The organism is Maritimimonas sp. 2304DJ26-3 (genome assembly GCF_056591635.1).
Window position 1 is genome coordinate 980,415 of the sequence record NZ_JBWQOK010000001.1, and the last position, 53,110, is coordinate 1,033,524.

The window sequence follows — 53,110 nt, forward strand, 5'->3', positions numbered from 1 at the left end:
AATAAAAATAGGATTAATATTAAGTGTCGTTTTAATAGTTTTTGATAAACTAAATAGAAATTTACCTTTTGTTAATGAGGAAAAACTGGAAACCTCAGTTTTATATAAACCTGTAAAAAACCTAGCGCCAATGATTTTTCCAAGTATCTTGGAAAAAGAATGGGAAGCGGTTAAAAAGGGTTAATTAAATAATATAAGAATGTCGACAGCCAAAAAACAGTATAAAAGAATAACCACCAATACGTTGGTTGAAATGAAGCGCAATGGTGAAAAAATTGCCATGCTAACAGCTTATGATTATAGTATGGCTAAAATTGTAGATCATGCAGGTATAGATGTAATCTTGGTCGGTGATTCAGCTTCAAATGTAATGGCAGGTCATGAGACTACATTGCCAATTACTTTAGATCAAATGATTTACCATGCTACTTCAGTAGTACGTGCTGTTGAACGTTGTTTGGTAGTGGTTGATATTCCTTTTGGGAGCTATCAATCAGACCCTAAAGAAGCATTACGCTCAGCTATCAGAATTATGAAAGAATCTGGAGGACATGCAGTCAAGCTGGAAGGTGGTAAAGAGGTTAAAGAATCGATTAAACGTATTTTAAATGCAGGTATACCTGTGATGGGTCATTTAGGACTAACACCTCAATCCATTTATAAATTCGGGACATATACAGTACGGGCAAAGGAAGAAGAAGAAGCAGAAAAACTGAAAGAAGACGCAAAGCTTCTTGAAAAACTGGGTTGTTTTGCGATAGTTTTAGAAAAAGTGCCTGCTACTTTGGCAAAAGAAGTGGCAGAAAGTATTACAATTCCTGTGATTGGCATTGGAGCAGGTGGCGGTGTAGATGGACAGGTATTAGTAATTCATGATATGTTGGGTATGACGCACGAATTTAACCCTCGTTTTTTGCGTCGTTATCTAGATCTCTATACAGAAATGAATGGAGCCTTTAAAAATTATATAAGTGATGTGAAATCAAGAGATTTCCCTAGTGATAAGGAACAGTATTAAAGATTAACTTATAATAAAAAAACCCTCGTATTTTCGAGGGTTTTTTTATTATACATTGATGTTTTATTTTAAAACCTAAATGTCACACCAGCTTTAAGAATTGTTCCTAAAAAGCCAAATTGATTTACTTTCCACGGATATCTAAAACGACTACCTAAATCGGTAACAACATCGCCACCGGTTATAATTTCATCAGGGTAAACATCTAAAACATTATTGGCTGTGATATTTGCACTAAATTTTTCCGAGAAATTATAATTAAGAATTATATCGGTAATAACTTTACCCCCGAACGTTTGATCATTCGCAGGGGTTGATGCGTGTCTCCAAGTTACTTCACCAAAATAGGTATTATTTAGTTTGTATAATAACAAAGATTATAAAAAAAGTTATAAATTAATTTTTATGCACCGTTTTAAATAGAAAAGAGTTTGTAATAGTTGTTCTTTTAACCAATTTTTAACAACAGAACCAATGGTTTAGCACTAAGTTTGCTTTCCTGTAAAAAATAATTTAGTATTGCATAAATTTTTTTAAAAGTATGGAAGAAACAGCTACAAGCGTTGATATTAGAGCGATTAATGAAAAAATAGAAAAAGAAAGTGCTTTTGTAGATTTACTTAACCTTGAAATGAATAAGGTAATAGTAGGTCAAAAACATATGGTAGAAAGATTGTTAATAGGTCTTCTTGGTAATGGTCATATACTATTAGAAGGAGTTCCAGGTTTGGCAAAAACACTAGCGATTAATACCTTATCGAAAGCTGTAAAAGGTTCTTTTAGTAGAATTCAATTTACACCTGATCTATTACCTGCAGATGTTATTGGTACTATGATCTATAATATGAAAGAGAATGATTTTTCAATTAAGAAGGGACCAATTTTTGCAAATTTTGTATTAGCCGATGAGATCAATAGAGCACCAGCCAAAGTACAATCAGCATTGCTAGAAGCAATGCAAGAACACCAAGTAACTATTGGTGATACATCTTTTAAATTAGGTCAACCTTTTTTAGTGATGGCTACTCAGAATCCTATTGAACAAGAAGGTACATATCCGTTACCAGAAGCACAAGTAGATCGATTTATGTTAAAAACAGTGATCGACTACCCAAAGCAAGCTGAAGAGCAATTGATTATGCGTAATAATCTTAAAGGTAGTTTCGAAAAGGTAAATGCTGTAGTTGATCTTAAGCAGATTTTAAGCGCTAGAAATGCTGTGCAAGAAGTATATATGGATGAGAAAATAGAAAAATATATTCTAGATATTATTTTCGCTACGCGTTTTCCAGAAGAGTTCAGACTACCAGAATTAAAGCCATTAATTAGTTTTGGAGCTTCGCCTCGTGGTAGTATAAATCTTGCAATGGCATCAAAGTGTTATGCATTTATAAAGCGCAGAGGTTATGTAATTCCAGAAGACGTAAGGGCTGTAGTACATGATGTGTTACGTCATAGAGTTGGTATTACCTATGAAGCCGAAGCCGAAAATGTGACTTCTGTTGATATCATAAACAAGATAGTTAACCAAGTAGAAGTGCCTTAAATCTTTACTGTCATTCCTATGAAAGCAGTAGGAACCCCTTTAACTACTCAAATATTAGATTTCGTGTAATCGAAATGACAATTAAAGAAAATGGATACCAAAGAAATACTTAAGAAAGTTCGTAAAATAGAGATTAAGACACGGCGTTTGTCTGATCATATATTTTCTGGAGAATATCATAGTTCTTTTAAAGGACGCGGTATGACATTTTCTGAAGTACGCCAATATCAATTTGGAGATGATATTAGAACTATTGATTGGAATGTAACGGCACGTTATAATGAACCATATGTAAAAGTTTTTGAGGAAGAGCGGGAATTGACGATGGTGCTAATGGTAGATGTAAGTAGTTCAGAATTATTTGGTACAACTCAGCAGTTTAAACGAGAAACCATTACTGAGATTAGTGCGACCTTAGCTTTTTCTGCAATTCAGAATAATGATAAAGTTGGTTTATTGCTGTTTTCAGATGAAATAGAATTGTTTATCCCTCCTAAAAAAGGAAAAACACATGTACTTAGAATTATAAGAGAACTTATAGAATTTCAGCCGAAAAGCAAAAAAACCAATATTACTCAAGCATTACGTTATCTGTCGAACGTAATGAAAAAGAAAGCTATTGTTTTTGTGCTTTCTGACTTTATGGATCAAGATTATGATAATGCTTTAAAAATTGTTGGAAGAAAACATGATGTGACAGGGATTCGAGTTTATGATAAATACGAAGAAGAAATTCCTAAATTAGGGATGGTACCAATGTTAGATGCAGAAACGGGTAAAACGATTTTGGTAAATACCAACTCTAAGGAAGTTCGTACTAATTATCGAGCACATTATTTAAAAACAGTTGATTACTTTCAGAACACATTTAAACGAAGTGGATCTGGAACAATCAGCACACGAATAGATGAAAGTTATGTTAAAAAATTACTAGGTTATTTTAAACAGAAAGGAGCTTAGTTTTTGTCGTTTGAGTTTAAAATGAAAAAATATATACTACATATTATCCTTTTATTTGGTTTAGCTGGTTTCTCGCAGCAATTGCCCGAAGTAAAAGTTGAAATTGATACTGCTAAAATTAGAATAGGCGAGCATATCAATTATCAAATTATAGTAGAGAATACCGATAAAGGTGTTGTATTTCCTGAACTCCAATTAGATAGTTTAGGTAGAGTAGAAATTGTTGAGTCACTTCCTGTGGATACTTTAAAAGAAAAATTAATTAAAAAGTATGTATTAACTAGTTTTGATAGCGGACGATATAAAATCCCTGAACAAAGTATACGAATCTGGACACAAGAATACCTAACAGATTCATTAATTATAGATGTTGCTACTGTAGCTGTAGATACAACCAAGCAGGCTATGTTTCCTATAAAGGCAATTCAAAATGAACCTTATACTTTTGAAGACTTTAAAAAATATTTATGGTGGTTATTAACCGCTTTACTACTTACCGCTATTGTCTTATATTTTGTTTTTAGAAAGAAAGAAACTATTGAAGAAATTGAAGCTAGAATACCACCATATCAATTGGCATTACAACGGTTGAATGAGTTAGATGGCAAACAGTTATGGCAGAAAAATAAAATCAAGCAATACTATGTAGAACTTACAGATATTGTAAGAACATATATAGAACGTGAATTAAAAATACCAGCTTTAGAATCTACAACAGATGAATTAATGGAGACTATTGGAGATTTTAATACTTCGAGTGAATTGAACATTCCAAAAGAGACAGTTAATAAATTGAATAGTTTATTAAAGGATGCTGATTTGGTAAAATTTGCAAAGTTCAAACCGTTAGCAAATGATATTGAGTTACATAGAAATAGTGCAGGAGAAATTATAGATGAATTACATCCTAAATTAAAAGTAGAAGAAGATGAAGTTGTGGAATAATTTAGAGTTTACAAATCCTGAATTTTTATGGCTATTGCTATTGATTCCTGTATTGGCTATTTGGCATTTTTTTAGTCGTAAAAAAGATGCTGCCAGATTAACTATGGCAAGCACTAAAGGATTTGAGCAGCGATCTATTTTAGCAAAACTTAAACCTATACTTTATGTTTTACGTTTATTAGCTTTAGCTGGATTGACCTTAGCCTTAGCAAGACCAAGAAATGTTGAGGTAAGTAAACGCACAAAAACAACACGAGGTATTGATATTGTTATGGCAATAGATGTTTCCGCCAGTATGTTGGCTAAAGACTTAAAGCCAAATCGCTTAGAAGCACTTAAAAATGTTGCAAATAATTTTATCAATAAACGACCGAATGATAGAATAGGTATTGTGGTTTATGCAGGTGAAAGTTTTACTCAAACGCCAATTACTAGTGATAAAAGAATTGTAAAGAATACCATTCGTAAAATTAAATGGGGCGATCTTGAAGGAGGTACAGCTATTGGTATGGGATTAGGGTCTGCGGTAAATCGTTTAAAAGAGAGTAAAGCTAAGAGTAAAGTGATTATTTTACTAACTGATGGAGTAAATAATGCAGGATTTGTAGATCCAAAAACGGCAACAGAATTAGCTAAGGAACTAGGAATTAAAGTATATACTATTGGACTCGGTACTAACGGAACAGCTTTATTTCCTTATGCACGAGATGCATCTGGAGGACTTCTTTTCAGAAATGCTCCCGTTGAAATAGATGAGAAGCTATTAGAATATATTGCAGCCGAAACCGAAGGTGAATATTTTAGAGCTACAGATAATAAGAAATTGGCTTCAATTTATGATGAGATCAATAAATTAGAGAAAACAGAAATAGAAGAGTTTAAATATTATAATTACCAAGAGCGATACAGACCATTAGTATTATTGGCCGGTTTTTTAGTATTGTTAGAAATGGCATTACGTTTTACACTATTTAGAAGTTTTATATAATGTATCAATTAGAAGAACAAAAATATTTTATCTATTTCATAGCAATCGCTGTGTTATTGGTTGCATTTTTACTAGTTGCTTTGTGGAAACGTAACAAGCAAAAGAAATTTGCTGATATCGCTTTATTAGAAAAACTGAGCCCAGAAGCTTCTCCTTTTAAATCGGTTTTAAAAATTTTAACAATAGCTGTTGCATTATCATTTTTGGTGATTGCTTTAGTAAACCCAAAAATGGGTACAAAATTAAAAACCGTAAAACGCCAAGGAGTAGATATTGTTTTTGCTTTAGATGTTTCTAGGAGTATGCTCGCAGAAGATATCGCGCCTAATAGGTTAGAAAAATCTAAACAATTAATTTCTAAAATAATAGATAAATTAGGAAGCGACCGTGTAGGTATCATTATTTATGCAGGTAATGCTTATCCTTTATTGCCTATTACAACTGACCATGCTGCAGCTAAAATGTTTTTGCAAAACGCAAATCCAGACATGGTATCGTCACAAGGTACTGCCATTAATGAAGCACTAAAATTAGCAAAAAGTTATTTTGATGATGATGAGCAGACAAATCGCTATTTATTTGTGATTTCTGATGGTGAAGATCACGAAGAAAATGTTAAGTATATTGCCGATGAAGCAACTGATGAAGGAATTAAGATATATTCAATAGGTGTTGGTACATCAGAAGGTAAACCTATTCCTATAAAACGTGATGGTACACTAATTGGATATAAAAAGGATAGAGAAGGTGAGGTGGTTATTACCAAATTGAATGATAAAACCTTAAAGACTATTGCATCTGATGGCAAAGGAGAATATCTTTACGGAAATAATACAGCTAAAACTGTAGAGTATATTGACGAGCTACTATTAGCAGCTGACAAAAAAGAGTTTGAAACAAAGCAATTTTCAGACTTTAAAGACCAATTTCAATGGTTTATTGGCTTAGGGATTTTGTTCTTAATATTTGATACTTTAATGTTTAATAAAAAGACAAAATGGATACAGCGATTGAATTTGTTTAACGAGAAAAAAGCTAAATAATGAAACAACTACTTTTCTTTATTATATTGATTTCTACAGTATCTTTTGCACAAAAGAAAGATCAAAAACCTGCAATACAGCAAGCTGAGAAAAAGGTGTTTCGAGACGGTAACGATTTTTATAATCAGAATAACTTTGTAGATGCAGAGGTTCAGTATAAAAAAGCATTGGAGCTGAATCCTAATTACGAAAAAGCCAATTATAATTTAGGAAATGCTATTTATCAGCAAAATAGGTTTAAAGAAGCCGTACCAATGTATGACTTGGTCACAAAAACTACCGAAGATAAATTAACTAAGGCTGAAAATTATCATAACATTGGTAATGCTATGATGAAAGAAAAAGATTATGATAAAGCTATTGAAGCTTATAAAAATGCCTTAAGAAATAACTCTAAAGATGATGAAACACGCTACAATTTAGCGTTAGCTCAGAAGCTACGTAAAAAAGAGGCTGATAACAAAAAGGACGATAAGAATAATAAGGATAAGAACGACAAGAATAAAGACGATAAAAACAAGGACAAAAAAGATAACCAAGATCAGAATAAAGATAAGAATGATCAAGGAGATAAAGATAAAGACAAGAAAGGCGATAATAATAAAGATCAGAATAAGAACGAAGGAGATAAAGACAAAAAGGAACAAGAACAACAACAAAAGCCACAACAGAATAAACTATCTAAGCAGCAGATCAAACAGCTTTTAGAAGCAATGAATAACGAAGAGAACAAAACTCAAAAAAAGGTAAATGCAAAAAAAGCTAAGGGTAGGAAAATTAAACAAGAAAAAGACTGGTAATGAATTTAAATCAGATTACTATACCGTCATTAGATGTACATAAATCAGCTGAATTTTATAAAAAAATAGGTTTAAAGTTAATTGTTGAGGCATTACCACGGTATGTTCGATTCGAATGCCCAGATGGTGACTCTACGTTTTCAGTGCACTTAGTTGATAAGCTACCACAAGGAGATGGATTGTCAATTTATTTTGAAGATGAAAATTTAGACGAAACGATTGAGGGTTTAGTTGCCAAAGGATTAAAATTTGATGAGTTACCTAATGATAAATCTTGGGGCTGGAGAGAAGCTAGATTAAGAGATTTAGATAATAATCAACTAATTATTTTTAACGGAGGAACATATAGAAAAGACCCACCTTGGCGTGTTGAAAAAGAATAGAAAATGAAGAATGTATATGCAGTAATAATACTATTATTTTTTACTCCACTTATTTTTGCTCAAGATGTAGAGTTTAACGCAAAAGTTAGCAAAAATAGATTGGGTGTGAACGAGCGATTGCGCGTTACATTTTCTATTAATAAACAAGGTGTAGACGATTTTAAACCGCCAAGTTTCAAAAATTTTAAAGTAGTTGCTGGTCCAATGACTTCAACTAATTTTTCATATGTAAATGGCAAGCAGTCTTTTGAGCAATCTTATAGCTATACTTTAGAACCAAAACGACGAGGAACATTTACAATTCAATCTGCTACTGCTAAATATGATGGCAAGACTTTAGGTACAAATCCTGTAAAAGTTACTGTCACTAAGGCTGTTGAAATTCCTAAAGACCCCAATGATCCTAGATATGTGGCATCACAGAATATTCATGTGGTAGCAGAGGTTTCTAATTCAAATCCGTATGTAGGAGAAAGCATTTCATTAGTTTATAAATTATATGTTGATGTAAATAGCCTCACCGTGCGAAATTTTCGAGAATTAAAATCCCCTACTTTTAATGGCTTTTGGAATCAAAATATAGAGGTAAATGGCTTGGGGGCTAAAGATGGAACTTATCAGGGTAAACAGGTTCGTTATGTTATTCTTAAAAAAACGGTGCTAATTCCGCAAAAATCAGGTAAGCTAACAATTGATCCTATGGAAATGGAAATATCAGCTGGTGTACCTATTGGTAGAAGAGATCTTTTTGGTAATATGATTACCAGAAATACGAATTATACTGTTTCAACGGGTAAACGAACTATTAATGTGAAATTCTTACCATTAGATGGAAGGCCAGTAGATTTTTCTGGAGCTGTTGGTGATTTCGATTTTATGGTAACAGCAAGCAAAGACTTGCTAAGAGCCAATGAATCAGCTCAGATAAAAGTTCAAGTATCTGGTAAAGGAAATCTTAAGTTAGTCGATTTACCAAGCATAGAAACACCAAATGGATTAGAACGTTACGAACCTGAACACAAAGAAAATATTAGAACTAATCTTGGTGGACTGAGTGGCAAAGTATACGATCAGTATACAGTTGTACCCCAGTTTAGAGGTAAATATAAAATTCCTCCTGTTTCTTTCTCCTATTTTAGTGTAAAAGACAAGACATATAAAACCATTACATCAGAAGCTATAGTGTTAGATGTACCACAAGGGAAAACTCCAACTGCAGATGAAAATACTTCATCTGTTAAAAGAGACGTGGTAAGTTCTAGTAATGATATACGATACATAAGTAACAATGCCACTTTTGAGTCTACCAAGAAGAAAAAGGGTTTTTTAAACTCTAACTTATTTTATGCACTGCTGATTTTGCCTTTGTTTTCAATACCTTTAGGAATTTTTATTGGCAAGAAAAAACGTGAACGCGATAGTGATATAATGGGTAACAAACGTAGAAAAGCGGATCGTTTAGCTCGAAAATATTTATCTGAAGCTAAAAAACAATTGGGTAACAAAGAAGCTTTTTATATTGCATTAGAAAAGGCCTTACATAATTATTTAAAGGCAAAATTACAGGTGGAAACATCAGATATTAGTCAAGAAAAGATTGCAAATATTTTATTAAATAAATCTGTTGATCAATCGACTATTGACGAATTTTTAAAAGTATTAGATGATTGTGATTATGCACGTTATACACCAACGACTAATGTTATGATGCAAGAAGAATACGAAAAAGCAAAGAACGTTATAGCAAAAATTGATAAACAATTGTAAAATAAATGTCACTTTGAGCGCAGTCGAAAGATCTTATTATAATATGCAGAATTTAACGATATTAATATTCTTTTTCTTCTCAAGTACGCTGTTTGCAACCCAAACAGTAGAGGATGAATTTGCTAAAGCAAATAAACTTTACCAGCAAGAAAAGTATAGTGAGGCTTTAACAATTTATAAGCAAATAGAAGCTCAAGAATTACAATCTGACGATTTGTTTTATAATATGGCCAACGCCTTTTATAAAATGAATCAAGTAGCACCAGCTATTTATTATTATGAAAAAGCTTTAAAGGTAAATCCGAATAATTCAGATGCTCATAATAATTTAGGTTTTGCAAAGCAAATGGCTATTGATAATATTGAAGCTTTACCTAAAACTATTGGCCAACGTTTTTCTGAAAGTATTATTCAAAGATTGAGTTACAATGCTTGGGCTTGGATAGCTGTTATTTTATCCTTTCTATTTGCTGTATTATTTTTACTATATCATTTTTCTTATAGCTCAGGCTATAAAAGATTTTATTTTGTTTCTAGTATAATTAGTGCCGCTTTAGTATTACTATTTATTGCTTTTGCATATAGTAATTTTGATTATGTGCAACGAGATAAATCTGCTATTGTTTTTTCTCAACAAACCGAAGTAAGAAGCGCTCCTGCAAATTCTAGTGAAATTAGTTTTGAACTACATGAAGGAACAAAGGTTCAATTACTTGAAAGCTTGGATGATTGGTATAAAATCAGAATAGCAGATGGAAAAGTAGGGTGGATGCATTCTGACGATTTAAAAGAGTTATAGGATCTTATTTAAAACAGACAGGTAAAATTTCGTTAGGCATTAGTCGATAAGTGTCAATTTCTTTTTCAGTTATTTTTTTAGAATAATTAACTTCATCAACCTTAAAACCTACTTTTCGCAAACGATCGAAGTAATCACTACCATATACACGTACATGATCGTATTGGCCGAAGTGTTTTGTACGTTCTTCCGGAGATGTAATACTAAAATCTTCGTATGTGGTTTCTCTAGAATAGTCTTGCGGAATTTGAAAAATACCAAACCCTCCTTTTTTTAAAACACGATACAATTCTTGCATAGCTTTTTTATCATCTTCTATATGCTCTAGAACATGATTGCAAAAAATAATATCAAACTCATTATCCTTAAAAGGGAGATTACAGATGTCTGCTTTTACATCAACAATAGGAGAGTAGAGATCAGCTGTAATTAGATCAATATGTTTTAATTTTTTAAAACGACCTAAAAAGCATTGTTCAGGCGCCATGTGCAAAACTTTTTTAGGCTGAGAACTATTAAAAAAATCGGTTTCATCTTTTAAATATAACCACAACAGTCGATGTCGTTCTAACGAAAGAGTACTTGGTGATAAAACATTTGGTCTCTGTGTACCATATCCGTAAGGTAAAAATTTACGAAAACTTTTTCCATCAATAGGATCAGTGTATCTAGTTCCTTTTAAGTAAAAAGCTAATAATGGACGAACCCAATAACTAATCTTAATTAAAAAAGGTCTCGGTATGGTGTTAAGTATGTATTTAAATAGTTTCAAAGAATACTACTTATAATCTTCGCGAGCAGGGCAGAATGTATCAGCTACTTTACAATCGGTTAATGCCTTTGCACTATGTTTAGAATTAGAAGGTATAATGGCAATCATTCCTGGTTTTAAAATAGTGGTTTTACCTTCAATAGTCATTTCTAATTCACCTTCCATTACTTGGCTTGTTTGTTCATGTATATGCGAGTGTTCAGGTAAAATTGCTCCTTCATCTAGAGAAACATATCCAAGTGTGAAATTTTCAGCATGTATAAAACGGGCTCTTATTCCTTTAATAATTTCTTTAGAGGGTATTGTAGTAAGGTCTTTAAACATATTATAAGGCTAATTCAGTTTGACGGAATTCTTTTTCTTCATCACTTTTAATGCCTAAAGCTTCATATATATAGGCAAATGTAGAAAGTAATTCAGGTTTTCCATCTACAATGGCGACGTCATGTTCAAAATGTGCAGATGATTTCCCGTCTAAGGTCAAGATCGTCCACCCATCCTTAAGTTGCTTGATTTTATGCGTACCTTGATTAATCATAGGTTCAATAGCTACAACCATTCCTTCTTTAAATTTTTTACCACGACCACGTCTACCATAGTTTGGCATTTCTGGATCTTCATGCATTTTTCTACCCAATCCATGCCCAACCAATTCTCGCACAACACCATAACCATGAGCTTCGCAGTAGTTTTGAATTGCAAAACCTACATCGCCAACCCGATTACCTATTTTAAATTCTCGAATACCAACATACAAGCTTTCTTTTGTAATTTTCAAGAGTTTTTTAGTTGCTTGATCTACCTCTCCAACTTCAAATGTGTAAGCATGATCTCCATAGAAACCATTTTTAATAGCACCACAATCTATAGAGATAATATCACCATTTTCGAGTGGTGTATCTGTAGGAAACCCATGAACCACTTCCGCATTTGGACTCATACACAAAGTGTTTGGAAAGTCATATAACCCTAAAAATCCTGGTACAGCCCCATGATCTCTAATAAATTCTTCGGCTAATTTATCTAATTGCAAAGTTGTAACACCAGGCTTCACCTCTTTTGCAAGCATACCTAATGTTTTGGAAACTATTAATGCACTTTTGCGCATTAACTCTATTTCTTCTCTAGTCTTTGTTTTAATCATAATTACTAGTTAAAAACGCCAGAAACTTTTTTTCTTTTTTGGAACTCTTGCTGTAGGATCATTTTTAATCTTTCGATAAATTTCTCCCCAACTTAGCATGCCGCCTATATTTCTGTCATCTATAAAAATATCTGCATTTATTTTTCGACTAACTTTTCCATCAAAATTTTCTTCTGGATAGTTCTTGTTAACAGCATAAAATTCGATACCATTTTTCTTACAAAAATCTACAGCTTCTCTCAGTTTAGATCCATTTCTGTACGTCCATAAAATAAGTCGATGCCCGTCCTTTTTTAATTCTTTTAATGTTTCGAATGCAAATATTTTCGGACTACCAATTTCTGGGTACGCATCTTCAACAATGGTTCCATCAAAATCTACCGCAATTATTAGATGATCTTTCGGCAACATATTCCCTTCTTTTTAATTTTTGCAAATTTAGTGTTTTTATGCATCAATTGTTATCGTACGAATGTTTATACTGCTTGCCGCTTACAATCTTTAGAATATCTTTTTCTAATGAACTTCTTGGCTTTTCAACATAGCGAGCAATTTCCTTATCATTTTTATAAAAAATAATAGTAGGAGTTCTTTGAATATTAAAACCTTCTTGCAAATTATTAGGTGTTTTTTTCGCTCTATTTAATGCAACTAATTCTAATTTTTTTTCATCAAAAGCAATAGCTTCCAAGATTTTGTAAAGTTGTGGGATCTCTCTATGACTATCATGACACCATACTGACATAAACACTTTTATGGTGAAATCGTTTTTATATTTTTTAAACTTTTTGATAATTTTTTGATCTAATTCATATGCATCATAACTTTCTTTAAACCACTTTACATGTGGTTCAACTTTAAAGTCTTTTTTAGTTTTAATACCAATATGATCTGCTCTATTTTGTGTAATCGTTTCTTTTTCTTGAGCTGAAACAGATATTGTGATTAAGAAAATAAATAATGTGATTAATTTATTCATAATAAAGAATTTTCATTCATAATTTCAGGTTTTTCAATACCCACTAATTCCAGTATAGTTGGTGCTACATTTGCTAATATGCCATCTTTTATAGACTTAAGTTCTTTATCTACCAATATTATTGGAACCGGGTTTGTTGTATGTGCCGTATTTGGAGAACCATCTTCGTTGATCATTAAATCACTATTACCATGATCAGCAATGATAATGCCTGTATAATTGTTTTCTAACGCTTTACTAATTATTTTTTCAACACAAACGTCAACCGTTTCGGCTGCTTTTATAGCGGCGTCAAAAACACCAGTATGGCCAACCATATCTGTATTGGCAAAATTTAGGCAGATAAAATCAACTTCTTTTTTTTCTAATTCTGGTAAAATAGCTTCAGTAATTTCATGAGCACTCATTTCGGGTTGTAGATCATAAGTTGCCACTTTAGGTGAAGGACACAACAATCGTTTTTCACCTTCAAATTCAGCTTCTCTACCTCCAGAAAAGAAAAAAGTTACATGGGGATATTTTTCTGTTTCAGCAATTCGAATTTGCTTTTTACCATTACTTGAAAGTACTTCGCCTAAAGTATAAGTAAGGTCTTCTTTAGGATAAATAACTTTTATGTTTTTAAAATTATCGTCATAATTGGTCATTGTAACATAATGCAGGTTAAGCTTATGCATATTTTGCTCATGAAAATGTTCCTGAGATAAAGCTTGTGTTAATTGACGGCCACGATCCGTTCTAAAGTTAAAAAAGATCACTACATCATTATCTTTAATAGTAGTAACAGGGGTGTTGTCAGAATCAGTTACAAGAATTGGTTTAATAAATTCATCGGTAATATCATTATCATAACTTTCTTGAATTGCTTTAACAGGATTGTTGGTATCTTTTCCAATTCCATTTACAAGTAAATCATAGGCCAATTTTACACGTTCCCAACGTTTGTCTCTATCCATCGCATAATAACGTCCAATAATGGAAGCTAGTTTGCCATCGTACTTTGGTAGGAAATTTTGTAGATCTTCTATAAACCCTTTTCCTGATTTAGGATCTACATCTCTTCCGTCAGTAAAAGCATGTACAAAACTTTGCACATTGGCTTTATCCGCAGCTTTCACCAATCCTTTTAAGTGATTGATGTGAGAATGAACACCGCCGCCTGAAACTAGCCCTAAAAAATGAACTCTTTTCTTATGTTTTTTTGCATATGAGAAAGCATCTTGTAATACTTTTTCGTTAGCTAAACTTTCATTTTCAACTGCAATATTTATTTTGGCAAGCTCTTGATAAATAATTCGTCCAGCACCTAAATTGATATGACCAACTTCACTATTCCCCATTTGTCCATCAGGCAAGCCTACATATCGACCATCTGTTCTTAATGACGCGTTAGGGTATTTTTTATAAAGAGAATCAATAAAAGGAGTCTGCGCTTGATCAATGGCTGAAACTTTAGGATTTTTAGCGATACCCCATCCGTCAAGTATTATTAGAATAACTTTTTTTTGCATTGAGTAATAATTTCTATTAGAATAAATGTAAAAATACTAAAGTTAAAAGTTGTGCTTGTAAATGCAAAACAATATTTGCGATAACGATTTCATGTTTTAACATAATTAACAGTTTTAACACTTTGTTTTGATGTCGTTAAAGTTGGGTTAAACATTGTTAAACCACGTAACACAGATCTAATAATGGTCGTCTTTTACTATATAAACTTAAACACCTAATTATTATGAGAAAACTAATTTTAACATCGGCATTAGCACTTGGTATAGCGGTTAACGCAGCTCCACTATCTAATTCCAACGATTTTGTATCAGTTGATGAAGTAATTACTACTTATACTACTGAATTGAGCACTTTTGTAAAATTGATTACAAAAGGAGATCTAGATGCTGTAAAAAGCATGGTTGTAGCAGGGACAGATATTAATAGAAAATCTAAAGGAATGACACCTTTAATGTATGCTGCGAGATACAATAGAACAGAAATTGTAAAATTATTAATCGCTAATGGAGCAGATTTAAAAGTAAGATCTGATAAAGGTTATACAGCTTTAAAGTATGCTAAGATCTCTAAAGCACACGATACTTATAAATTAATTTCTGAGGCGCTAGACGCTAAAAAGAAGAAAAGAAAGAGAAAAAAATAAGTAATATTTAGTGTTGTTTTGAACGAAGTGAAGACGTTAAGTGCTTTACTTCGTTCAGCATAGCACTTATTTTTTGAATTTTTCGTTATAATCTATTATACTTTGTTCAACAATCTCTAGTGCAGTTTGTTTTGTTTGAAAGTTCTCTACAACGACTGTTTTATTTTCAAGTTTTTTATAATCTTCAAAGAAATTCTTGAGTTCTCTAAAGAAGTGGCGTGGTAATTCTTTAATAGAATCGATATGATTAACACTCATGTCATTGGCAGCAACGGCAATAATTTTATCATCATTTTCACCACCATCTAACATACGCATTACACCTATAACTTTAGCATCTACTAAGCACATAGGTACGATTGTTTCTTGCGAAAGAACTACAATATCTAACGGATCATCATCATCACAATAAGTTTGCGGAATAAAACCATAGTTAGCAGGATAGTACATAGAAGAGTAAAGTACCCGGTCTAACTTAAGCATACCACTTTCTTTATCCAACTCATATTTTGCACGTGTATTTTTTGGGATTTCTATAATGGCAGTAACAACTTCTGGTGTGCCTTCACCAACTGATACTTCGTGCCAAGGATTTATCATAATACATTTGAATTTAAAAAGGGCGCAAATGTAACATTAATTTAGTTACGATACTTTTGAATAGCTTCTTTTATCTTTTCAATTCGATTTTCTGGATCAGGATGTGTACTTTGAAATTCTGGTGTTCTATTGGGGCCAGCTGCTGCTTTTAGAATTTGCATAACACCAATCATTTCTTCAGGTTGGTAACCAGCATCGATCATGAATTTTACACCTAAATCGTCACTTTCTAATTCATCGCCACGGCCATATTTCATATTTACAACGTTGGCGATCATTGCGGCCATTTGTCCGGTTTCACCACCACCACCTACCATAACTCCAGATAGAATGCCTTGAGTTAATCCTTGTTTTGCCATACGAGCCGCAGAATGACGACCTAATACATGGGCAATTTCGTGCCCAAGAACACCAGCTAATTGGTCTTCGTTTTCGAGTTTAGAGAATAGGGCATAGGTTATAAATATTTGACCTCCTGGTAAAGCAAACGCATTAATAGCTTGTGGATCACGCAATAAATGAAAATCATAGCGATAAGGAGTTTGTCTTGCAACACTATTATTCACTAATTTTTGCCCTACTTTATCAATTAAATCTTGCGCTGCTTGGTCCGGATATAATCCACCATGTTGTTGCGCCATTTGAGGAGCACTTTTCAACCCTAGAGCAATTTCTTGTTCTTCAGTAATGTTAATGCTTTGTTTAGCACCGGTGTATGGATTTGTAGTTCTATTAGAATAATATTTAAAAAGGGAAAATAGAACAATACCTGCCCCTATGAGTAATCTAATCTTAAAACCGCCACTTCTTCTCATGATATCAATTTTTTAATTAATGAATGTTAAAGATAAGAATATTTTGATTTCTGAAATTAAACACCAATTCTACATAATAATATCATTCTTCCATTCATAAGGTTTTGGAATATCTGTGTCATCGATTAATTGACGAATATCGATTTCAATACCTCTACTCATATCGGTTATTGGAATATCATTTGGACCACCTTCAAAAGGATTTTCTGTATTTTCTCCAATAGCTTCCATAGTATGAAATACCCATCCAATTAATGCGCTAAAAGGAATAGAAAACCACACAAAGTGTCTTCCGATAAATAATTCTATTTTCTGAGAAATTTCGAAATAAGCAGGATTTTTAGTTAAATATTCTACTATTTCTAAACCAATAGCCTGAAATTCACTCATAATGGCATAAGGAACTAAGAGAACAAAAACCCACATAAAAATGTAATTAAGCGTAGCGAATTGCCTCGGATATGGGAAGTTTTTAATACGTTCACTTTTGCCTTGCAATGTATAAAATTCAGTAAGCATGCTATTCATTTCCATATGACGAAAATCTTCAATATATCCTTGTTGTTTTAACTCACGCAATCGACGAGATTGAATACCTAAAATTTGAGAAGCCTGATTGCCTTTGGCGAACAATTCATTATACTCTTTTTCAGAAATATAATCTTTGATGGCGTTTTCAATTGGAATTTCATCTTCACAAACTAGAAATTGTGATTCTCTAAATTCTTTGTTTGACTTACTATTTTTTAAATGTGATTCCCAAGGTTTATCCTTTCTTAATTGATAACGTAAAGCTGTTAACCAAGCTACGTGACGGTGAACTAATTCCTTATGTATATTGTGTAATTCAGTATCGGGTATTTTTTTCTCAGCATGATCATTAGTAATAAAGTCTTTTACCATAATTGTCCAAGAACGAGAGGCGTTAACAATACCTCCCCATATTTTTCTAGCTTCCCATAAACGATCGTACGACGCGTTATTTTTAAAAGAAACAATAAAAGCAACAGCTGTACCAAGTACACCAAGAGGTAACCAAGGAATATGGAGCCATTTCCAACGAAAAATTTCGAATAAAAAAACTGGAATTGTAGCTAATAAAAGGAATAACCAAATGTATCTTCGTGTCCATCTTATGACTCCTCTTATGGGAAATATTCGTTTTGTATACATATGTTGATTTTAAATCGAAATATACAAAAAACTAAAATCAAAAAAATTAATAATTCAGTAACTCATCTAATTTAGCTCTTACCTTTTCAGTTGATGGAATCATTGTTTCTTCAAGTGTTGAATTTAATGGAATAGCGGGCATATTTTCACTGCCAATGGTCATAACAGGTGCATCTAAATATTTAAAGCACTCTTCCTGAATCTTTCCTGCCAAAGCTAAAGCGAAACTATTATTAGAAGGTTCTTCAGTAACAACTAAACATTTTCTTGTTTTCTTAACAGATTTCATAATGGCATCTTCATCAAGAGGGTATAAAGTTCTAAGATCAATTATTTCAATCGTATCCCTCATACCTCTTGTTGCATTGTACGCCCAGTGTACACCCATGCCATATGTCACAATCGTTGCAGTTTCTATTTCTTCTTGAGGCCAAATTTCTTGTAGTAACCAAGCTTTCCCTAAAGGCAATATATAATCTTTACTAGGCTCCAAAGATGTTGCTCCATTTGTGCCTTTAACTTTGCTCCAGTATAACCCTTTATGTTCTAAAATTACTACTGGATTCGGATCGTAATAAGCAGCTTTCATCAGACCTTTGAGGTCAGCACCATTGCTAGGATATATTATTTTAATACCTCTAATATTGGTTACTACGCTTTCTACAGATGACGAATGATACGGACCACCGCTTCCATAAGCGCCAATAGGTACTCGTAAGATCATAGAAACTGGCCATTTTCCATTCGAGAGATAACAGCTTCTACTTACTTCAGTAAATAATTGATTTAATCCAGGCCAGATATAGTCAGCAAATTGTACTTCTACAATTGGCTTTAAACCTACTGCGCTCATACCAACAGTTGATCCCACTATAAATGCTTCTTGAATCGGTGTATTGAATACACGATCATCACCAAATTTTTGAGCTAAAGTTGCAGCTTCTCTAAATACGCCACCTAATCTACCTCCAACATCTTGACCATAGAGCAAGCATTCTTTATGCTTTGCCATTAATTCTTCAATGGCGAATAATGCACAGTCAACCATTACTACTTTTTCTCCTCCTTCTGGTGAGCGCTCACCAATTTCTTCGGTGATAGGTGTAGGAGCAAAATCATGAGTAAACAAATCTTCTGGTTTGGGGTCTACAGCATTTAATGCTTTTTCGTAGTCTTTTTTTACTGTAGCTTTCGCGGAAGCTTCTATTTTTTCGAGCTCTTTTAACGAAAATCCATTTTCAAGAAGAAAGGATTTTAATTTTGGATATGGGTCACGAGAACGAGCTTCATCAAGATCATCACGATACCACTCCATACGAACACCAGAAGTATGGTGATTCAATAGAGGAACTTTAGCGTGAACCAAAAAAGGGCGACGCTCTTTTCTTATGGTCTCAATGACAGATTGTAAGGTGTTATAACTCTCTTCAAAATTGGTTCCATCAATAGAAATGGCTTCTAAGCCATGGAAACCTGCAGCATATTCTGCAGCATTTTGAGCACGGGTTTCTTCTTCATTCGCTGAAATATCCCAACCATTGTCCTGTACCAAATATAAAATTGGCATTTGCTTTAGAGCAGCCATTTGAAAGGCTTCAGCAATCTCACCTTCTGTAACTGAAGCATCACCTAAAGAACAAACAGTAATTGGTAAATCGTCTGACAATGAAGCCTCTCCTAAAACAGAATTTTTTAAGTCCTGTTTTTCAATGTATTGCATACCCATAGCAACACCAGTTGCTGGAATAGTTTGCATGCCAGTAGCAGACGACTGATGTGGTATTTTGGGTTTGTCAGCATCCTTAAGACTAGGATGTGAATAATAAGTACGCCCTCCAGAAAACGGATCATCTCGTTTAGCTAATACTTGCAACATTAGATCATAAGGCTGCATTCCAATAGATAATAAAATTGAATCGTCACGATAATATGGAAAAACATAATCTTGTGGTAGTAATTGCATTCCTAAGGCTATCTGAATCACTTCGTGCCCTCTAGAAGTTGCATGCACATATTTCGAGACGACTTTAAAATTTTCTTCATAAAGCTCAGTCATAGCCTTTGCTGTACAAAGGTGTGAAAAAGCCTGTTTTAATATCGTTTTATTAATTGTTTTAACTTCCAAATCTTTAAATTTTTCTATCAACATCAAACTGCTCTAAATAATCTGCTACGCGACGCACAAAACTTCCACCTAGAAAGCCATCCACCACACGATGATCAAACGATAGTGATAAGTACATCATGCTTCTAATAGCAATTTCATCTCCATTTTCTGTTTCAATAACCTCGGGTCGTTTCTTGATAATTCCTAATGCTAGAATGGCTACTTCTGGTTGATTAATAATGGGTGTTCCCATCACACTTCCGAAAGTCCCAACGTTAGAAATAGTGAAGGTACTTCCTTTGATCTCATCGCCGCTTAATTTATTATCTCTCGCTTTTGAAGCTAAATGATTCACCTCAGAGGCTAATTGTTTTAAATCTTTTGTATCAGCATTTTTAACTACTGGAACTATCAGGTTTTCACTGGGTAAAGCAGTCGCCATCCCAATGTTAATATCCTCTTTTACAATAATATTAGAACCATCAACCGACACATTGATCATCGGGAAATCTTTTACGGCCTTAGCAACAGCTTCTACAAATAGAGGTGTAAATGTTAGCTTTTGTTTGTGCTTTTCCTGAAATGCTTTTTTATTCGTATTTCGCCAATTCACCATATCGGTTAGATCGGCTTCTACATAAGCCGTAACATGCGGGGAGGTATGTTTTGAGTAGACCATATGATCAGCTATCATTTGGCGCATGCGATCCATTTCTACAATTTTACCAGTGCCTTTATCTAAATTTAATTGTGGAATTCGATAGGCGGTAGGATCTTGAACAACTGGTTGTGCAAATTTGTAAGGCCTTCCGTCTTCTATGTATTGAAAAACATCACTTTTACGCAAACGTCCTTCATTTCCTGTAGCTGGAATTCTAGCTAATTCTTCAAAACTAATATGATGCTCTTTTGCAATGGAAATAATTAAGGGCGAAAAGAACGTATTCGTATTATTAACTGAAAAATTGGTTGAAGTTGTAACAGCAGCCTGAGCAGTTTTTATTTTCTTGATCGCTTTTTTCTTTTGTGGCGTTTCTACTCCACTTGATGAAACATCGGTTTGTTTTTTTTCGGAAACTTCTCCGGAACCTTCTAAGATTGCGATCACTTCACCTACAGGAACCACATCTTTGGCTTGAAATAATGTCTTAACTAAAGTCCCAGCACTTGGCGCTGGCACTTCATTGTCAACCTTATCTGTAGCCACTTCTAATAGCACATCACCTTCATCAAAGGATTCACCTTCATTCACCAACCAATTAATGATAGTTCCTTCAGTAATACTTTCGCCCATTTTGGGCATTTTTAATTCTAGCTCCATAAATTATTGTTTCATAAAATCACGTAATGTTGCATACGTATTTTCTTGAATCATTCTATCCTTTGGAATGGCTGTTAAAGGTTCAACTTCTCTTAAAGTTTCATGACACTCTTTTGGTAATTGTTGATATAATTGAGTACCTTTTGTTTTCCAGTCAATCATTTCATCAGTCACTTCTTTAATCACTTTGGCAGGATTGCCAACAACCAAACTTCGTTTCGGGATTTTAGTTTCTGCTTTTACAAATGCCATGGCCCCAACGATACATTCATCACCAATCTCAGCATCATCCATGATCACAGTGTTCATACCAATCAAACAGTTTCTGCCTAAATTAGCGCCATGAATAATGGCTCCGTGACCAACATGAGCACTTTCTTTTAGCACTATAGATTTACCAGGAAACATATGCACCGTGCAATTCTCTTGAACATTCACACCATCTTCTAAAATGATTTGTCCCCAATCTCCACGAATAGCAGCTCCTGGGCCTATATAACAATCTTTTCCAATAATCACATTGCCGGTTACTGCAGCTAATGGATGTACAAAGCTACTTTCGTGAACTACCGGTATGTATCCTTGGAATTCGTAGATCATTATTTAAAACGTTTTAATGTTTCTTTCGTAAAATCACTTAACACCAATCGGCCACTAATGGCTGCGCGCTCTGCCAGTAATGTATCCCAATCTTCTGTTTCTTTCCAGAACATTTGCTTCATTTCTTTCATGGCTTCGGTATTGTAATTACAAAGATTTTCTGCAAAAGCTTTTACAGCTTCATCTAATTCTTTTGTTGACTCATAAACCTGGGTAAATAAACCTTTTTGCTTTGCCCATTCTGCTGGGTAAAAACTGTTCGCGTCTATGGCAATTTGAGACATACCACTAAGACCTAATTTTCTTTGAACTGCTGGCCCCACTACAAATGGGCCAATACCCACATTCAGCTCACTTAGTTTAATAGCAGCAAATTTCGTAGCCATACAATAATCAGTAGCAGAGGCTAATCCTACGCCTCCTCCAACGGTTTTTCCTTGTACACGACCAATAATAAACTTAGGACATTTACGCATGGCATTAATAACATTGGCAAACCCAGAAAAGAATACTTTACCAGTAGCTTCATCATTAATATTTATTAATTCCTTAAAACTGGCTCCTGCACAAAAGGTTCTTTCTCCACCACTCTTTAGAACAATAACCTTTATTTCATCATTGCTTCCTGCATTGGTAATCGTTTGCGCTAATTTTGCCAAGATATCTCCTGGCAAAGAGTTATGAGCAGGATGAAAAAATTCGATGGTTCCTACTCCGTTTTCTATGGTTTGTTTTACGTATGGTTGTGTCATGTTATATTAATCCAAATTGGCTAAGATGATGGTTAAAATGCTTTCTATGGAACAAGTTCCATTCATATCTATTAAGGTCTCCAAAAACAATATTCTTTAATGTTACTTCTGGATTCTCTTTAAAATATGCTTCAAAATCATCGTAAGCTTCTAATAATTTTTGTTTAGCTATTTCTAAGCTATCGTGTTCTAAGTCTTGTAGTTGTTCTTCTAGAAGATCAGGAGCCGTATGATTTCTAGGCATTGGGTTATAATTGTATAAGGTATTATGAACTTTCTCCATAATTTTTTCTGGGGTAGAAAATTCAAAATCCTGTATCTCACCTGAAGATATTCTTGTAGAATATTCTAAATGCTCTACCATATGTTGAGGTGTCATACTTCCCCAAACGGGTTTGGTATCTTCCGTTAATTGGTTCAGATAGATTTCAATGATTTGTCTATTAATGTCAACAAAGGTTTCTTGCTTCTTCTGAACCATAGTTAACACAGTAGCCAATGCTACCAACTCATCTTCTGCATCAAAAATTTCTGCAAACCATTTTACAATACCACTAGGATGCTCAGCACTATTCACATCACGATCTATTTTTTGCTTACAAGTTAAACGAACATAGATAGTATCGTTATGATACAGAGGACGTAAGAAACGACATTCTTCCAATCCGTAATTTGCTGAAACAGGCCCTTTATTAGGATATACAAATAGTCCTGCGGCGGCAGAAATAATAAAATAACCGTGCGCTGTTCTTTTTTCGAAAATACTTCCGTCTAGAGAAGTAATATCGGTATGTGCATAGAAATGATCCCAGGTCACATTAGCGAAACTGATAATATCTGTATCGGTTATGGTTCGCTTGTGCGTTTTCATTGACATTCCAGGTTCAATATCTTCCCAATGATATTTGAATGGATGTTGCTCAGCTTCCTTATACTTGGCATTAGGCTGATAAATACCTGTGATCTCTGTAAGCGTTGTTGGTGTTCCCTGAATGGCGGTTCGTTGTAAATAATGCTTAATACCTCGCATGCCACCCATTTCTTCTCCACCTCCGGCACGACCTGGGCCACCATGTACTAGGCTTGGTAGTGGCGAACCATGACCTGTGCTTTCTTTGGCCATTTCTCGATTTATTACCAAAATGCGACCATGATGACTTGCAGCATTCACCACATAATCTTTAGCAATTTTATCATCAAATGTGGCGATAGAAGATACTAAAGATCCTTTACCCATTTGTGCCAATTGTACAGCCTCTTCTAAGTTTTTATACGGCATGATGGTACTTACCGGTCCAAATGCTTCACGTTCATGAACGGCAGTACTTTTGAACGGCTGATCGGCTCTCAATAAAATCGGACTTATAAATGCACCTTTGTTAGCATCAGCACCAACAGTATCTATTTTATCTAAATTTCCATAAACAATTTGTGCTTCTTTGGCAATGTCTTGAACAGATTTTTTAACTTCTTCAACTTGCTGTTTGCTAATTAGTGAGCCCATTCGCACTTCTTTCAAGCGAGGATCACCAATGGTTACTTTATCTAAGGCTTTACCTAAGGCTATTTGTACATCTTCAACCAGCTTTTCTGGAACGATAATGCGACGAATAGCTGTACACTTCTGGCCACATTTAACAGTCATTTCTTTACGTACTTCTTTTACGAACAAATCAAATTCTGGAGTACCAGGAACTGCATCTTCGCCTAAGATTGAGGCATTCAATGAATCTGCTTCCATTGTAAATGGCACGGCTTCTTGTATAATTCTTGGATGCGCTTTTAATAGGCGACCTGTTGCAGCCGATCCTGTAAAGGTTACTACATCTTGTGATTCAACGGTATCTAAAATAGTTCTTACTGTTCCATTGATAATTTGAAGTGCCCCTTCTGGTAAGATTCCTGATTCTATAATAGCTCTGGCTACAGCTTCGGCTAAATACGATGATGACGGTGCTGGTAAGACCACAGCAGGTACGCCTGCCATCCAATTGACGGCACATTTTTCTAACATACCCCACACCGGAAAATTAAACGCATTGATATGCACAGCAACTCCTTTTTTAGGAACCATGATATGATGCGCCATAAAACGACCACCTCTAGATAAATCTATGGGATCACCTTCTACGTGGAAAGGTTGATTTGGGAATAGTTTTCTTAATGATGCATTCGCAAAGAGATTACCAAAACCTCCTTCTATATCGATCCAGCTATCAATTTTTGTTGCTCCGGTTCTATAACTTAATTCGTAGAATTCATTTTTACGTTTAGTAAGGTATAATGCTAATTTTTTAAGCATATTACCTCGCTCTTGAAAAGTCATTTTACGAAGCACTTCACCTCCTTTTGTTCTTCCATATTGAAGAATCTCAGGAATATCTAAACCTTCAATAGCAATATTAGAAATAACGTCACCTGTTATAGCATCGTATACAGGAGCGCCTTCTTCTTTTCCTTCTGTCCATTGACCTTGAACGTAATGTTGTATTTTTTTCATAATGTCTTTTTATGCCATTATTCGTAATATTCTTCCATTAATTTTCCCTTCGACACTTTTCACATAAGCATCTACAATTTTATGCATTGGTACTGGTGTATTGCCAGGGAAATAATCTTTATATTTTTCAAAAGAGTCTTCTACCAAATCAGAGCACACCACATTAACTCTAATATCATCTAGTTCTAATACTACTGCTTTTACAAAGCTGTTAATAGCACCATTGACCATGGCAGCACTGGTAGTCATATCTACAGGATCATCAGCTAAAATACCAGTTGATAAGGTAATGGAACCTCCTTTGCTTAAATAGTCCTTGCCGATTCTAACGGTATTAACTTGCCCCATCAATTTGCTTTTGATGCCTATATAGAAATCATCTTCAGAGAGCTTCTCAAACTTATCCCATTTAGCATCACCTGCTATTGCAACTATAGCATCAACTTTTCCTGTTGCTTCAAACATATTTTTGATAGAACTCGAATCAGAAAAGTCTACTTGTACATCACCAGAATTACGACCAGCAACAATAACTTCATGTTTTTTAGAAAGTCTTTCTGTAACTTTCTTGCCAATTGTGCCGTTTCCTCCTATAATTAAAATCTTCATTTATACTCTTTCAATGATTGCTGCATATCCTTGACCAACTCCCACACACATGGTGATTAAGGCGTATCGTTTCTGTTGTTCATGTAATTCTAAAGCTGCTGAATACGCAATTCTTGCTCCGGTAACACCTAGGGGATGACCAATCGCAATTGAACCTCCATTAGGATTTAACCTGGGATCATCATCTGCTAGTCCCCAAGCTCTTGTACACGCCAATGCTTGTGCAGCAAAAGCTTCATTCAATTCTATAATATCCATATCATCCATGGCTAGTCCGGCTTTTGCCAAAGCTTTATTCGATGCTTCAACGGGTCCAATACCCATAATTCTTGGTTCTACACCTACTACTGCAGAACTTACAACCCTTGCTAATGGATTTAGATTGTATTTTTTTACAACATCTTCTGAAGCAACAATCGTTGCAGCAGCCCCATCATTGAGCCCTGATGAATTCCCTGCAGTAACACTACCACCTTCTTTCTTAAAGGCCGTTCTTAATTTTGCCAGAACTTCAAGTGAGGTATTTGGCTTTACAAATTCATCTTTTGAAAAGATAATTGGATCTTTTTTACGTTGAGGTATTTCAACATTTACAATTTCTTTTGCTAAGCGTCCATTCTCTTGCGCTTTGGCTGCTTTCATTTGGCTCCAATAGGCAAATTTATCCTGATCTTCACGAGAGATATTGTATTTCTCTACCAAATTTTCTGCTGTATTTCCCATGCCGTCCGTACCATACAATTCATGCATTTTTGGATTGATAAATCGCCATCCAAAACTAGAATCATACATTTTAGAATCATTACCAAAAGCACTAGATGGTTTTCCCATAACATAAGGACCACGTGTCATATTCTCAACACCACCAGAAATAAAAAGATCACCATCTCCAGCTTTAATGGCACGATTTGCCTGAATGATTGCAGATAATCCCGAACTACATAACCTGTTTACCGTTTCACCAGGAACTGTAAATGGCAACCCTGCTAACAACAATGACATTCTAGCCACGTTACGATTATCTTCACCTGCCTGATTCGCACAACCCATAATTACATCGTCATACGCCTCTTTAGGGATGTTAGAATTTCGCTCTATCAATTCCTTAATAACAATAGCTCCTAAATCGTCTGTACGAACAGCCGATAACGTGCCTTTATAACTTCCTATCGGTGTACGAACACCATCTATAATATATGCTTCTTTCATATTAAAAATTGATTAATCAATTATTAATCATATTATCTATTTCTTTACTAATTTTAAGTCCAATGTTTTTCGTCTTAATGTATTTTTCGATAATGCTGCCATCTTGATGAGCCGCTTGACTTACAACATTTCTAAAACCAACTGTATTATGTAGCTCCTCTAAAAACCTACTTATTTCTTCTTGACTAGTTTTTGTGTCTGCCAATACCTGCTTATCGACAAATAAATAAGCTATCATTAAACTTCTATCTATATCGTAGGCCATTTTAGCTTCTAAAGTCTTTAAAAACTCATTATAACTTTTTTCATTCTCCTGTATCTGGTGAATTTTTCCGTAATAATTTATAAGAACCTTGTTTAATTTTGTACCGTTTAATTTTCCTAAATAAGGAGAACTCTTTAAAGCATCATATCCACTTGTATTTGGTTTAAAATAGAAATCGACGTATGCTGTTAACGCATAACTTGTGTCATAAAAATTATACTCCTTATTTAAAAAATTCAATTGTTCTTTTTTACAATATTTTACTACTAATTCTCTTCTTTTAACCAAAGAATCTAGTACCACAATATCACTTTCTATATTCTCTTTTAAACTCAATAAATATTGATTTAACTCTGCTTTTCCTTTCTTTTCTTCGTTCCAATTATTAATCTGTAAAGCAATGAGAATACCTATAACCACTAGGATAATTTCACCTATTGCGTATTTAAGATATTTTCCTGTTTTACCTTCAGAAAGCAATGATTTTCTAATATTTCGAAAGAATTTTAACATTTATTCTTTCCAGTCTTTTTGAGTTCTGTATACAACACCTTTGAATAAAGCAACTAATTCGTTGCCGCGTTTAACCTCAACCACATTGAACCCTAATTTGTTATTTACTTTTTCAATGACGCATTCAGCTACCAATTCATCACCTTCTTCTAATGCTTCTATATGATTGATCGATGTTTCAATAGAAACCGCATACTTACCATGCGTATTCGATGTGAAACCAAATGCCGTGTCAGCCAAAGAATAGCTAATGCCTCCATGCGCATAATTCATGCTATTCAACATTTCTTTACGTATGGTCATTGCGATTTTTACGCGACCAATTTCACTTTCTAAAATTTCGATACCTAACCATTGGCTATATGCATCTTGACTTAACATCTTATATGGAATCTTAGCGCCTTCCATTAAAAGAATGTTTTATGCTCTTTATTCATTTTACGTAACAACGGACTACATCTGTATCGATCTTCATGGTATTCATCATACAATGCATCTAATGTATTTACGCACCAATCGATTCCTTTTTCGTCCGCCCAAGCCAATAACCCTTTTGGATAATTAACTCCTTTGGTCATGGCATTATCAATATCTTCAGCCGAAGCAATATTTAAGAATAGGGCATCAGCTGCTTCATTAATTAGCATAACTAGTACACGATCGAAAATATATTGTGCTAATTCTTTGTCTTCTTTAGGTTTTGGTTTCTCCGTACCTTCGGCATAATTATAATAACCTTTCCCTGATTTTCTCCCTAAATAACCAGCTTCTGACAGGCGTTTTTGCGTAAATGATGGCTTATACCTTGGATCGAAATAGAATGCTGAAAATACGGTTTCTGTTACCGTGTAATTCACATCATTTCCTATAAAATCCATTAACTCAAATGGTCCCATTCTAAAGCCTCCTAAGGTTTTTAAACTCCAGTCAATCGTTGCAAAATCAGCTAAGCCTTCTTCATATATCCGTAAGGATTCACCATAAAAAGGTCGTGCTACACGATTCACAATAAATCCAGGAGTGTCTTTAGCCACAGCCACTACTTTTTTCCAATCAGAAATGGTTGCCACAGATTTGTCTAAAACTTCTTGAGAAGTTTGTACAGCAGGGATCACCTCAACCAATTTCATTAAAGGTGCTGGATTGAAAAAATGAATCCCAATACATCGCTCAGGTTTTTGTAATGATGAAGCAATTGAAGCAATGGATAACGATGAGGTATTAGATGCAATAATGCAATCGGCAGATACATAGCTTTCTAATTCTGAAAATACCTTTTGTTTAATCTCAAGATTTTCGATAATTGCTTCAATAGTCAAGTTGGAATCAGCTAAATCCTTTAAGCTATCTATATAAGAAATATTGGACTGGATTCTAGTTTTTTCATCAGTATCAATTCTGCCCTTTTCAATAAGACGATTTAATATTTTTTCAAGGCTAGCTTTAGCTTTGTCTAGAGCTACTAGGTTAGTATCATATAATTTTACCTGACATCCAGCGGTTGCTGCGACTTGTGCAATACCGCTCCCCATAGTTCCGGAACCAATTATTCCTACATTCATACTTATCTTCCTTTGAATTCTGGTTTGCGTTTTTCGATAAAGGCTGCCACACCTTCGGCATAGTCTTCACTTTGAGCAGCTTCTATTTGATATTTTGACTCCATATCTAATTGTGCATCTAACGTATTAGTCATCGATGCATTAAATAAATCTTTGATCATACCTAATGCTTTGGTTGGCATGTTGGCTAATTTTAAGGCTAACTTTTCAACTTCATCATTAAATTGTTCTAAAGGGATTACTTTGTAGATCATTCCGATTCGTTCTGCTTCTTCTGCAGATACTTTATCGCCTAACATGGCCAATGCTTGTGCTTTTTGAAAGCCAATTAAACGCGGTAAAAAGAAAGTGCCAGCGCTATCGGGTATTAATCCTATTAAGCTAAAAGCTTGAATAAAACTTACCTTTTCATGCGCTACTACAATATCACATGCCAGTGCAATATTAGCACCTGCACCAGCTGCTACACCATTAACAGCACCAATGATTGGTTTCTTAATAGAACGAATCCTTTTAATAATGGGATTATAGTGTTCTTCTAATATCTTTTTGAAACCTGGATTGATTTCAGGAGAAGTTACTTCCTTTAAATCTTGCCCTGCACAAAACGCTTTTCCATTTCCGGAAAGCACAATAGCTCTAACTTCGTTATTTGTTTCACAATCATCTAAAACGGCTTGTAGACGTAAGGCCATTTCACGATCAAAGCTATTAAACACCTCTGGTCTATTAAGCGTTATATACGCTACTTTACTTTCAATTTTTAATTCAATTGAATCAGTACTCATACCTATTTTTAATTTTTCCTTTTTAAAAAGGAATTATATTTTAAAATATGGATTATAAATAATCCCTATTACATTATTCCAAGGATCTCTAACAGCGGCTACCATTAGTTCTCCACCAACATTAGTTGGTTTTTCATGCTCTATAGCCCCTAAATCTAGAAGGTGTTGAAATTCTTTTTCAATGTCTTCAACTCCCCAATAGGAAAGCACATTATCAGTTTTTTCTGTAGGTTTTTCTCCATCTGGTAATAAACCCAATTCAAAACCACCAATATTAAAACCTACATAATAGGGTTCATTAAAATAAGGTTCCGTTCTAAATGCTTTGGTATACCACTCTTTTGCGGTATTTAAATTAGGAACTTTATATGCAGTTGTACGCAATCCTAACATTACTTTAGGCATTTAAAATAATCGAATGGTTCTTGGCAATCCTCACACTGAAATTGCGCTTTACATGCTGTTGAACCAAACTGACTTACTAATCGTGTATTAGTTGAATCACAATTCGTGCATTTTACTAATCGCTTTCCCTCTAAAAGTACACTTTTGTCTGCCTCTGCATCTAACGGCGCAGCAATACCATACTCTTCTAAAGCTTTTCTTCCTCTTGATGTAATCCAATCGGTCGTCCAAGCCGGTGCAAGAATCAAATCAACTTCTGAATTATAACCTGCATCTTTCAGTGCCTTTTTAATATCGTCGCCAATTACATCCATTGCTGGACAACCACTATAGGTTGGCGTAATTTCGACTTTTACAATATTATTTTGAATAACAGCAGAGCGTACAACTCCCATATCCATAATTGATAACACGGGGATTTCTGGATCAGAAACTTGTTCTAAAATTGGAATCAAATTTTGGTCGATATGTTGTTCCGCTACTACCATTCCATATTGGGGTAAGTACGTTGCATATATTGTAAGTCTGCTAACAAATAACCTAAATGTTCTGTATGTATGCCCTGTTTACCTCCTTTTTGAAACCACTTCGATTCAGGAGTATTTAATGTTGCTTCTTTCAGCAACTCTGAAACTTCTTCGTAATATGCTTCTTTTAGTTTTGTTACATCCACACCAATACCTTCAGAAACCATTTCTTTATCAGCTTCAGTTTGATGAAATAATTCATCTGTATAGGTCCATAAAGTATCGATAGCTTCTTGCATTTTTTGGTTACTTTCTTCAGTTCCATCTCCTAATCGCTTTACCCAATCTGAAGAAAAACGAACATGATAACTTACTTCTTTAATACATTTTTTTGCTATAGCTGAAAGCGTTAAATCTTTACTTTTTTGCAACTCTGTTAAGAGATTGAAATGATAAATATCAAATAAAAACTGCCGTCCTATTGTGTATGCAAAATTTGTATTGGGTTGTTCAGCTAACAGCACATTTTTATATTCTCGCTCTTTACGTAGCATCGCAATATCATCTTCAGTTCTTTCGTCTCCTGCTATTTTTGCAGCATACTGATAGTAGCTACGGACTTGTCCGAGTAAATCTAAAGAAATATTTGTGCAAGCAATATCTGTTTCTAAAGTTGGTCCATGACCGCATAGTTCTCCCATACGCTGCCCGAGTATCAAACTATTATCTGCGATGCCCAGTATATAATTATATAAATTCTCCTTCATTACATATGTTTTACTTCGTCCGGCAAATCATAAAATGTTGGGTGACGATACACTTTGTCTTGAGCTGGTTCAAATAATTCTCCATTATTTTCAGGATTTGAAGCCGTAATATGTTTAGATTTCACAACCCAAATACTTACACCTTCATTACGCCTTGTATAGACATCTCTTGCATTCTCAAGTGCCATATCTGCGTCTGCGGCATGCAAGCTACCACAATGCCTATGCTCTAATCCGTTTTTACTTCTTACGAAGATTTCCCAAAGTGGCCAATCTTTTGTTGCCATAATATTATATTTTAAACAGCTTGTTTTATTTTTTCTTTCTTTTCAGCATAAGCCATTGCCGCATCACGAACCCATTCACCACGTTCCCAAGCTCCAACTCGGGCTTTCATACGTTCTTTATTACAAGGACCATGACCTTTAACAACTTGCCAAAACTCATCCCAATCAATTTCTCCAAAGTCATAACTACCTCGTTCTTCATTCCATTTTAAATCCTTATCAGGAATCGTCAACCCAATCAAATCCGCTTGAGGAACGGTTTGATCTATAAATTGCTGACGTAAATCATCGTTAGACTTACGTTTTAATTTCCATTTCATAGATTGTGCTGTATGTACTGAAACATCATCTGTTGGTCCTAGCATCATCAAACTTGGCCACCACCAACGGTTGAGTGCATCTTGAGCCATTTCTTTTTGTTCAGGCGTTCCGTTAGCCAATTTTATCATGATTTCATAACCTTGACGCTGGTGAAAACTTTCTTCTTTACACACACGAATCATAGCACGTGCATAAGGTCCATAAGATGTATTACATAACGGCACTTGGTTTATGATGGCAGCACCATCTACTAACCATCCAATGGCCCCCATATCTGCCCAAGTTATAGTTGGGTAATTAAAAATACTAGAGTATTTGGCTTTTCCTGAATGCAACTGTTCATACATTTCATCTCTAGAAATCCCTAAAGTTTCGGTAGCACTGTATAGGTATAATCCATGACCAGCTTCGTCTTGCACCTTCGCCAAAAGTGCCACTTTACGGCGTAAAGAAGGCGCTCTCGTAATCCAATTTCCTTCTGGCAACATACCAATAATTTCGGAATGTGCATGCTGGGACATTTGCCTAATATGTGTTTTTCGATATTTTTCAGGCATCCAGTCTTTCGGTTCAATTTTTTCATCACGAGCAATACGTGCTTCAAATTGTTCTTCGAGATTTTTTATTTGCTCTTCACTCATAGTTTTGAGTTTTATTTATACGTCGAAATCGACAATAACTTTATCTGATGTTGGTACAGCTTGACAGCTTAATACTAAATTCTGTGACACTTCCTTCTCGTCCAAGGCATAATTAATTTTCATCTCTACTGAACCTTCTTTGACTTCGCATTTACATGTACTACAAACACCACCTTTGCAGGCAAAAGGTAAATCGGCTCCAGCTCCTAAAGCTGCATCCAAAATATTATCATATTCTTTGGTCATGGTGAATTCGAATTCTTTTCCACCATCAACAATAGTTACTTCTATGCCTTCAACATTTTGTTTTGCTAGTCGATCTGCTCGTTTTATATCTTCTTCTGAGAGCCCTGTAACGAATAATTCGAAATGAACTAATTCTTTGGGTAACCCTGCATTAATCAAATAATCACTTACATACTGAACCATACTTTCGGGTCCACACAAGAAAACTTCACTTGTATCTGGAATATCTATAAATGTCTTAGTGAGCACTTGCATCTTTTGGTCATCAAACCTACCGTTAAACAATTCAATATCTCTACGTTCCTTTGTCAAGAAATAATAAATTTCTAGCCTACCGAAGTACTTGTTTCTAAGTTGCTCTAACTCTTCTTTAAAGATAATAGATTTTGCAGTTTTATTGACATAAAATAGTTTACATGTAGAATTAGCCTCAGACTTTAGGTGTGCTTTAATCATAGACAATATGGGAGTAATTCCACTTCCAGCAGCAAAAAACAAATAGTTTTTAGGCTCTGTAGGTTTTACTTCTACACCAAATGTTCCACTTGGAGCCATAACTTCAAGTTGGCTACCTGCTCTTAATTCTTCGTTAACATAAGTAGAAAATTTTCCTTCTGGAATTTGCTTTACAGCTACTTGCCATTTACTTTCTGTAGGACATGAACACAAAGAATATGAACGACGCACATCTTCACCATTTATATTCGCTTTAAGGGTTAAATGTTGCCCTTGTCTAAACTTAAAAAATTCTTCTAATTCTGAAGGAACTTTGAAAGCAACAACAGAAGTGTCTTCTGTTTCTTTATATATGTTTGCAACTTCTAAAGTGTGAAATTCTGCCATATCTGTTTTGTAAATATAAAACTAACAAGCGTTAGTTTAATTGACAAATTTACAAAATATTTAGCAATTATTTGTTAATGCCATTAATAAGGATTTGACTTAAGCTTTGAGCTAATTTCTCAGGGTTTAAATCTTCTTTTTTTGGAATCCACAAATACAAAGACCTTAATGTTGTTAGAATAGAGAAAAGAATAGTTTCGGGGTTCTCATTTTTTAGATCACCTTGTTCAATTCCAAGTTTTATAATATCTCTAAAATTGTCCTCATAATTGTGGCGTAGTTCTAGGTAATGGTCTAATTGTTCTTCCAAGTGCATCCAGTCATTATTCAAAGAAGCCATGCCAAAAGTATTATTAGAAGTAATATCTACATGCAAGGCAATAATATCTTTTAATTTATCTATTGTGTTTTGATTTGAAGATTGAATTTGATTCATTCCCTGAGTAAATTCTTCGGCAATTGAGATAATAATATTTTTAAGAATATCTTGTTTTGAATTAATATGATTATATAAACTCGCAGCTTTAATTCCCATTGCTCCAGCCAAATCGCGCATTGTTACAGCACTATATCCTTTTTCTTTAAAGAGTTTTGCGGCAGTTTGAATTATTTCTTGTTTACGTGTTTCGGTTTTCAAACTCAAGGCTTTATTTTTTCAAAATCAGAAACTTTATCAATTGTAGTTTCATGGTAGGTTAGTTTCCATCCTAGAGAATTGGTGAGTATATAAAATTTTCCTAATTCACTAATAAGCCTACTTTTTGCATTAGTTTTAAGTGCAGAATTTTCTATTTTTTCAGAGAGTGATTTCTTAACTATTTCTTTAATATCATTATAATCTTTTGCTTTAAATGGATTAAAAAAATCAGCCTGAAGATCATAATATTCAAAATCTGGATTAATTTTTATTTCCTCCTTAGGAATTGACAAAATATGTAGCACCTTGTTTTCCTCATCAAGACGATAATTTAGTTTACTAAGATTATAAGACACCGTAACATCAGCATTAACGACAATTAGTGCTTTTTTTTCTGCAGTAAAATAATTACCAAATAAATCTTTAGAATTTTTATAATTAAAAATCTCGCTAAAATGACCTTCAGTTACAACAAGTTTTCCAACATTCTTAAGCTGTTGTTGTATTAAAGCAGAATTTTCCTTTAGGGCTATTTTATCTCCTTTTTTGTTTTCGCAGAACCTGAAAACAAAAAGAATTATCAGTGTAATGATGATTCCAAAGAAGATTTTCTTCATGTAAAATTGATTAAAACGTAAATTTAATCAATTTGGCTAATACGCAATGTATTTACCATACCTTGAGCTTGTACAGGCATAGAAGTTAAATTAATCACATAATCATTCTCGTTAGCATATCCTTTTTCTCTCGCAATTAGATTGATGTCTTCTACTGTGTCGTCAGTGCTCACTAATTTATCATAGTACAAGGCTTTAACACCCCACAATAAATTTAGCATTGCCAAAATTCTACGATTATTAGAGAAGGCTAAAATATGAGTTTTTGGTCGCCATGCTGAAATTTGAAAAGCTGTATAACCGCTATTAGTCAAAGTAGAAATAACTGTAGCTCCAATTTGATCTGCCATCATAGCTGCTTGATGACAAACTGTTTTAGAAATAAAGCGATCATTAACGCTTTGAATTGAAGATCCAGGATTTACAATTAAAGGTGAATCTTCTACACTTTCAATTATTCTTCGAATTTTTCTTATTACTTCAATCGGAAATTCACCAACCGAAGTTTCGCCCGAAAGCATGACTGCATCTGCACCGTCCATAATTGAATTAGCAACATCATTTACTTCTGCACGAGTTGGAACCTGGCTTGTAATCATAGTTTCCATCATTTGCGTAGCAATAATAACTGGTATTCTTGCCTTTTTTGCTTGAAGGACTAATTTTTTCTGGATCAGTGGAACACGCTCCATTTCAACTTCAACTCCTAAATCACCGCGAGCTACCATTAAACCATCACAATGAGCAGTTATTTTTTTAATATTATCAAGAGCTTCAGGCTTTTCGATCTTAGCTATTATAGGAATTTTATGATCAGAATGCTTATCTATTAACTCTCTTAAATCAATAACGTCTTGAGTATTTCGAACAAAAGATAATGCAATCCAATCAACTTCCATTTTTATTGCAAAAAGAGCATCTTTAACATCTTTCTCAGTCAAGGCTGGAAGAGAAATATTTGTGTTTGGCAGATTGACTCCTTTTTTAGACTTTAGTTTTCCACCGCGCAAAACTTTAGTTTTTACATTTTTTTCTCCATCGGTCTCTAAAACTTCAAACAATAATTTACCATCATCAACCAATATTTGTTCACCAGAATTCACATCATTTGGAAAATTTTGATAAGTCATGTAGGCCTTTTCTTTTGTACCTTCACACTCTTCAGTTGTAAAAGTAAACTCGTCTCCTTTTTTGAGTTTTACTTTTTCGCCCATAATGCCAACTCGAAGTTTAGGGCCTTGTAAATCGGCCAATATTGCAACATTGTAACCTCTACGCTTATTTATCTCTCGTATCTCTTTTATTTTTTGCTCAACATTTTCATGGATTGCGTGTGAGAAATTTACTCTAAAAACATTTACCCCTACTGTCATCATTTCTTCCATGGTCTCTTTGCTATCACAAGCTGGACCTAACGTGGCTACAATTTTTGTCTTTTTACGATTGCGCATATTTAGAAAATTAAAAAATCTTTCGATTTAAGGGTTAGAGGGTTGATTGAATATGACGTTATGACGCTCTTTAATTTATTGATTTTATTGATTATTGTTCCAAGTTTTTGATCGTTTATATCTCCTTCAATTTTTAAAAAAAAATCAATTTGTTTTTTTTCTTTTATTAATAAAGATGTTTGATATTCTTTGTCAAAAAGTGGGTTTATAGAGGTGTTATTTGACACATAATCATGCTTATTAGAAATTAAAGACCAATAGGTAAAAGTTTGCTCACAATCAAAAGTGTATAGTGAAAAAGAACTAGAGTTAGTACCAAAATCTAAATCTTGATGATATCTGCCAAGGCAAGTGTTTAAAGAATTATTTAAAAAAAAGGCGAGGCGATAATCTTCTAAAGGTGTATGTATGCCTATGAGGTTATAGTCATGATCATTTTCATAATTTAAAACTACTACTTTAGACATACTTCTATTTTATGCTAAATTAAGTATTGTTTTTTTATGATTAAATAATTTTAACGAAAACGTTATAGCATTAACTATGCTAAAGAGATTTTGTTTTGAAGTTTGTAATACGCTCTTTTAGAGGCGATTTCTTCAGCTTTTTTCTTAGAAGTGGCACGTCCTTTAGAAATTACATCCTGATCTAAATAAAGTTTAACACTAAAATGTTTGAGAGCGTCGTTTCCAGTATCTTCATAAACATCATATTTAATACGCCTTTTTTGTTTTTGAGACCATTCAATAAGCACACTTTTATAGCTTGTTATTTTTCCCTCGAGTCGCTCTATGTCTACATATGGTTCAATCACTACTCTGTAGATAAATCGTACTGCATATTTATAACCTTTGTCTAGAAAGATTGCGCCTACAAGAGCCTCAAATATATTGCCATGAACATTATCTCCGAAATTCTGTTTAGGCACGTTACTAATAACAAACCGTATTAACCCTAAATCTCGACCTATCTCATTTAAATGCTCTCTGCTTACAATTTTAGAACGCATTTGAGTCAAATAACCTTCAGTACCCAGTGGAATCTTTTTGAATAAAAAATGAGCAATTACAGCTCCAAGAATAGCATCACCTAAAAATTCTAAGCGTTCATAGTTTAATGGTTTTCCATCTGATGCTGTTTTTTTTAATGAACTGTGAGTAAAAGCTTTTTTATAGTTGCGTAATTTGTTAGGTTTAAAGCCAATAATTTTTTGAATTTCTGCAAAAAAAATCTCGTCTTTTTTAGAGCGAGATTGTATTATTTTTTTAATAAAATTCATCTATAAATTCTACCCGTCAATTTTTTTGAATAAAACACAAGCGTTGTGGCCTCCAAAACCAAAAGTATTACTCATTGCAACTTTAATATCACGTTTTTGAGCTTTATTAAGTGTTAAATTTAATTGAGGATCTATATTTTCATCTACAGTTGTGTGATTAATAGTAGGTGGTATTATACCATGTTCCATTGCCAAAATAGATGCTATTGATTCAATTGCTCCAGCTGCACCTAATAGGTGACCAGTCATAGATTTTGTTGAGTTGATATTGATGCTTTTTGCATGATCACCAAAAACTTCTTTAATAGCTTTTAATTCTGCTACATCACCAAGTGGAGTAGAAGTACCATGGGTATTAATATGATCTACTTCTTCTGGTGTTACACCTGCATTATCTAAACAATTACGCATAACAGCCATAACCCCAATTCCTTCAGGATGCGGAGCAGTCATATGATGTGCATCTGATGATAAACCACCACCTAGTACTTCGGCATATATTTTTGCTCCACGTGCTTTAGCATGTTCATATTCTTCTAAAATAATTGCTCCCGCACCTTCACCTAATACAAAACCATCCCTGGTTGCATCAAAAGGTCTAGAAGCTGTTTCAGGGCTTTCATTTCTAGTAGATAATGCATGCATTGCGTTAAAACCACCCATACCTGCAATAGTTACGGCAGCTTCACTACCTCCAGTAACAATTACATCACAATGTCCTAAACGTATATAATTTAATGCATCTATCATCGCATTAGCCGATGAAGCGCATGCTGACACAGTAGTGTAGTTTGGTCCCATAAACCCATGCTTGATAGAAATGTTACCTGGGGCAATATCTGCAATCATTTTTGGGATAAAGAAAGGATTAAAACGCGGTGTTCCGTCACCTCTTGAAAAATTTAAAACCTCTTCTTGAAAAGTTTCTAGGCCACCAATACCAGCACCCCAAACAACACCTACGCGTAGCTTGTTAATTTTATCTAAATCTAATTGAGAGTCTTTAATAGCTTCGTCAGATGAAACCATGGCATACTGAGTGAATTTATCCATTTTTCGAGCCTCTTTCCTGTCAAGGAAATCTGTGGCTGTAAAATTTTTCACTTCGCAAGCAAAACGAGTTTTGAATTTTTCAGTATCAAAATAGGTAATGGGTGCAGCACCACTTTTGCCATTAATTAAGGCATCCCAATATTCTTCAATATTGTTTCCTATGGGTGTTAAGGCTCCAAGCCCTGTTACTACTACTCGTTTTAATGCCATGTTAAATGTATAATTTAAGTAGATTCTTTAATATAAAGAACTACGAGCATGTCACCTTAGTGATGCTCGTAGTTTGAATAAGTATCGTTAGATTACTTTTTAGCTTCTTCTATATAGCTTATTGCTTGACCTACAGTTCCAATATTTTCTGCTTGGTCGTCTGGGATTTGAATATCGAATTCTTTTTCAAATTCCATGATTAACTCCACAGTATCTAATGAATCTGCGCCTAAATCGTTCGTAAAGTTAGCTTCAGTAGTTACTTCATTCTCGTCAACTCCTAGTTTATCAACGATAATTGCCTTTACTCTTGATGCAATGTCTGACATAATTTTCTAATTTTTAAATTTAAAATCGGGGCAAAAATAAAAAACTTTAGTTTAAAACTAGCTTTTGCCACAAAAATATGAGGTCTAATTTAAAAAAAATACTTCAATTTTTAGTTTAATTAAACTTCAAATGTTAATAATAATTCTTTTTTTTGTGAAAACAATTTCTACACGTTAAATGAAACGGATTGTAATTTTTGCCTCGGGTTCTGGCTCTAATGCAGAGAACATCATTAAGCATTTTAATAATAGCGCTGTAGCAACTGTTGTTCGAGTGCTTTCTAACAATGAACATGCCAAAGTTCTGAATAGAGCTAAAAAGCTAAATATCAAATCATTATATTTTTTTAAAGACAATTTTGTGAAAGATGATACGATCTTGAAGTTATTAAAAGAAGAAGCAGATTTTATAGTTTTGGCAGGATTCTTATGGCGAGTACCTCAAAAAATAGTTACAGCTTTCCCAAATAAAATTGTTAATATTCATCCTGCATTATTGCCTAAGTATGGCGGGAAAGGGATGTATGGGATGAATGTGCATAAAGCCGTAGTAGAAAATAAAGAAATAGAAAGTGGAATTACGATTCATTATGTAAACGAAAACTATGATGAAGGAGCTATTATTTTTCAGAAATCAGTTAAGTTGAATGAGAATGATACACCAGAAGATGTAGCTGAAAAGATTCATAAGTTAGAGTATCAATATTTTCCGAAAGTAATAGAAGAAATAATTAACAACAGTTCTGATTAAATGGCTAAAAAACAAAAGTACTACGTTGTTTGGAAAGGTCATAAAACAGGTGTTTTTGATTCTTGGGAGGATTGTAAAAAACAAGTTGAAGGATTCGTAGGGTCTCAATACAAATCCTTTAAAGATAGGGATGAAGCAAAAAAGGCCTACAAGAAAAAGTATAAGGACTACAAAGGAATAGACACTAAAAAGAAAAAACTAACGAAGGCTGAAAAGGCTAAATATGGTGAACCTATTTTAAAGAGTTTGGCAGTAGATGCTGCATGTAGTGGGAATCCAGGAATTATGGAATATAGAGGTGTCTTAACTGATTCAAAGAAACAAGTGTTTATTGAAGGGCCTTATAAAAAAGGCACAAATAATATTGGTGAATTTCTGGCCTTGGTACATGGTATTTCGTTGTTAAAAAGCAAAAAATTATATAAATACCCTATTTATTCTGATTCTAAAATTGCAATTTCTTGGGTCAAGAAAAAACAATGTAGGACCAATTTAGAATTCAACGAAGAAAACCAAGAGTTGACTGATCTAATAAAAAGGGCAGAGAAGTGGCTGCAAAAAAACAGCTATCAAAACCCTATCTTAAAATGGGAAACAAAAGCTTGGGGTGAAATACCTGCTGATTTCGGAAGAAAATAGCTATTCGTTACTTGAGTTACAAGCTAAAAGCTCTTTACGATCTTCATCATAGAGTATTAATTTATCATCAGTTATTTTATACGTTTTGACTTTTTGTAGGCATTCAAAAAAGGCTTTTTCAATAGGCATATTTGTACAGTACATTTTTGTGGCCATTGCCAACCCTATAGAAATAGTATTGTCTTTTAATGTATAATTGGCGCCATAAGAATTGCATCCTGCGTTACCAGAAACTTCCCCATCTTTAAAAGTAAGGGTCGGATGCTTAGTTAGTGAATCCATACCAATTATATTAGCAACCTTCCATTTCCCCGAAAGGGTTTGAGTACTATTTGCTTTTTCCTCTGTTGGTTCTTGGTAAATCAGTTTTGTTAATTTGTATTTCAAAGATGAGCCATCAGCGGGCGGATTTTCAACCTTGCTAACGTTTATTTCTAGCTTGTATGTATTTCCTTCTTTATAATCAAATCCTTCAATTTGATCATAAAATAATGTCCACTCATCTTCTTTATTCTCTTTAATCTGCATACACTTTTGAGAGGCTTCACCTTGGCAATCTACTAGCGATGAAGCAACATATATGGTTTTTTTCTCGTCACAAGAAGTGAATAGTAATACAAGTATTGCTAATGAGATGAATTTTGACATAATTAATATTTAAGACAACATTGTTTTTGCACGCTTTACAGCATCTACTAATTTAAGAATTTCTTCTTTAGTGTTGTAAAAAGCAAAAGATGCACGAACTGTGCCAGGTATTTTATAGAAATCCATAATTGGTTGTGCGCAATGGTGACCTGTTCTTACAGCAATGCCCATTTTGTCAACTATAGAACCTATGTCGTATGGATGAATTCCTTCTATGTTAAAAGAAATGACAGAGGTTTTATTAGGGGAAGTTCCATAGATTTTCAACCCTTCGATTTCGAGTAATTTTTCAGTACCAAATTCAAGTAGTTCTTCTTCGTAAGTAGCTATATTTTCAAAACCAATGCTATTCATATAATCTATGGCCGTTCCAAAAGTGATACCTCCGCAAATATTAGGTGTTCCAGCTTCAAATTTATGAGGTAATCCTGCGTAAGTAGTTTTTTCAAAAGTAACTTCTTCTATCATTTCACCACCACCTTGATACGGTGGTAATTTATTCAGCCATTTTTCCTTTCCGTAAAGAATTCCAACTCCAGTTGGGCCACACATTTTATGAGCAGAAGCCACATAAAAATCAACATCAAGAGACTGAACATCGGGTTTAATATGAGGACAAGCTTGAGCACCATCAATTAAAACTGCCGCATTTACTTTATGCGCTTTTTGTATAATTTCTTCAATAGGATTAATCGTACCTAAAGCATTAGAAATATGATTTACAAAAACCAATTTAGTTTTTTTAGAAAGTAATTCATCATAAACATCCATTAATAACTCACCTTCTTGATTTATGGGTATTACTTTAAGCATTGCACCAGTTCGCTCACATAACATTTGCCAAGGCACAATATTAGAATGATGTTCTAAAGCGGAAACGATTACCTCATCTCCCTTTTTGAGAAATTTTGTAAATCCAGTTGCAATTAAATTTATACTATGAGTTGTACCCGAAGTAAAAATAATTTCATGCGCTTTTTTAGCATTAAAATGCTGCTTAATTTTTTGTCTCGCGACCTCATATTCATCAGTTGCTTCTTGGCTTAGAGAGTGCACACCACGATGTATATTTGCATTGTAATTTGAATAGTAATCTACAATACTATCAATTACGATTTGTGGTGTTTGCGAAGTTGCCGCATTATCAAAATAGACCAATGGTTGCCCATTAACTTTACGTTGTAAAATTGGAAAATCGGCTCTTATTTTATCTACATCAAACATGTTTCTTTTTTAGAATCATTCTAAATACAAACTTACAAAACAAAGTAGATTTATATCAGATTAATATATATTTGTTTTCAATTGAATTTATTTTTTAAAGAATGATTAAAAAAGGTTTTAAATATCTATTATTATTAGCAGTTTTAGCGTTGATTTATTTAGTTTACAATCAATACCCTCGCTTGAATATTTTAGCAGGATATTCAGCTAAAAATATGAGTTCTTCTGTTTTTCTAGCTGAAAGGAGTTTTGAATTTACTGATGCACATGATAATGATTTTTCACCTGTAAGTTTAGCTTCAGATGAGGTTAATACTGAGGAAAAATATGCTACCTCTTCGGTATATGGTTTGTTGACCAGAAAAGCAATTTATAGAGAGGGTTTAGGAAGTGTATTAGTGCCAAAAGGTTATGAGGGAAATGAAACTTTTCTAACTCCTAAAAGGAAAAAAATAAAAACTAATTTACCATTTCCTTACGGAGATCTATCCCAGAGGGATACGGTTTTTAAAAATGTTAATTATCAAAAATTAAATGAAGCAGTCAGTAATGCTTTTGATAGTATAAATAAAACACGTGCTGTTTTAGTAATTTATAAAGATCAGATTATAGCTGAAGATTACAGTAAAGGCTTTAATAAAAAATCTAAAATTTTAGGATGGTCAATGACTAAAAGTATTACGGGAACTATTTTTGCAATACTACAAAGTCAAGGAAAGTTAAGTGTAAATGATAAAGCGCCCATTAATTCTTGGAAGAATGATGATCGTTCTAAAATTACAATCAATAATCTTTTACAAATGAATACTGGTTTAGAATGGGTTGAAGATTACAATAACATTTCAGATGTCACTAAGATGCTATTTTTAGCCGAAAACATGGGTGAAGTACAAGAAGAAAAGGAGTTTGCCGGTAAATCAAATGAAGCTTGGAATTACTCCTCGGGAACTACCAATTTATTATCTAATATTTCACGTTCTTATTTTGATTCACATCAAGAATATTTAAATTTTTGGTATAGCGATTTGATAGATAAGATTGGTATGCACTCAATGACTATTGAAACAGATCTTGATGGAAATTATGTAGGTTCTTCGTATGGATGGGCTACGCCACGAGATTGGGCAAAATTTGGACTGCTTTATTTACACAAAGGTAATTGGAATGGGCAACAAATTTTCGATAAAGATTGGGTAAAATACGCAACTACTCCCACGAATACTTCAGAGGGTCGTTATGGTGCTCAAATTTGGTTAAATGCTGGTGGTTATTATCCCGATGCTCCTAAAGAAATGTATTCTTTTAATGGTTATCAAGGTCAGAGAGTTTTTATAATTCCATCAAAAGATATGGTAATTGTTCGGATGGGCCTAAGCTCTATGGATTTTAATGGATTTTTGAAAGAAATCATCAAAGTCATAAAATAGGTTGTGAAAAAAGGGATTATAGTTTTAGGTTTTATAGCTTTTTTCGGAGCTATCTTTTATTTGCATTTTTATAAGAGAGATTTAAATGGAGTTTGGGTGAGTGCTTACACGAAGTATAACCCAGAAAATTCTTTGCCAACTAAATGGTCATTATCTGAAGTAATTCTATTAAAAAATGGTAAATATAAAATAAGGAAAAATGTTTTTGATGGTGAAGATGTTGAAGGGAGGTTTAGACCTTTTTCTAGTATAATTTGGCTAGATACATTAAACAATTTTACAATAAAATCTTATAATGAAGATAGCTTAACTATAGGGGGTAATTATCAGCAAAAAGTTTATTATAAGCTTAATGATTCACTAAAAAATAAGCAAAAAGTAAAATTAATAGGCAGAAGATTTGTTCTAAAAACTAAAGCCTTAACAGATACTATAAGTTTTTTGAGTGATAGTTTAGCTATATATAATAGTAATTCTAAAAAGGAGAATGTATACTGGAGAAAAATAGAACTAGAAAATTTTAATATTCTTCTTTTTGAAGGAGCAACTCCCGCAGTAATATTTAGAAACTCAAATAAAAAATTAGAATTAGTACAACAGCATAAAAAAAATCAAAATACTATTATTAGTATAACAGAGATAAAGAATTAATGTTATAAATCAAATCCTAAATCAACACCTAATTTTTTAGCAATCAACTTAGTAATTCTGGTTTTTAGCTCAGGGATTTTTATTTTTTCTAAAGCATCGTTTGCAAAGGCATAAAGTAGCAAACCTTTAGCTTCTTTTTTTGGTATTCCACGAGAGCGCATGTAGAAAAGCGCGTCTTCGTCCAGTTGACCAATCGTACAACCGTGAGAACATTTTACATCATCTGCAAAAATCTCTAGTTGAGGCTTCGAATTGATGGTAGCGCCATCATCCATTAAAATATTATTATTTTGCTGAAAAGCATTAATCTTTTGGGCGATTTTATCAACAATTACTTTTCCATTAAAAACACCTGTAGATTTGTCAGCATAAATACCTTTATACAGCTCATTACTTTCGCAATTTGGAGATTTATGATGTACTAACGTGTGGTTGTCTACATGCTGTTTTTCGCCAATAATGGTAATCCCGTTAAGGTTAGAAGTTATATGTTCTCCTTCTTGATGAAATTCTAAATTATTACGTGTTAAATTTCCGCCAAAAGAAAATGTATTGATTGAAGCAATACTGTTTTGTTGTTGCCTTACATAAGTATTATCAATTAAAGACGCAGATTTATCGTCATTTTGAATCTTATAATAATCAACAATAGCACGCTTATTAGTGAAAATTTCGGTTACAGAGTTTGTTAACACTACGTTCTTGCTTAAGCTCTGATGACGCTCAATAATTTGTACATGAGAGTTTTCACCAACAACTACCAAATTTCGAGGTTGCAGCAATAAATTAGCTTCACTGCCTGTTGAAAAATGAACAATCTGAATTGGTTTTGGTAAAACAGTGCTTTTAGGAATATTTATATACGCACCTTCTTTTGAAAATGCTGTGTTTAAAGATGTTACACTGTCTTCTTTTGATGCGATGGTGTTAAAATAATGATCGATGACCATCTTATATTTTGGCTGTTTTAAAGCAGCAGAAAGCAAGCATACATCATAGCCATCATGTGTGGTTTCAGATAGAAAAGAGCTATAAACACCGTCAATAAAAACGATTTTATACGAATCGATCTCGTGTAAAAAATACTTTTTTACATCACCATATTGAAGTGCTATTTCAGTTTCTGGAAATACATTATAATCATGTTTTAAAACAGATCTTAATGAGGTGTATTTCCACTCTTCATCACGTTTTGTTGGAAATCCATTTTTCTCAAAATGGGTAAAAGCTTTTGAGCGAATTTCGTGTACAGCACTATCGATATCTGTACTTACTTTATTTTCAAAAGCTAAAAACGAAGCTTCTAGTTTCTCTTTTAAATCCATCTGATTTATTTAACCCAATCGTACCCTTTTTCTTCTAATTCTAATGCTAATTCTGCACCTCCAGATTTTACAATTTTACCATCATGTAACACGTGTACATAATCAGGAATAATATACTCTAAAAGTCTTTGATAATGCGTTATAACAATAACTGCATTGTCTTTGCTTTTCAACTTGTTGACACCATTAGCCACTACTTTTAAAGCATCAATATCTAAACCAGAATCTGTTTCATCAAGTATAGCTAATTTAGGTTCTAACATAGCCATTTGAAAGATTTCATTACGCTTCTTTTCACCACCAGAAAACCCCTCATTTAGAGAGCGTGACAAAAATTTACGATCAATCTCTAGCATTTCTGCTGTTTCGCGGATTTTCTTTAACATATCTTTAGCAGGAAGCTCGTCGTGTCCGTTTGCCTTACGAGTTTCATTAATGGCTGTCTTAATAAAGTTTGTAACAGTAACACCCGGAATTTCAACAGGATATTGAAATGATAAAAAGATACCTTTATGGGCGCGTTCATCTGGAGCTAATTCATCTAAATCTTCACCATTTAAGGCAATTTCACCTTCAGTAATTTCATAATCTTCTCTTCCAGCAATAACAGATGATAAGGTACTCTTACCAGAACCATTTGGCCCCATTATGGCATGTACTTCGCCAGGTTTAACACTTAGGTTAATACCTTTAAGAATATCTTTATCTTCTATACTTGCGTGTAAATTCTTTACTTCTAACATAATTTATCCTACAGAGCCTTCTAGGCTAATTTCTAATAATTTTTGAGCTTCTACAGCAAATTCCATCGGTAATTTGTTTAACACTTCTTTGCTAAAACCATTAACAATTAAGGCAATGGCTTTATCAGTATCAATACCACGTTGATTACAATAGAATAATTGATCTTCACCAATTTTTGATGTAGTTGCTTCATGCTCGACTTGAGCAGATTTGTTTTTTGTTTCTATATACGGAAATGTATGCGCACCACACTCGTTACCCATTAATAATGAATCACATTGTGAAAAATTACGAGCATTTTCGGCACGTTGATTTATTTGTACCAAACCACGATAAGAATTTTGTGATTTACCGGCCGAAATACCTTTTGAAATAATCGTTGATTTGGTATTTTTACCTAAATGGATCATTTTAGTACCAGTATCAGCTTGCTGATAATTATTTGTTACAGCAATAGAATAAAATTCGCCGACTGAATTATTACCTTTTAATACACAACTAGGATATTTCCAAGTAACTGCCGAACCAGTTTCAACCTGTGTCCAAGAAATTTTAGAATTCGTCTCGCATAAACCTCGCTTGGTTACGAAGTTAAAAACACCACCTTTACCATCTTTATCACCTGGAAACCAATTTTGAACAGTAGAATATTTAATTTCTGCATCATCTAATGCGATCAATTCAACAACTGCGGCATGTAACTGATTTTCATCACGGGCAGGAGCAGTACACCCTTCTAAATAACTAACATAACTACTCTCATCGGCTACTACTAAAGTACGTTCAAACTGACCAGTACCACCTTCGTTAATACGGAAATAAGTTGACAATTCCATTGGACATTTAACGCCTTTAGGAATATAACAGAATGAGCCATCACTAAATACAGCACTATTTAAAGCTGCATAGAAATTATCGGTCTTTGGAACAACGGTTCCAATATATTTTTTTACTAATTCAGGGTGTTCTTGAATCGCTTCAGATATAGGCATAAATATGATGCCTTTTTCTGCCAACGTTTCTTTAAAAGTAGTAGCTACAGAAACAGAATCCATAACAATATCAACAGCTACGTTAGACAAACGTTTTTGTTCATCTACAGAAATTCCTAATTTTTCAAAGGTTTTTAATAATTCAGGATCTACCTGATCTAAACTTTCTAATTGAGGTTTTTGCTTAGGGGCAGAATAATATGAAATATTTTGAAAATCGGGTTTAGGGTAATTCACATTCGCCCATTCTGGTTCTTTCATACCTTGCCAGATTCTAAAAGCATCAAGACGCCATTCAGTCATCCATTCAGGCTCATTTTTCTTTTTAGAAATTGCGCGAACAATATCTTCATTTAAACCAACAGGAAACTTATCAGCTTCTATGTCTGTATAAAACCCATACTCATACTCTTTGGTTTCGAGTTCTTTCTTTAAATCATCCTCGGTATACTTACTCATTTAATCTAAAAATTTAAAGTGCAAAACTCTCTCCGCAGCCACAGGTTCTATTTGCGTTTGGATTATTAAATACAAACCCTTTTCCGTTAAGGCCTCCAGAATATTCTAATGTGGTTCCTACTAGATATAAAAAGCTTTTTTTATCTACTATTATTTTAATGTTATTGTCTTCAAAAACTTTATCTGTTTCTGTTTTGTTTTTATCAAAATTCAATTCATAAGACAATCCAGAACATCCGCCACTTTTAACACCAACACGAACAAAATCAGTTTGTGCATTGAAGCCATCTTCTTCCATCAATTGAATTACCTTGCTTTTAGCAATTTCTGAAACTTGTATCATACCTGGTTTGTTACAACAATTTATAGAGCGCAAAGTTACATTAAATGAGTCTAATTTAGAAATATTTTAAATAAGAAATCAATTTATATGTTGTTAATAGAGTTACTGTGTGTTAACTATCAATAATTCAATACTATAATGATATTTAAAACGTTATTTTACATAATGTAAAAAACAAGTTATCAACATTTTTTTCAGGTTATTAACATAATGTTAACAGAGTAAAATGTGAAATATATATTTGTGTAATTTATCAATAAGGAGTTAAAGCTAAAACTCATTGAATAAAAAATATAAAAGTTAAAGAAAAAGTGTTAATCACTTAAAAGATAAACAGTAATACATTTCCCTTCAATATTACAGTGTAATATTTTATGGGATTTTTGGTTTTAAGGGTGTTCTAATTTAGTAAAGGGGTAACTATTTAGAATATTAAGAAAAAGAAATATTAAAAATGTGACTTGTAAAAATATTTAAGAGTCTAACATTCTTAAGTAGTGTATGGTAAAAACAATACTCAATAAACCAAATTGTAAACTAACCTTGGGTAATTTTAAAAGTAAAATAGTATTTTCTATTTTATTATTTTTTATTTCTCTTTTTTCTATTGCACAATCAGTAGGAGATTATAGATCAATTGCTTCTGGTAATTGGACAACTGTTTCTATATGGGAATATTTTGATGGTACCTCTTGGATAGCCGCTACTGAATACCCTGGTCAAATAGGAGGAACAGCGACTAATGATGTTTCAATAATAGGAGATTTTTCGGTAACCCTTACTTCTACTTTAACCGAAAGTATTAATTCCGTTATTGTTGGAGATGGTGCAGGAGCCACTGATTTTCTGAATATAGGGGCTACATCTGGTCTAAATACTCAATTGATAATAATTGAAACCGGTGGAGAAATAGATTGGATTGTAAATGTTACGTTTACAATACCAGCAGGGGCAGCGTTTGTGCTTAATGGTGGGGTAATGGATGAAGATACACCCTGTAGCGCTGCTCAAAGACTAGTTATTGGTACTGTAATTTATTCTTCTTGTAACGGTGGAGCAGGAGCAACATTTAGTTTTAATGATTTAAATACAAGTGGAGGTAGTATAGTTGTAAACCCAACATCGAATTCTCCAATTTCTGTTGGATCAACTTTGAATCTTTTTGCAAACCCATCTGGAGCTGGAGCTTCTGATCCTTCTAATACTTTTGCCTGGACTGGATCTGGCCCAGGAGGATATACTTTTTCTTCAACTTTAGAAGACCCGTCAATTGCTGGTCTTGCTGTTGGAACTTACACTTTTACGGTAACGGTTACATCATCTGGCGTTACACATACAGCGTCATTAACAGCAGTTGTCAGTAATCTTTCAGGATCTACAAGAAATTATTCAGAAAGAACAGCCCTTAATGTAGTTGGAAACTTTGAAGCTATTGGTAATACTAATATGCAATGTTCTGGTTGTGCCGGAGGAACACAAAGTAACAACCCGCCAGCTAATATGATTTATGTTGATATAGACGGTATAGCTGCAACGCAGAACTCAAGTAGTTCAGTATTGGCAATTCCTGCTGGTGCAACCGTTGAATGGGCAGGATTATATTGGGGAGGGATGTATTCATCTACAAATGGTGGAATTACAAACCCAACAGGCATGAGCAATGATCAGGTTATGTTAATGGAACCTGGAGCGCTGAATTATACAACAGTAAACGCTAGTCAAAGAAATCAAGAAACAACAGCTTTCGCGGGATGGAATACCTTTATGTCTTTTGCGGAGGTAACCTCTATTGTTCAAGCCGCTGGGTCTGGTAGTTATGCAGTGGCAGATATTAATTTAGCTACAGGTAGTTCTTTTACGGGGCCACATGGAGGTTGGACAATGGTTGTAGTATATAGTGAACCAACGGAGCAAAGTAGAAGAATAAATGTTTGGGATGGTTTTCGATTTTTTGGTTTTGGAGGAACAGATTCTTTTAATGTAACAGGAATTTTAACACCATCTCTAGGAACGTTCGAAACCAAGGTTGGTTACTATGGAATGGATGGAGAGGCTTCATTCACTGGAGATTTTATAAATATAAATGGTACAGCTTTAACTGATGCTAGTAACCCTGCCAATAATGTATTTAACGGTACTGTATCGGTTTTTGGGGTGAATAACCCAAATAGAAATCCAAATATAACACCATACAATTGGGGATATGATTTAGATATTTTTGATGCGTCCGGATATGTAGCTAATTCAGCAACATCAGTTGCTGTACAATTAGGTAGTACAAGTGAAGGTGTATGGGGAGGAGTTTTTGTTATTTCTAATGAAATAGTGTTACCTACAGTTTCAAAATCTTTTTCAAATACAAATGTTACGAGCATAGGTGATATATCTACTGTAAGTATTTCAATAGATAATCCAAATAGAGGTATCTCAATGACTAATGCCTTAGTAACAGATAATCTTCCTCCGGGAGTAGTCATTGCACCAACTCCTAATGCCTCTATATCTTGTGGGGGTTCAGTAACTGCAGTGCCAGGATCAAGTACATTTATAGCAAGCGGAATGAGTATTCCTGTTAATACAAGCTGTACAATAACTTTTGACGTTGTTGGCACACAATTAGGTGTGTTTTCTAATACAATTGATAACTCTGTTTTTTCAAACGATCAAGGTGTAGACTTACAAAATGCATCTACAGCAATATTGAGTATTGGAGAAGACACAGATAATGATGGAGTTATAGATGTGTTAGATTTAGATGATGATAACGATGGTATTACAGATACTCAAGAGTTATGTAGTTCTGATCCAATCACTCCTGCTCCAACGAGTTCGACAATAGTTGTATCAATATTAACAGATAATTTCCCTGGAGAAACAACATGGACTCTTGATTCACCTACTGGTCAGATTGCTAGCGGTGGCCCTTATGGTTCTACAGGAACTACCTTTACTACAAATGTAAATACGTCTGAAACGGGAAATTTCACTTTTACAATATTAGATTCTTTTGGAGATGGGATATGTTGTGGATTTGGTAGTGGTTCATATACAGTAACATTAGATGGTACTACTGTAGCTTCTGGTGGAAATTTTACAAATTTTGAACAAACCGTATTTGAAATTACTGCTCCATTACCGAATGTTTTTTCATGCACTACATCTGATCCAAGTGCAGACGATGATGGTGATGGGTTATTTAATTATGAAGATTCTGATTTTTGTACTCTAAATGCCAATGGCGTATGTACAAATTTAGATAATGATGGAGATGGTATTATTAATAGCTTGGATCTTGATTCAGATAATGATGGTATATATGATATAATTGAAGGAGGCGCTATTAATGTTTCTGGAGTAACCGATGGTAATAATGATGGTATTATTGACGGAATAACTGCAGCTAATATTGGTTCTAATGGAGTTTTTAATAGCGTTGAAACATCGGTTGATAGTGGTAATTTAAATTATACTGTTACCAACACCGATGGAACTGATACAAGAGACTTTTTAGATTTAGATTCAGACAATGATTTATGTAATGATGTAGTAGAAGCAGGTTATACAGATGATAATGATGATGGAATTCTAGGTCCGGCATCAGTAACGGTTGATGTTAATGGAGTTGTAACCAGTGGTTCTGATGGATACACTACACCTATAGACGGTGATGGAAATACAACTTACGATTTTCAGGAAAGTGGATCGGCACCAACAATAAGTAACCCCCAACCTAATGATCAAACTGTTTGTGTAGGAGCAAATGGTAGTTTTACTGTTAATGCTTCAGGGTCGAATTTAACATATCAATGGCAAGTAGATACAGGTGGTGGTTTTACTGATTTATCTAATGGAGGTGTATATTCAAATGTAACTACAACTACTTTAAATATTACTGGTGTTACGGCAGCTATGGATGGTTATGAATATCAGGTCGTAGTAACTAATAGTGCTTTTGTTTGTGGTGAAGCAACTTCTACACCAGCTACTTTAACTGTTCCTTCTCTATTAGCACCTACAGTGACTACTCCAGTAGAATATTGTGTTGGAGATACAGCGAGTGCATTAACAGCAACAGGCACAAATTTGTTATGGTATACGGTAGCTACGGGCGGTACAGGTAGTGCAACAGCACCAACACCGAGTACGGCTACAGCTGGGAATACCTCTTATTGGGTAAGTCAGACTGATGGTAATGGCTGTGAAAGTACAAGATCAGAGATTGTGGTCACAGTGAATGCATT

The 53,110-nt window shown here is 33.9% G+C and carries 57 protein-coding genes (1 of these 57 running past the window's edge); 17 read left to right on the forward strand and 40 right to left on the reverse strand.

Annotated features, from left to right (window positions below):
* Together AC1EUV_RS04530 and panB are read left to right on the forward strand one after the other, a co-directional pair.
* Positions 1–184, forward strand: the 3' portion of a protein-coding gene (locus AC1EUV_RS04530; RefSeq protein WP_480197480.1) for a CvpA family protein. Its footprint begins 323 nt before the window's first position; 184 of the gene's 507 nt are visible here — the last part of the coding sequence; the start codon falls outside the window, past its left edge; it ends in the stop codon at positions 182–184.
* A gap of 15 nt (positions 185–199) precedes the next feature.
* Positions 200–1,018 carry a 3-methyl-2-oxobutanoate hydroxymethyltransferase gene (panB, locus tag AC1EUV_RS04535; protein ID WP_480197481.1) on the forward strand — a complete coding sequence of 273 codons (819 nt, stop codon included), beginning with the start codon at positions 200–202 and terminating at the stop codon, positions 1,016–1,018.
* 68 nt (positions 1,019–1,086) lie between these two features.
* Here panB and AC1EUV_RS04540 read toward each other — a convergent pair whose 3' ends face one another.
* The gene (locus AC1EUV_RS04540; RefSeq protein ID WP_480197482.1) at positions 1,087–1,392 is read right to left on the reverse strand and encodes a hypothetical protein; all 306 of its coding nucleotides are present in this window, start codon (positions 1,390–1,392) and stop codon (positions 1,087–1,089) included.
* 167 nt (positions 1,393–1,559) lie between these two features.
* Here AC1EUV_RS04540 and AC1EUV_RS04545 point away from each other — a divergent pair, with 167 nt between their 5' ends.
* From AC1EUV_RS04545 to AC1EUV_RS04585, 9 genes are all read left to right on the forward strand, one after another.
* Positions 1,560–2,564, forward strand: a complete 1,005-nt coding sequence (locus AC1EUV_RS04545) for an AAA family ATPase (RefSeq protein WP_480197483.1) — start codon at positions 1,560–1,562, stop codon at positions 2,562–2,564.
* A gap of 90 nt (positions 2,565–2,654) precedes the next feature.
* Positions 2,655–3,524: a DUF58 domain-containing protein gene (locus tag AC1EUV_RS04550; RefSeq protein WP_480197484.1), complete on the forward strand. Its 870-nt coding sequence runs from the start codon at positions 2,655–2,657 to the stop codon at positions 3,522–3,524.
* A gap of 21 nt (positions 3,525–3,545) precedes the next feature.
* Complete coding sequence (locus tag AC1EUV_RS04555; protein ID WP_480197485.1) at positions 3,546–4,469, forward strand: hypothetical protein; 924 nt, start codon at positions 3,546–3,548, stop codon at positions 4,467–4,469.
* Positions 4,453–5,457 carry a vWA domain-containing protein gene (locus tag AC1EUV_RS04560; protein ID WP_480197486.1) on the forward strand — a complete coding sequence of 335 codons (1,005 nt, stop codon included), beginning with the start codon at positions 4,453–4,455 and terminating at the stop codon, positions 5,455–5,457. Before AC1EUV_RS04555 ends, AC1EUV_RS04560 begins: the two co-directional genes overlap by 17 nt.
* Positions 5,457–6,500 carry a VWA domain-containing protein gene (locus tag AC1EUV_RS04565; protein WP_480197487.1) on the forward strand — a complete coding sequence of 348 codons (1,044 nt, stop codon included), beginning with the start codon at positions 5,457–5,459 and terminating at the stop codon, positions 6,498–6,500. Before AC1EUV_RS04560 ends, AC1EUV_RS04565 begins: the two co-directional genes overlap by 1 nt.
* Positions 6,500–7,300 carry a tetratricopeptide repeat protein gene (locus AC1EUV_RS04570; RefSeq protein ID WP_480197488.1) on the forward strand — a complete coding sequence of 267 codons (801 nt, stop codon included), beginning with the start codon at positions 6,500–6,502 and terminating at the stop codon, positions 7,298–7,300. Before AC1EUV_RS04565 ends, AC1EUV_RS04570 begins: the two co-directional genes overlap by 1 nt.
* The gene (locus tag AC1EUV_RS04575) at positions 7,300–7,683 is read left to right on the forward strand and encodes a VOC family protein (protein WP_480197489.1); all 384 of its coding nucleotides are present in this window, start codon (positions 7,300–7,302) and stop codon (positions 7,681–7,683) included. The genes AC1EUV_RS04570 and AC1EUV_RS04575 overlap by 1 nt, the downstream gene beginning before the upstream one ends.
* Positions 7,684–7,686: 3 nt before the next feature.
* Positions 7,687–9,450 (forward strand): BatD family protein, encoded by a 1,764-nt coding sequence (locus AC1EUV_RS04580; protein ID WP_480197490.1) that lies wholly within the window; start codon positions 7,687–7,689, stop codon positions 9,448–9,450.
* Between the two features lie 43 nt (positions 9,451–9,493).
* Positions 9,494–10,249, forward strand: coding sequence for an SH3 domain-containing protein (locus AC1EUV_RS04585; protein ID WP_480197491.1), 756 nt, complete (start codon positions 9,494–9,496; stop codon positions 10,247–10,249).
* A gap of 4 nt (positions 10,250–10,253) precedes the next feature.
* Here AC1EUV_RS04585 and AC1EUV_RS04590 read toward each other — a convergent pair whose 3' ends face one another.
* Genes AC1EUV_RS04590 through gpmI form a run of 6 tightly spaced genes read right to left on the reverse strand, consistent with a single transcriptional unit; the run spans position 10,254 to position 14,655 of the window.
* Positions 10,254–11,021 (reverse strand): class I SAM-dependent methyltransferase, encoded by a 768-nt coding sequence (locus tag AC1EUV_RS04590; RefSeq protein WP_480197492.1) that lies wholly within the window; start codon positions 11,019–11,021, stop codon positions 10,254–10,256.
* A 6-nt stretch (positions 11,022–11,027) separates the two neighbouring features.
* Positions 11,028–11,345 carry a cupin domain-containing protein gene (locus tag AC1EUV_RS04595; RefSeq protein ID WP_480197493.1) on the reverse strand — a complete coding sequence of 106 codons (318 nt, stop codon included), beginning with the start codon at positions 11,343–11,345 and terminating at the stop codon, positions 11,028–11,030.
* A 1-nt stretch (position 11,346) separates the two neighbouring features.
* Positions 11,347–12,165: a type I methionyl aminopeptidase gene (gene map / locus AC1EUV_RS04600; protein WP_480197494.1), complete on the reverse strand. Its 819-nt coding sequence runs from the start codon at positions 12,163–12,165 to the stop codon at positions 11,347–11,349.
* Positions 12,166–12,174: 9 nt separating this feature from the next.
* On the reverse strand, positions 12,175–12,576 hold the full coding sequence (locus AC1EUV_RS04605; RefSeq protein ID WP_480197495.1) for a BT0820 family HAD-type phosphatase: 402 nt from the start codon (positions 12,574–12,576) through the stop codon (positions 12,175–12,177).
* Between the two features lie 43 nt (positions 12,577–12,619).
* On the reverse strand, positions 12,620–13,144 hold the full coding sequence (locus tag AC1EUV_RS04610; protein WP_480197496.1) for a thioredoxin family protein: 525 nt from the start codon (positions 13,142–13,144) through the stop codon (positions 12,620–12,622).
* Positions 13,141–14,655 (reverse strand): 2,3-bisphosphoglycerate-independent phosphoglycerate mutase, encoded by a 1,515-nt coding sequence (gene gpmI, locus AC1EUV_RS04615; RefSeq protein ID WP_480197497.1) that lies wholly within the window; start codon positions 14,653–14,655, stop codon positions 13,141–13,143. The genes AC1EUV_RS04610 and gpmI overlap by 4 nt, the downstream gene beginning before the upstream one ends.
* A gap of 224 nt (positions 14,656–14,879) precedes the next feature.
* Here gpmI and AC1EUV_RS04620 point away from each other — a divergent pair, with 224 nt between their 5' ends.
* The gene (locus AC1EUV_RS04620) at positions 14,880–15,299 is read left to right on the forward strand and encodes an ankyrin repeat domain-containing protein (protein ID WP_480197498.1); all 420 of its coding nucleotides are present in this window, start codon (positions 14,880–14,882) and stop codon (positions 15,297–15,299) included.
* 66 nt (positions 15,300–15,365) lie between these two features.
* Here the strand turns inward: AC1EUV_RS04620 and AC1EUV_RS04625 are convergent, their stop codons facing one another.
* The 27 genes from AC1EUV_RS04625 to AC1EUV_RS04755 form a co-directional block, all read right to left on the reverse strand.
* Positions 15,366–15,899, reverse strand: coding sequence for an inorganic diphosphatase (locus tag AC1EUV_RS04625; RefSeq protein ID WP_480197499.1), 534 nt, complete (start codon positions 15,897–15,899; stop codon positions 15,366–15,368).
* 41 nt (positions 15,900–15,940) lie between these two features.
* Positions 15,941–16,714 carry a M48 family metalloprotease gene (locus tag AC1EUV_RS04630; protein ID WP_480197500.1) on the reverse strand — a complete coding sequence of 258 codons (774 nt, stop codon included), beginning with the start codon at positions 16,712–16,714 and terminating at the stop codon, positions 15,941–15,943.
* Positions 16,715–16,783: 69 nt separating this feature from the next.
* Positions 16,784–17,887 (reverse strand): bestrophin family protein, encoded by a 1,104-nt coding sequence (locus tag AC1EUV_RS04635; protein ID WP_480197501.1) that lies wholly within the window; start codon positions 17,885–17,887, stop codon positions 16,784–16,786.
* 46 nt (positions 17,888–17,933) lie between these two features.
* Positions 17,934–19,943: an alpha-ketoacid dehydrogenase subunit alpha/beta gene (locus tag AC1EUV_RS04640; RefSeq protein ID WP_480197546.1), complete on the reverse strand. Its 2,010-nt coding sequence runs from the start codon at positions 19,941–19,943 to the stop codon at positions 17,934–17,936.
* Positions 19,944–20,016: 73 nt separating this feature from the next.
* Entirely contained in the window at positions 20,017–21,315 is a 1,299-nt protein-coding gene (locus AC1EUV_RS04645) for a dihydrolipoamide acetyltransferase family protein (protein ID WP_480197502.1), read from the reverse strand.
* Between the two features lie 3 nt (positions 21,316–21,318).
* The gene (locus AC1EUV_RS04650; RefSeq protein ID WP_480197503.1) at positions 21,319–21,915 is read right to left on the reverse strand and encodes an acyltransferase; all 597 of its coding nucleotides are present in this window, start codon (positions 21,913–21,915) and stop codon (positions 21,319–21,321) included.
* Complete coding sequence (locus AC1EUV_RS04655; protein ID WP_480197504.1) at positions 21,915–22,667, reverse strand: enoyl-CoA hydratase/isomerase family protein; 753 nt, start codon at positions 22,665–22,667, stop codon at positions 21,915–21,917. Before AC1EUV_RS04655 ends, AC1EUV_RS04650 begins: the two co-directional genes overlap by 1 nt.
* Position 22,668: 1 nt before the next feature.
* Complete coding sequence (paaZ, locus tag AC1EUV_RS04660) at positions 22,669–25,167, reverse strand: phenylacetic acid degradation bifunctional protein PaaZ (RefSeq protein WP_480197505.1); 2,499 nt, start codon at positions 25,165–25,167, stop codon at positions 22,669–22,671.
* Between the two features lie 9 nt (positions 25,168–25,176).
* Positions 25,177–25,776 carry a short chain dehydrogenase gene (locus AC1EUV_RS04665; protein WP_480197506.1) on the reverse strand — a complete coding sequence of 200 codons (600 nt, stop codon included), beginning with the start codon at positions 25,774–25,776 and terminating at the stop codon, positions 25,177–25,179.
* Positions 25,777–26,985 (reverse strand): 3-oxoadipyl-CoA thiolase, encoded by a 1,209-nt coding sequence (gene pcaF / locus AC1EUV_RS04670; protein WP_480197507.1) that lies wholly within the window; start codon positions 26,983–26,985, stop codon positions 25,777–25,779.
* A 16-nt stretch (positions 26,986–27,001) separates the two neighbouring features.
* Complete coding sequence (locus tag AC1EUV_RS04675) at positions 27,002–27,763, reverse strand: DUF6090 family protein (protein WP_480197508.1); 762 nt, start codon at positions 27,761–27,763, stop codon at positions 27,002–27,004.
* Positions 27,764–28,171, reverse strand: coding sequence for a PaaI family thioesterase (locus tag AC1EUV_RS04680; RefSeq protein ID WP_480197509.1), 408 nt, complete (start codon positions 28,169–28,171; stop codon positions 27,764–27,766).
* Positions 28,171–29,325 carry a 3-hydroxyacyl-CoA dehydrogenase NAD-binding domain-containing protein gene (locus AC1EUV_RS04685; protein WP_480197510.1) on the reverse strand — a complete coding sequence of 385 codons (1,155 nt, stop codon included), beginning with the start codon at positions 29,323–29,325 and terminating at the stop codon, positions 28,171–28,173. Before AC1EUV_RS04685 ends, AC1EUV_RS04680 begins: the two co-directional genes overlap by 1 nt.
* A gap of 2 nt (positions 29,326–29,327) precedes the next feature.
* Positions 29,328–30,113, reverse strand: coding sequence for an enoyl-CoA hydratase-related protein (locus tag AC1EUV_RS04690; protein WP_480197511.1), 786 nt, complete (start codon positions 30,111–30,113; stop codon positions 29,328–29,330).
* 33 nt (positions 30,114–30,146) lie between these two features.
* Complete coding sequence (locus AC1EUV_RS04695) at positions 30,147–30,518, reverse strand: VOC family protein (protein WP_480197512.1); 372 nt, start codon at positions 30,516–30,518, stop codon at positions 30,147–30,149.
* The gene (paaD, locus tag AC1EUV_RS04700) at positions 30,506–31,006 is read right to left on the reverse strand and encodes a 1,2-phenylacetyl-CoA epoxidase subunit PaaD (protein ID WP_480197513.1); all 501 of its coding nucleotides are present in this window, start codon (positions 31,004–31,006) and stop codon (positions 30,506–30,508) included. The genes AC1EUV_RS04695 and paaD overlap by 13 nt, the downstream gene beginning before the upstream one ends.
* Positions 31,000–31,752, reverse strand: coding sequence for a 1,2-phenylacetyl-CoA epoxidase subunit PaaC (paaC, locus tag AC1EUV_RS04705; RefSeq protein WP_480197514.1), 753 nt, complete (start codon positions 31,750–31,752; stop codon positions 31,000–31,002). Before paaC ends, paaD begins: the two co-directional genes overlap by 7 nt.
* On the reverse strand, positions 31,752–32,039 hold the full coding sequence (gene paaB / locus AC1EUV_RS04710) for a 1,2-phenylacetyl-CoA epoxidase subunit PaaB (RefSeq protein ID WP_480197515.1): 288 nt from the start codon (positions 32,037–32,039) through the stop codon (positions 31,752–31,754). The genes paaC and paaB overlap by 1 nt, the downstream gene beginning before the upstream one ends.
* Positions 32,040–32,050: 11 nt before the next feature.
* On the reverse strand, positions 32,051–33,001 hold the full coding sequence (paaA, locus tag AC1EUV_RS04715; RefSeq protein WP_480197516.1) for a 1,2-phenylacetyl-CoA epoxidase subunit PaaA: 951 nt from the start codon (positions 32,999–33,001) through the stop codon (positions 32,051–32,053).
* A gap of 15 nt (positions 33,002–33,016) precedes the next feature.
* Positions 33,017–34,090 carry a 2Fe-2S iron-sulfur cluster-binding protein gene (locus AC1EUV_RS04720; RefSeq protein WP_480197517.1) on the reverse strand — a complete coding sequence of 358 codons (1,074 nt, stop codon included), beginning with the start codon at positions 34,088–34,090 and terminating at the stop codon, positions 33,017–33,019.
* A 67-nt stretch (positions 34,091–34,157) separates the two neighbouring features.
* Positions 34,158–34,727, reverse strand: coding sequence for a TetR/AcrR family transcriptional regulator (locus AC1EUV_RS04725; RefSeq protein ID WP_480197547.1), 570 nt, complete (start codon positions 34,725–34,727; stop codon positions 34,158–34,160).
* Between the two features lie 2 nt (positions 34,728–34,729).
* Positions 34,730–35,344 carry a DUF4230 domain-containing protein gene (locus tag AC1EUV_RS04730; RefSeq protein WP_480197518.1) on the reverse strand — a complete coding sequence of 205 codons (615 nt, stop codon included), beginning with the start codon at positions 35,342–35,344 and terminating at the stop codon, positions 34,730–34,732.
* A 23-nt stretch (positions 35,345–35,367) separates the two neighbouring features.
* Positions 35,368–36,795 (reverse strand): pyruvate kinase, encoded by a 1,428-nt coding sequence (pyk, locus tag AC1EUV_RS04735; RefSeq protein ID WP_480197519.1) that lies wholly within the window; start codon positions 36,793–36,795, stop codon positions 35,368–35,370.
* A 2-nt stretch (positions 36,796–36,797) separates the two neighbouring features.
* The gene (locus AC1EUV_RS04740) at positions 36,798–37,262 is read right to left on the reverse strand and encodes an IPExxxVDY family protein (RefSeq protein ID WP_480197520.1); all 465 of its coding nucleotides are present in this window, start codon (positions 37,260–37,262) and stop codon (positions 36,798–36,800) included.
* 74 nt (positions 37,263–37,336) lie between these two features.
* Positions 37,337–38,074 carry a ribonuclease III gene (rnc, locus tag AC1EUV_RS04745; RefSeq protein WP_480197521.1) on the reverse strand — a complete coding sequence of 246 codons (738 nt, stop codon included), beginning with the start codon at positions 38,072–38,074 and terminating at the stop codon, positions 37,337–37,339.
* Positions 38,075–38,083: 9 nt separating this feature from the next.
* Positions 38,084–39,337, reverse strand: a complete 1,254-nt coding sequence (gene fabF, locus AC1EUV_RS04750; RefSeq protein ID WP_480197522.1) for a beta-ketoacyl-ACP synthase II — start codon at positions 39,335–39,337, stop codon at positions 38,084–38,086.
* Between the two features lie 92 nt (positions 39,338–39,429).
* Positions 39,430–39,666, reverse strand: coding sequence for an acyl carrier protein (locus tag AC1EUV_RS04755; protein WP_480195612.1), 237 nt, complete (start codon positions 39,664–39,666; stop codon positions 39,430–39,432).
* Between the two features lie 178 nt (positions 39,667–39,844).
* Between AC1EUV_RS04755 and purN the strand changes: the two genes are divergently transcribed.
* Both purN and AC1EUV_RS04765 read left to right on the forward strand, forming a co-directional pair.
* Positions 39,845–40,417, forward strand: a complete 573-nt coding sequence (gene purN, locus AC1EUV_RS04760; RefSeq protein ID WP_480197523.1) for a phosphoribosylglycinamide formyltransferase — start codon at positions 39,845–39,847, stop codon at positions 40,415–40,417.
* Positions 40,418–41,056 (forward strand): ribonuclease H1 domain-containing protein, encoded by a 639-nt coding sequence (locus AC1EUV_RS04765; RefSeq protein WP_480197524.1) that lies wholly within the window; start codon positions 40,418–40,420, stop codon positions 41,054–41,056.
* Here the strand turns inward: AC1EUV_RS04765 and AC1EUV_RS04770 are convergent, their stop codons facing one another.
* Both AC1EUV_RS04770 and AC1EUV_RS04775 read right to left on the reverse strand, forming a co-directional pair.
* Positions 41,057–41,704, reverse strand: a complete 648-nt coding sequence (locus tag AC1EUV_RS04770) for a DUF4377 domain-containing protein (protein WP_480197525.1) — start codon at positions 41,702–41,704, stop codon at positions 41,057–41,059.
* Positions 41,705–41,713: 9 nt separating this feature from the next.
* Positions 41,714–42,928 carry an aminotransferase class V-fold PLP-dependent enzyme gene (locus tag AC1EUV_RS04775; protein WP_480197526.1) on the reverse strand — a complete coding sequence of 405 codons (1,215 nt, stop codon included), beginning with the start codon at positions 42,926–42,928 and terminating at the stop codon, positions 41,714–41,716.
* 104 nt (positions 42,929–43,032) lie between these two features.
* Between AC1EUV_RS04775 and AC1EUV_RS04780 the strand changes: the two genes are divergently transcribed.
* Together AC1EUV_RS04780 and AC1EUV_RS04785 are read left to right on the forward strand one after the other, a co-directional pair.
* Complete coding sequence (locus tag AC1EUV_RS04780) at positions 43,033–44,355, forward strand: serine hydrolase domain-containing protein (protein ID WP_480197548.1); 1,323 nt, start codon at positions 43,033–43,035, stop codon at positions 44,353–44,355.
* Between the two features lie 3 nt (positions 44,356–44,358).
* The gene (locus AC1EUV_RS04785; RefSeq protein WP_480197527.1) at positions 44,359–45,006 is read left to right on the forward strand and encodes a hypothetical protein; all 648 of its coding nucleotides are present in this window, start codon (positions 44,359–44,361) and stop codon (positions 45,004–45,006) included.
* Positions 45,007–45,008: 2 nt separating this feature from the next.
* Here the strand turns inward: AC1EUV_RS04785 and sufD are convergent, their stop codons facing one another.
* The 4 genes from sufD to AC1EUV_RS04805 are packed head-to-tail and all read right to left on the reverse strand — an operon-like array spanning position 45,009 to position 48,869.
* On the reverse strand, positions 45,009–46,331 hold the full coding sequence (gene sufD / locus AC1EUV_RS04790; RefSeq protein ID WP_480197528.1) for a Fe-S cluster assembly protein SufD: 1,323 nt from the start codon (positions 46,329–46,331) through the stop codon (positions 45,009–45,011).
* 5 nt (positions 46,332–46,336) lie between these two features.
* Complete coding sequence (gene sufC, locus AC1EUV_RS04795; protein ID WP_480197529.1) at positions 46,337–47,074, reverse strand: Fe-S cluster assembly ATPase SufC; 738 nt, start codon at positions 47,072–47,074, stop codon at positions 46,337–46,339.
* Positions 47,075–47,077: 3 nt separating this feature from the next.
* Complete coding sequence (sufB, locus tag AC1EUV_RS04800) at positions 47,078–48,526, reverse strand: Fe-S cluster assembly protein SufB (RefSeq protein ID WP_480197530.1); 1,449 nt, start codon at positions 48,524–48,526, stop codon at positions 47,078–47,080.
* Between the two features lie 13 nt (positions 48,527–48,539).
* A complete protein-coding gene (locus AC1EUV_RS04805) occupies positions 48,540–48,869 on the reverse strand; it encodes a HesB/IscA family protein (RefSeq protein ID WP_480197531.1) in 330 nt (109 codons plus the stop codon).
* A gap of 501 nt (positions 48,870–49,370) precedes the next feature.
* Here AC1EUV_RS04805 and AC1EUV_RS04810 point away from each other — a divergent pair.
* On the forward strand, positions 49,371–53,110 hold a 3,740-nt coding region (locus AC1EUV_RS04810; RefSeq protein ID WP_480197532.1), incomplete at its 3' end, for a beta strand repeat-containing protein.

Bases quoted from the DNA above. Each gene is read 5' to 3' on its own strand.
- AC1EUV_RS04625 (WP_480197499.1), bottom strand. From the start codon at position 15,899: ATGATAAATCCTTGGCACGAAGTATCAGTTGGTGAAGGCACACCAGAA.
- AC1EUV_RS04645 (WP_480197502.1), bottom strand. From the start codon at position 21,315: ATGGAGCTAGAATTAAAAATGCCCAAAATGGGCGAAAGTATTACTGAA.
- gpmI (WP_480197497.1), bottom strand. From the start codon at position 14,655: ATGCAAAAAAAAGTTATTCTAATAATACTTGACGGATGGGGTATCGCT.
- sufC (WP_480197529.1), bottom strand. From the start codon at position 47,074: ATGTTAGAAGTAAAGAATTTACACGCAAGTATAGAAGATAAAGATATT.
- AC1EUV_RS04805 (WP_480197531.1), bottom strand. From the start codon at position 48,869: ATGATACAAGTTTCAGAAATTGCTAAAAGCAAGGTAATTCAATTGATG.
- AC1EUV_RS04680 (WP_480197509.1), bottom strand. From the start codon at position 28,171: ATGGAAGGCGCTAAGATTCCATATAAGATGTTAAGTCAAGATGCATAT.
- AC1EUV_RS04545 (WP_480197483.1), top strand. From the start codon at position 1,560: ATGGAAGAAACAGCTACAAGCGTTGATATTAGAGCGATTAATGAAAAA.
- AC1EUV_RS04755 (WP_480195612.1), bottom strand. From the start codon at position 39,666: ATGTCAGACATTGCATCAAGAGTAAAGGCAATTATCGTTGATAAACTA.
- map (WP_480197494.1), bottom strand. From the start codon at position 12,165: ATGATTAAAACAAAGACTAGAGAAGAAATAGAGTTAATGCGCAAAAGT.
- pyk (WP_480197519.1), bottom strand. From the start codon at position 36,795: ATGCGCAATCGTAAAAAGACAAAAATTGTAGCCACGTTAGGTCCAGCT.
- AC1EUV_RS04775 (WP_480197526.1), bottom strand. From the start codon at position 42,928: ATGTTTGATGTAGATAAAATAAGAGCCGATTTTCCAATTTTACAACGT.
- AC1EUV_RS04650 (WP_480197503.1), bottom strand. From the start codon at position 21,915: ATGATCTACGAATTCCAAGGATACATACCGGTAGTTCACGAAAGTAGC.
- AC1EUV_RS04555 (WP_480197485.1), top strand. From the start codon at position 3,546: ATGAAAAAATATATACTACATATTATCCTTTTATTTGGTTTAGCTGGT.
- AC1EUV_RS04665 (WP_480197506.1), bottom strand. From the start codon at position 25,776: ATGAAGATTTTAATTATAGGAGGAAACGGCACAATTGGCAAGAAAGTT.
- paaB (WP_480197515.1), bottom strand. From the start codon at position 32,039: ATGGCAACAAAAGATTGGCCACTTTGGGAAATCTTCGTAAGAAGTAAA.
- paaD (WP_480197513.1), bottom strand. From the start codon at position 31,006: ATGGTAGTAGCGGAACAACATATCGACCAAAATTTGATTCCAATTTTA.
- AC1EUV_RS04640 (WP_480197546.1), bottom strand. From the start codon at position 19,943: ATGACTGAGCTTTATGAAGAAAATTTTAAAGTCGTCTCGAAATATGTG.
- sufB (WP_480197530.1), bottom strand. From the start codon at position 48,526: ATGAGTAAGTATACCGAGGATGATTTAAAGAAAGAACTCGAAACCAAA.
- paaC (WP_480197514.1), bottom strand. From the start codon at position 31,752: ATGAAGGAGAATTTATATAATTATATACTGGGCATCGCAGATAATAGT.
- AC1EUV_RS04560 (WP_480197486.1), top strand. From the start codon at position 4,453: ATGAAGTTGTGGAATAATTTAGAGTTTACAAATCCTGAATTTTTATGG.
- AC1EUV_RS04550 (WP_480197484.1), top strand. From the start codon at position 2,655: ATGGATACCAAAGAAATACTTAAGAAAGTTCGTAAAATAGAGATTAAG.
- paaA (WP_480197516.1), bottom strand. From the start codon at position 33,001: ATGAGTGAAGAGCAAATAAAAAATCTCGAAGAACAATTTGAAGCACGT.
- AC1EUV_RS04605 (WP_480197495.1), bottom strand. From the start codon at position 12,576: ATGTTGCCGAAAGATCATCTAATAATTGCGGTAGATTTTGATGGAACC.
- AC1EUV_RS04580 (WP_480197490.1), top strand. From the start codon at position 7,687: ATGAAGAATGTATATGCAGTAATAATACTATTATTTTTTACTCCACTT.
- AC1EUV_RS04575 (WP_480197489.1), top strand. From the start codon at position 7,300: ATGAATTTAAATCAGATTACTATACCGTCATTAGATGTACATAAATCA.
- AC1EUV_RS04620 (WP_480197498.1), top strand. From the start codon at position 14,880: ATGAGAAAACTAATTTTAACATCGGCATTAGCACTTGGTATAGCGGTT.
- AC1EUV_RS04610 (WP_480197496.1), bottom strand. From the start codon at position 13,144: ATGAATAAATTAATCACATTATTTATTTTCTTAATCACAATATCTGTT.
- AC1EUV_RS04565 (WP_480197487.1), top strand. From the start codon at position 5,457: ATGTATCAATTAGAAGAACAAAAATATTTTATCTATTTCATAGCAATC.
- rnc (WP_480197521.1), bottom strand. From the start codon at position 38,074: ATGAATTTTATTAAAAAAATAATACAATCTCGCTCTAAAAAAGACGAG.
- AC1EUV_RS04655 (WP_480197504.1), bottom strand. From the start codon at position 22,667: ATGACACAACCATACGTAAAACAAACCATAGAAAACGGAGTAGGAACC.
- AC1EUV_RS04685 (WP_480197510.1), bottom strand. From the start codon at position 29,325: ATGAATGTAGGAATAATTGGTTCCGGAACTATGGGGAGCGGTATTGCA.
- AC1EUV_RS04740 (WP_480197520.1), bottom strand. From the start codon at position 37,262: ATGTCTAAAGTAGTAGTTTTAAATTATGAAAATGATCATGACTATAAC.
- paaZ (WP_480197505.1), bottom strand. From the start codon at position 25,167: ATGAAAAAAATACAACATTACGTTCAAGGTCAATGGACAGAAGGAAAA.
- AC1EUV_RS04675 (WP_480197508.1), bottom strand. From the start codon at position 27,763: ATGTTAAAATTCTTTCGAAATATTAGAAAATCATTGCTTTCTGAAGGT.
- AC1EUV_RS04695 (WP_480197512.1), bottom strand. From the start codon at position 30,518: ATGCCTAAAGTAATGTTAGGATTGCGTACAACTGCATATAAAGTTCCT.
- purN (WP_480197523.1), top strand. From the start codon at position 39,845: ATGAAACGGATTGTAATTTTTGCCTCGGGTTCTGGCTCTAATGCAGAG.
- AC1EUV_RS04585 (WP_480197491.1), top strand. From the start codon at position 9,494: ATGCAGAATTTAACGATATTAATATTCTTTTTCTTCTCAAGTACGCTG.
- AC1EUV_RS04630 (WP_480197500.1), bottom strand. From the start codon at position 16,714: ATGAGAAGAAGTGGCGGTTTTAAGATTAGATTACTCATAGGGGCAGGT.
- AC1EUV_RS04730 (WP_480197518.1), bottom strand. From the start codon at position 35,344: ATGAAGAAAATCTTCTTTGGAATCATCATTACACTGATAATTCTTTTT.
- panB (WP_480197481.1), top strand. From the start codon at position 200: ATGTCGACAGCCAAAAAACAGTATAAAAGAATAACCACCAATACGTTG.
- AC1EUV_RS04690 (WP_480197511.1), bottom strand. From the start codon at position 30,113: ATGAGTACTGATTCAATTGAATTAAAAATTGAAAGTAAAGTAGCGTAT.
- AC1EUV_RS04595 (WP_480197493.1), bottom strand. From the start codon at position 11,345: ATGTTTAAAGACCTTACTACAATACCCTCTAAAGAAATTATTAAAGGA.
- fabF (WP_480197522.1), bottom strand. From the start codon at position 39,337: ATGGCATTAAAACGAGTAGTAGTAACAGGGCTTGGAGCCTTAACACCC.
- AC1EUV_RS04570 (WP_480197488.1), top strand. From the start codon at position 6,500: ATGAAACAACTACTTTTCTTTATTATATTGATTTCTACAGTATCTTTT.
- AC1EUV_RS04770 (WP_480197525.1), bottom strand. From the start codon at position 41,704: ATGTCAAAATTCATCTCATTAGCAATACTTGTATTACTATTCACTTCT.
- sufD (WP_480197528.1), bottom strand. From the start codon at position 46,331: ATGGATTTAAAAGAGAAACTAGAAGCTTCGTTTTTAGCTTTTGAAAAT.
- AC1EUV_RS04720 (WP_480197517.1), bottom strand. From the start codon at position 34,090: ATGGCAGAATTTCACACTTTAGAAGTTGCAAACATATATAAAGAAACA.
- pcaF (WP_480197507.1), bottom strand. From the start codon at position 26,985: ATGAAAGAAGCATATATTATAGATGGTGTTCGTACACCGATAGGAAGT.
- AC1EUV_RS04635 (WP_480197501.1), bottom strand. From the start codon at position 17,887: ATGTATACAAAACGAATATTTCCCATAAGAGGAGTCATAAGATGGACA.
- AC1EUV_RS04765 (WP_480197524.1), top strand. From the start codon at position 40,418: ATGGCTAAAAAACAAAAGTACTACGTTGTTTGGAAAGGTCATAAAACA.